Source organism: Alcaligenes parafaecalis, assembly GCF_026344135.1.
In the GTDB taxonomy this organism is placed as follows: Bacteria; Pseudomonadota; Gammaproteobacteria; order Burkholderiales; family Burkholderiaceae_B; genus Alcaligenes; species Alcaligenes parafaecalis.
The window spans coordinates 57,319-113,943 of sequence record NZ_JAPKNA010000006.1 but is presented as its reverse complement, the minus strand read 5'-3'; the positions used below and the strand labels follow the sequence as shown (position 1 = coordinate 113,943).

Sequence of the window (56,625 nt, the reverse complement as noted above, 5' to 3'; positions counted from 1 at the left end):
GTTATAGCTGTTCAAGCGCTCCAGGTTGTACCAGGCCCGAGCCCAGTCATAGGCAATGTAAGGCTGAATGCTGTTGAGCCAGGTGGAGGAGTTGGTAAAGCGCCGGTTTATTTCCAGAGTGGCGCCCACACCCTTATCCCCCGCCATCTCGCCTTGCGGATAGCCATAGCCGTGTCGCCAGGCTCCAAAGGAAACTTGCTCGGAGTTGGGCAGCACATTGGAGCTGTACTGACCACTGGCCGAGAGGCTCATACCGAATTGGCCAGGCAAAACCAGGTTCTGCTTGACAGAGGCTGTCCAGCGGGTGAAGTTCAGGTCCAGATCAGATTCGGCGTCGCGCTGCAAATAGGTGTTCAGGGTTTTGCGGGCACCCATTGCATCCAGGCCTTTGTATACCCCCAGATTGACCTCCCGGGATTGGCGTGGCGAGGCATCGGTATAGCGCATTTCAGCTTTCAGGGCGCGGACGTCAGTGGTGTTTTCAATCCAGACATTGTCCAGTGTCTTATGCGTGTAGTCATCCAGAGAGCGACTGGCATAAAAGCCTGCCGTGCCTTTCAGGCTGCGCTGATTATTCAGGATAAAGGGGTAGCTGATTGCCGCCCCAAGGCGCTCGTTGATCACCTTGCGATTCCAGCCCTGGCTCTCCAGCACTTCGTCACGCGGGGTGGATCGATAGTGGTAACCATCAATCTCCAAAGCCAGGCCATCTGCGTTCAGAGGAATGGTCAGATTCCCGCTGACGTACTTGACGTCCTCGGAGCTGGTGGGGATGGCGGCAGTCAGCTTCAGCTCTTCACCCAGAGGTGTCAGGCTGTTGGCGCTGAGTTGCACCAGGGCCTGCTTGCTGGAGCCCATCTCTGCCACGCTGGCATTGGCGCTGAACGATTTGTGCTGTGCATTAATGACGAGTTCAGAAGCACCGTCGGTGCGCACAGGCATGTCCAGCTTGGGGTCGATCTTTAAGCCAGGCACCGTACGCAGCAGGTTCATGGTGCGTTCCAGCGTGCGTTGGCTTAATGGTTTTTCGTCCACCATCGCTTGAGCAATGCGCTCAATACGAGCCTGGCTGCGGCCCGGATCCCCTTCAATGCGGACACTGCCGACATGCCCTTCAACTACCGTGACCTTGATATGTCCTTTGGAGAAGTCCTGCTGCTGCAAGATGGCAAAGGACAAGGGGTAGCCCTGTTGCTGATACAAGGCGGTGATTTTATTCACTTCAGTGATGAGCTGGGCAATGGTGACGGTTTTACCGGCCAAGGGTTCCAAAATGCCTGTGATTTGCTCAAAGGGAATGCTGCGGCTACCGCTGACATCAAAACTGCGCACCACCAATTGTTGCTGAAGTTGCTGCTGCAATTGAGTCTGGGCCGCCGCAGGCGGAATATTCAAGGATGGAGTGCGAGTAGCGGGGCTTGGTGCATTAATGGGCGGCAAAGAGTCGACGGGATTACCCCGCAAGGGTGCGTCCGCCCAACTCGTCAGGCTTACGGTTGTCAGGCCCATCAATAATCCCAGACTTGCAATCAGACTGGGATTTTTTTTTCTAAGAGGAGCCAGTGGCAAGTAGGGCTTGAGATTCATATTCATTAATCATTATTAGCTAAATATCGGGCGCTTTTTTCTACTGTGCCGTAGTTTATCTTCCCTGTCACTTTTTGCTGTTTGAAAGAGCCTTGTTTTTAGTTGCAGCTTTAAAAAGCCTTAACTATTACATTTTGAAACTTAAAAAAATTAGCCCTGATTTAGGCCGTTGGCAAACCGTCCTTTATGGCTGTATTGATGGGTACTCAAGTCTGCTGGGGTTTTCCCTTGCCCGTAACAGAAGATGGAAAAAAAGTTACTTTCTTTCAATGGATTAAACCGGCCTGTCTGGTCTCTTTCATAGAGAAGGTGATCGGTATTGTGTTGCAATTTGAAATGATAAAAACAGTAACATTAACAAACTTCGTCACAACTTAGGTAAGTAAAGGTTTCAAATTAGCTGTTTTTGGGCCTTTTTCCATAGGAATTTAGCTGTTGTAAATACACAATCATGCGTTTTTCGTATCTTTGGGCTAGAATTCGTTTGTGTATTTGATGTCTGTTACACGTAAACCCTAGTAAAAACATGTACATACCTGGGTTTAAGATGATTTCATCTAAAAAATACAAAAATTGATAACAGTTAGCAGTGGAAGTTGCCAAAGTTGGCAAAGTGTTGTGCCCCGAGGGGCCTCTAACCCTCGCCTTTGAGGGTGATTTTTTCTTTTTAAATGGGGACAGTCATGAAGACTCAACTTCAGCAATTCTGGAAAGACGAAGACGGTGCAACCGCTATTGAGTACGGCCTGATCGCAGGGCTGATCGCTGTGGCAATTATTGCCGCTTTGACAGCGCTGGGTACTGATTTGCGCGCGATGTTTGAGAAAGTCTCTACATCCGTTAAGGCTGGGACAGCAGGCACCAGTAGTTCAGGTGGAAGTGCTGGTGGCTAATTAGTAAGAATAGTTTTGTTTGAGCATCAGCCAATTCAAGAATGGCTGTGCCTTTTAGCTTGAATGGCTGATGCTTATGTTTGATTTAATAACCACTTCTTTTATCTTCATTCTATTTTTCTTTTCCATTCAGATTGTTTATCGCGATCTGAGATTTCGGAAAATCCCTAATTCATTACTTGTTTTTTATTGTTTGACGGTCTTGCTGCACAAGATAGCTGTCAGCGTGTTCTATGGCTTGCCCTTGGGATGGGTGGCGGCTTGGTGGGACTCCCTGATCGGTTTTGCAGTCGCTTTGATCGTGTTTTATCCAATCTGGTTATTACGTTTGATGGGCGCAGCAGATGTGAAGTTGATGGCCGTGCTGGGCCTGGCCCTGGGATGGAAAGAAGCAGGCATGGTGGTCTTGTTTGCCACGGTACTGGCGGGTTTGCATGCCTTGGTACTGGTGCTGTTGCCTTCTTTGGAACGTAAGTACGGATTTGCTTTGCCGGGAACCCGGGTCAAAGCACGCAGTGTGCCTTTAGGGGCTTGGTTAGCCCTTGCAACAATGGGGTGGGTATGGATGCAAAATCAATAAAGCCCCCACGAGAGGGCCAATTACCGACGCGGCGTAGCGTAGATAAAAAGTATCAATACGGAGCCTACGCGCTGGAGTTTGCATTGGTGTTCCCATTGCTGTTTCTCTTCATTTACGGCTTGCTGACCTTTGGTCTGATTATGACCGCTCAGCAGTCCTTGAATTTCGCCGCCGAGTCCGGTGCGCGTGCCGCCCTGATTGAGCCGGGTTTTGCTTCAGGTGGTCCGGGTGCGGGCCAGAACCGTTTGCAGGCTCGTGCTGATCGGGCCAGGGAAGTGGCTACCGATCAAGTTCAGTGGTTAAGCAATTGGGTGGGCAGCGAGCATGTGCGCGTCAGTGCGGATTTGATCAGTGACGAGGTGCGTGTGGGCATTGTGTACGACTACGTGCAGGCTCCGCTGATTCCCCGTTTTGCCCCCGACACCTTGTTTTCTCTGGTTGTCCCTGAACAGTTAAAGGGCAACGCGCAGATCAATCTGATGATTGCAGGGGAAGTAGGAAGCAAGGGGGAGACGCCATGAAGCACAAGCCTGGACTCACTTCATCCTCCCAGCGCCAAGAAGGGGTTGCTGCCATCGAGTTCGCCCTGATGGTCGGAATTTTATTGCTGGTTTTCAGCGGCATCATCACGTTCAGCTCGCTGTTTTTGGCCCAACAAAAAATGAGTCATCTGGTCGGTGACCTGTCCCGTCAAGTGACCATGAATGTCAAATCAGTCGACCAGATAGAGCCCTTTATCAATCAGGAGCTGGCGGAAAACTACGGCAAGGGCAAAGCCAAGAGTGATTCGTTCCTGCACTGGTTTGGGGATCTCAGTGCGGATGTCCAGTCCCAGGCCTGCGTGTCAGAGCCTCAGTATGACTGTGCCCAGTTGTCGCTGAAGCTGGACATGGAGCCCGGAATTCTTTCTCAAACCCTGGATTTGCTTCGTTCTGAAGAAGACGAAGCGGATCAACTGCGCTCACTCAGCGCCAAGACATTACTCGTACTACGGAGACAAGCTCAATGAGCGGCATTATGAAGGGGGCGGCAGTCCTTTTATTGCTGATAGCAGCCGTACTGGTTGCCTTTGCCCTGTACCTGGGCATGAAACCGAAACCGGAAGTGGTTCAGCCTGTGGCCAGTACACAGAATTCGGAACCGGCAGCCGCTTTGCAGGCGGTGGTGGTCGTCAAGCGTGATGTGAAAGCAGGGGAAACCTTGCAAGCAGACGCCTTGCAGTTGGCCCAATGGCCTGCTGCTCCGGCCCAGTCGTTCAACACTCTGGAGGCGTTGACAGGCAAAACCCTGCGTTTTGACCTGGAGCAGGGCCAGCCCGTATTGAGCAGTTTTATCGCTAAAAGCCTGGCCAGTTATCTGGAAGAGGGTGAGCGCGCCGTCAGTATCCCCATTGACGTGATCTCTGGCGCCAGCCATCGGGTAGAGCCGGGTGATCTGGTCGATATCTTCATAACCTTCAATAGTGGCAACGAAGTCAAAGACACCCAGGCCCGTCTGTTGATGCCGCGTGTGCGCGTGTTGGCTTATGGCGGTGCTTCGCTGTCCGGGCCTGATCCGGCAGAAGCCAATACCGCCAATCGCGCGGATACCCAGGCTCGTCATGCCATGTTGGCGGTCCCGCTGGAATCCGTGAATGAACTCTTGCTGGCCAGCCGCAGCGGCAGCTTGCAATTGGTCTTGCGTGCCCCTAAGGACGAGAGCCTGCCCGATCCTTCTTTATTCCCCGAGTTTGCCGGTCTTATCCCCGCACGCGCCAGTTTGGATGCGGATCAGCGTGACGCCTTGAAACTGCCGGATAACCGCGCCATGGCCGGTTTGGGGCTGCGCGAGTTTTCAATCAGCCAGACCGAGAAAGAACAAGTGCAAGCACGCGCCTTGTTCAGTGGAGAACCGCATGCTGCGCCACCGCGCCGCACCGAGGTGATTCGCGGGGGCCGCTTGGAAGTCATTCAGTATTAAGCAATGAAGAGCTTGTTGAGGGGACGGGTCAGCCTGCTAGTGGTGGTTGACGGGAAGCGACGCAAGGCAGCATGGATTAAACACATGAGACAGAAAATCAAAAAAGCAGGTCTGGGTTTGGGGTGCTGGTATGCGCTCTGCTTGTCAGGTTTGGCACCGATGCCCGTTATGGCACAAACGGCCCAGACTAGCGCCAGCCAAAAGGTGATTCGGCTGGTAGCCAACGACCAGGATATCTTGCGTTTGCCGCAAGTCCCTCAGCGTGTGGCGATTAGTGATGAAAGCGTGGCGGATGTGCAGATCCTGAGCTCTTCCGCCGGGCAGCGGGGCGAAGTACTCCTGATCGGCAAGCGCGCCGGTATGGCGGATTTGCGTGTCTGGATGCCCGGTCGTACGAATCCGGATCGTTGGACGATTGAGGTGACCAGCCAGGTGCAACAGCAACTGGCGCAATCAGGTAACCCTATGTCGGCCCAGGTGTCCAGTGCCGGGCAGCAGGCTTTGATTACGGGTAGCAGCCCCTCTTTACTGGATCATCAAAATGCTATGGCGGCTGCACGCTCCGGTGCAGGCCCGGATGCCGCTGTGCTGGACCTGTCCGAGGTCAGCGCCAGTGGCATGGTGCAGGTGGAAGTCAAAGTGGTGGAAGTGTCCCGCGAAGTGATGAAAGACATTGGTTTGAGCGCCAATGCCATTGGTGGCAAACCCTGGTCGGGCGGCGTGAACTTTTTGCCTACGGCCTTGAGTGGCGGTTTGAGTCTGGCGTATAACTCGCGCAATTTCAGTGCGGCCTTGAATCTGCTGGAGCAAAACGGCCTGGCCCGTGTGCTGGCGGAGCCGACCCTGGTGGCCATGTCCGGCCATAGCGCCAGCTTCCTGTCTGGTGGTGAGATTCCTATCCCCAGTTCCGGTGGCTTGGGTACGACGACCGTGGAATACAAACCTTTTGGTATCGGCTTGACCGTCACACCTACTGTTTTGTCGCCCGAGCGTATCGCGTTGAAAGTAGCCCCAGAAGCCAGTGATCTGGACTATTCGCGGGTGGTGGAAATGCCCGGTGGTGGCGTGATGCCTTCTTTGCGTACCCGCCGTGCCGACACGACCATCGAGCTGGGTGATGGCGAGAGCTACATCATCAGCGGGCTGGTGTCGCGTCAAACCGCGGCCGCCGTCAAGAAGATCCCTTTCCTGGGCGACTTGCCCATTTTGGGCAGTTTCTTTCGCAACGTGCAGTACAGCCAAAAAGAGCTGGAGCTGGTCATTGTGGTGACGCCCCGTCTGATCAAACCGATTCAGAAAGGCGCCACGATAGCCTTGCCCGGTGGTCGTCAGGAAAAGCTGGATGACGCGCCCAATGCCTGGGGCTACTTCTTGCTGGGTCGTCACGGTTACGAGCAGATGCCAGGGTTTTCGCGCTAAGCGCGTGGAGTGGTGACGTGCAACGATACCGGGAATATCTCTTGTGTACAGAGCACCCCGAGCTGGCTGTGATGATCAACACGGCAGCCGCCGGGCTGCTGACGGTGCGGGCCATTGAGCCCACGACCGAGAGTTTGCGCCGGGAGCTGGCCAAGCAGGCTGAACCTTTGGTGTTTTTTGACTTTGCCCATGGGCAACACAGTGAAGAAAACGGGAAGGTGGTGACCCTGGTGCGCAGTCTGGCCCGGCTGGATGCCAGTGTGCAGCGTGTGGCGGTAGGGCGCGCCTCGGTGCCGCAAGGGACGGTGAATGCCTTGCGGGCCGGTGCCAACGAGTTTTTGAATCTGGATACGAATGAGGATGTGCACCATCAGTTGCAGATCCTGATCGAGAAGCTGGGCCAAACCCAGCACAGCCCTTTGCTGGACAAGCCGTTTCGCAGTGTCTTGTTGATGGGGGCGCGTATCGGGGTGGGGTGCAGCACGGTGGCCAGCAGCCTGTCCTGGCTGTTGCAGCAAGAGATGAATCGCATGGGTAAAGAGGTACGGGGTTTGTCCACGGCCAAGCCTTTGCCTGTGGAGCTGGTGCCTTTGCCCGAGCGAGTGGGCTTGCTGGATCTGGGGGCCCCGACCGGGGACTGCGCCTTGTACATGGGCCTGGGGTCGGACTTTGATTTTATTCAGGCGGCGTCGCAGCGGCATCGGATGGACGACACCATGTTGCATTCAGCGCTGGCGCAGCACAGCAGCGGGCTCAACCTGTTGTCCTTGCCCGCCGATGTGAACACGCTCAATCAAATCAGTCTGGAAGACTCCTTGGGCCTGTGCAGTTATCTGCGTGAACGCATGGGTTGCCTGGTGATTGATGCGGGTGGTTTTCCGAATCCCCGTTTCCTGGTGGAACTGGAATCGCTGGTGGATGAGGTGCTGGTGGTGACCGATCAAAGCATGGGAGCTCTGGTCTCTCTGGCCGAATTTCTGGCCTTGCGAGCCCAGTTTGATGCGCTGGCCAATGTGCGTTTGGTGGTCAATCAGTTTGATCCTGCTTACGGTTTTTCCGGGCAGGCCATTGCTGAGCGTTTTGGCCTGGAGCTGGCCGCGGTCTTGCCAGATCGACGATTGGGCCATATGCGTAGTGCCAGCTTGGGCAAGATTTTGGTGCAAGTCGATGAGAAGGACCCGTACACCCGTGCCCTGCAAAGTCTGGCAACGGGTCTGACGGGGCGCAGGCAGGGGCTGTCGCAAAACAAGGTCAGTACGGTTTTGGGACGGTTGAAATTCAGGTTCGGGGGCTGATCAGGCCCAAGCATGGAAAAGTAAGGCATGAACAATACTTCATTGCTCGGTGGGCGTCCCGACCTGATTCAGGTCCGGGAACAGGCTCATGAACATTTGCTGGCTCGTATCGAAGAGCTGGGGGCCGAGTTTGGCCGCTGGACTCGGCAGGCCATTCAGGATTTTGTCGGTATCGAACTGGCCAGCTTCGTTCGTTTGAAACGAGTGCCGGTTAACGAACAGGAAGTTCGGGAAATCGTGCAGGCCTTGACCCGTGAGCTGGCGGGTCTGGGGCCGTTGGAGGACCTGCTGGAAGATCCGGCCGTGGAAGATATTCTGATCAACGGTTACGACAAGTTGTTTGTGTCGCGGGGGGGCGTGTTAGGCCAAGAGCCCAGTGGGTTTACTGATGACCAGCACGTGCTGCGTATCGTACGCCGCATTCTGGCCCCGCTGGGACGCAGGCTGGACGAGTCCGTGCCTATGGTTGATGCCCGCCTGCCCGATGGTGGCCGCCTGAACGTGGTCATTCATCCCTTGGCGGTAGATGGCCCGATGGTGTCCATTCGGAAGTTCCGTAAAGACCCGCTGAAACCGGAAGACTTGATGCGTCTGGGCGCGTTTGATGAGCCGGTAGACCGTTTGCTGCAAGCTGCCGTAGCGTCACGCTGCAATATCCTGATCTCAGGCGGAACCAGCTCGGGCAAGACCTCCTTGCTCAATGCCTTGGCCTTTTATATCCCTAAAACTGAACGGGTCGTCACGGTAGAAGACACCGCCGAATTGGCCTTGAATCACCCACACGTGGTGCGACTGGAAGCGCGTCAGGCTGGTTATGACGGCAGTGGCGAGATTTCAATTCGCGAACTCTTGCGCAACAGCTTGCGTATGCGTCCGGACCGGGTGGTAGTGGGAGAGGTTCGAGGGGCCGAGGTCATCGACATGCTGCAAGCCATGAATACGGGCCACGAAGGTTCTATGGCAACGATTCACGCCAACTCGCCGCGTGAATGTGTGTATCGCGTGGAAATGCTGGCGGGTTTCGCCGGGTTTCAGGGAAGTGAAGACAGCTTGCGTCGGCAGATTGCCAGCGCGCTGGATTTCATTATTCAAATTGGTCGTTTGCCCAACGGCAAGCGTCGGGTGCTGTCCATTACCGAGATTACCGGTATGGGCGATGGCGTTATTGCCATGCAAGAGCTGTATCGCCACGAGTCCTATGTGCTGGATGATGGTAACGAACAGGATCGCTGGGTCAGCCTGGGCATACATCCGCATACCCGCAAGCTGATACAGTACCGCGATCAACTGGCGAACGAGCAGGTTCAGGCCCAGGAAAACACGTCCAAGGAGGGCGGCGGTTTCTGGGATTGGAGACGCTAAATGATGGCTTTGTATATCGCTTTGGCGGCTGTCATTCTGACACTGGGTGCTTTGCTGCTCTGGGCTAAAGGCGCCCAGCGTCAGCAGGCCCAGCGTTCGGCCCAGGTGCTGGAGCAGCAACTGGCCTTGCGTCCGGCGGTACAGAGCAGCGTGCGGATACAGCCTGAAACTCAGGACGCCTGGTTAAGTGCGCCCAAGGGGTGGCGGGAGTTCATGTTGCGCACGGGGATTCAGCCTTCGCGCCGTTTCTATCTGATTCTTTTGCTGGGCACGCTAGTGCCGCCTGCGGTCTTGCTGGCCTTGGTCGGCCCTGTGGCAGGTGTGGCCATGTTGATTGCCACGGTGCTCGGTGCCTATACCTTTTTGTGGTTCCGCAGCGATAAGCGTCATCGCAAAATCGTCTCGCAGATTCCTGATTTTCTGGATCTGATGGTGCGTCTGATCACCATTGGCAACAGTATGGGTGCGGCTTTTTTGAATGCCGCTGACAACACCCCTCAGCCTTTGGGGCAGGTGTTGCAAGACGCTAATTCCCTGCATCGTTCGGGCCAGGATCTGGATGTGGCTCTGCGAGCCGTATCGCGCCAGCACGGTTTGCACGAGCTGTTTCTGGTAGCAGCAGTGATTAGCGTGGCAATGCGTTTTGGTGGACGCAGTGACCAGACGATGGAACGTATGGCGGGCTTCATGCGTGATCGGGAAAACGCCCGCAGCGAGCTGGTGGCCTTGTCGGCCGAGGTGCGCTTGTCCGCATGGATTCTGGCTTTATTGCCGATTCTGATCGGCGTCTACATTCTGATTTTCAATAACGAGCTGTTCCTGACCATGTGGAATGACCCGGTGGGGTTTCGCATGCTGCTGTTCGCAGCGGTCTTGCAGTGTGTGGGTTGTTATTGGCTGTATTGGATGGCACGCAATGTCTAGGAGCAAGACATGATGGCCTTGGAAGCACAAACCGTTCTGATCTGGGGAGCTGTGGCTTGCGCACTGGCGGGGCTGATTCTGTTCGCACTGTGGTTTAACCACCATTGGCAGCAGCGTCAGCAAGCCATGCGTTTGAGCCAGGTTGTGGACGAGCGCCTGAAAGGGGCGCCCCATAGTTCGCAGGCTCCCAGCCAGTCTCGTCAGACGGTGGAACAGATCAAGATGCAGGCCGGTAGCCTGGGAGAGCGCTGGCTGAAAGGGCGCTTTGGCTCCAGCCTGTTGAGTGAAGAAGATCGCCTGCTGATCATGAATGCAGGCTTCAAGCACATTGATGTGGCACGTCAGTATTTTGTACTGAGCCGGGTGGGATTGAGCATCCTCCTGATTGTCCTGTTCAGCTTGTTGCCCATGACTCGCAGGCTGAATGAGTATGTGCCCTTTGTCTCCGTGTTCATTGGCTTTGCCCTGGGCTGGATGCTGCCCAAGTGGTGGCTGGCACGTCGGGTTTCGCAACGTCGTCTGCGCATTGCGGCGGAACTGCCCCTGTTTGTCGATTTGCTGCGTTTGCTGCAAGGGGTAGGCCTGTCTATGGACCAGACCCTGCACACCATTGAGCGTGAGTTCCATGACGTGATTCCGGTTATGGGCTCGGAACTGACCATTGCCGTCGAGCAGTATGCGCGGGGCCGAACTCGGGAGCAGTCCCTGGAGCGGCTGGCCAGTGGCTTTACCAACGAGGACCTGGCCGTAATTTGCCGTCTGATTGTGCAGGTGGACCAGCATGGTGGGGCGATGCAAGAGCCGCTGCATCGCTTTGGTGTGCGCTTGCGCGAACAGCGTCGCCTGGAACTGAAAGCCAAAGTTGGCAAATTGACCGTAAAAATGACCGGTGTGATGGTGCTGACCCTATTGCCCGCCCTATTAATTATTACTGCAGGGTCAGGTTTTCTGGCCTTGTTCCGTGGCATGAGCCAAGTAGCCGGAGGATGACTTTGATGAAAACGTCGACATGGATTCGTCCCGTGATGCGCTGGGCTGCATTGGGTTTGAGCAGTGCTTTTCTGGTGGCCTGCTCCACCACTGACTCGGCTTACGAGCTGGTGCGTCAGCAACAGGAACAAGAAGCCTTCTTGCAAAGCAAAGAGATTGAGCACTGGGAAAAACGCAAACCCAGCGACAGGCAGATGGCTGTGCGCATGCTGGAAGAAACTCAAAAGCAGGGGCGGTATTTTGCCTCGCTGGCTTACGCAGAGGCCATGGAAAAAGAATACGGTGCAGACCCTGAAGTCATGGTGCTGCGGGCCGAGGCCCAGCGTCAGACCGGCCAATTGGAGCAGGCGGCCCACACCTTTCAATCCTTGGTCAATACGCCGGTTGCTGGTCGGGCGTATCAAGGTTTGGGCTTGATCGCGGGTTCTCAACAGCACTTTGAGCAGGCGGCTCATTATTTGAAGCAAGCGGCACAGCAAGACCCGACCAATGCCATTGTGCAAAGTGATCTGGCCTATGCCTATTTGCGTTCCGGTCGCCCTCAGGAGGCGCGGCTGGCTCTGGGCAAGGCTGCTGAACTGGCCCCGGATAACCCCAAGATTTTGAGCAATATGGCTCTGTATTTATTGGTCAGTCAGGAGCCGCAACGAGCCAGCTTTGTGATGCAGCAAGCCGGAATGGACTCGGCTACCCAGCAGGCGGTAGCGCAGATGGCCGAGCAAATCGGCCACGAGCTGGAGCAACTGCATGCACGTCAGCAACAGCAAAAACAGCAGGATCTGCGGTTGGCGGCCGCTGCTCAGGATGAGCAGGCCAGAGCCCAGGTAGTGGCCTTAAGTCCTGCAACCGTGAATACGGTGACTCAGGTGGGAGCCAGCCGCTCTGTTCACTCTCGGAACCCGGTGGTGAACCCTGATGGTGGTCGTGCCGTGGTTTCCGCTACACAAGCAGGGCTGAACCGGCCCTTGCTGGAGAGCCTGGGCCCTGTGCCCTCGTCAATGAATTGATTGCTGTTTTTTCAAGGATATCGCAATGAACCGATCCCGCATTTTGGCCTGCTGCACTCTATTGATGGCCAGCGGTGCCTGGGCGCAGACACAGCCTCCCCTGACCGGAGCGATGGTCTCTGGGACCAGCACCTATCCGGTCAGCACCAGCCCGGCGGCAGCCAGTAATCAAGGTGCGCATACACCGGCTGCCCCTGCTGCGGCTGCTGCAACAACGCCTGCCGAACGCCAGCCTTACGAGAAATACCGCTTGAGCGATGAAGAAGTGCACCCCTGGCCCGAAGTCGAAGGTCTGCCTGTGCATGTGCAAAACGAGCGCCGCCATATTCCCCCCCGCCTTGAGGTGGGGTCGGATACCCGCAGCTTGCTCAGCATGCAGGCCGACCCGGATCGAGAAGGCAAGGTGTTGCCCGTACACGGCGCGGCAGCCAATCTGGCCTGGGATCGCTACTTGGAAAGTTTCAAGCACCCCATCCCCGAGTACATGAAAGAACGCATCAAAACAAACGGTAGTGATTAAAGCCCACTGGGGTAGAGCGGGTTAGGAGAGCGACATGAAATGGGGAAGAACTCGAACCCATAATCAGCCGATGCACAAGCAGCAAGGTTCCATTATTGTGCCTGCGGCAGCGGCTTTGCTGGTGGGGCTGGTGCTGCTGGGTGCGGCGCACTTGGGGCATAACTTCTATGTGAAGCGGGATCTGCAGAACGCGGCTGATCTGGCTGCCCTGGCCGGTGCCCAATCCTTGGGTTCAGGGGATGCGCTGGGTTGTCAGCAAGGGCAGAATATGGCCCGGTTCAGTTTGCGCAGCCAGCCCAATTCCCCGGCTGCAGGCCTGACGGGGGATGGAGCCAAGGTACTATGCGGCAAGTGGAATAGTGCTCAGGCGGATGCCAGCCAGCGCTTTGCGCAGGTTCTGCCTGCGGACGCAGTGCGTGTGCATTTGAGCTATCAGCCGCCTTCTTTATTTCCCTTTTTTACGTCCTCGGTGATTGAGGCGGTTGCTACCGCCAAGAGTAGCGAGCCTGTGGCGACCTTCTCTGTGGGCAGTCGCTTGCTGTCCTTGAAACGCAATGGTCTGGTCTATAACCTGCTGCGCGGAGTAGGCCTGCGCCCGGACCAATTGACGGTGCTGGACTCAGCCGGTTTGGTGAATGCCAAGATCACGCCTGCCGGTTTGCTGAAAGCATTGGGGCTTCCGGCCACGGTGATTGCCGGGGTGGGGACGCCAGAGGAGTTGACGCGTCTGGAGCAACTGACCCTGGCCGATTTGTTAAGCGCCAGTCTGGATTTATTGAATCAACAAAAAACGCTGGGCCTGGATGTAGGGGCCTTGCAGGAATACATCAAGTTGCTGCTGGGTGTGGGGCCGCTGGATTTGCCCGTGAAACTGTTGGGGGAGGGCGGTATTTTGGCCCTCATCAATGGTGTGGATCCCTTGTCCGCCCTGAACGTGAATCTGGATGTGCTGCAACTGGTTAACACCGGTTTGGTGGTGGCCAATGGCAAGAATCTGATTGATCTGAATCTGACTGCGCTGCCTTCCGGTTTGACGGGTATGTTCAATAACGCCCTGGACCTGCGGGTACGTGTGGTGGAACCGCCCAGTATCGCTATGGGCGGGATTGGAACGAAAGCGAACTCGGCCGGTGTGCGCGTGTATTTGAATCTGGATACCTCCAAGATTCCCTTGGCAGGCCCCATTCTTAAAGTGCTGGGTACGGAAGTCAGCCTGCCCATCATTATTGAGCTGTCCCAGGCAACGGGTGAGCTGGTCAATGTGTGCCGTCCGCCGATTGCCGATAATCAGGCCACGATTGCCGTCAGTTCTTCGTTGGTGAATGTGTGCTTAGGCAAATTTCCGCATTCGGATTTCTTCTCGACCAGCAATAGCTGCAAGGACACCTCCTTTGGTCAGATTCAGCGCCATCGGGTGATTAATGTGCTGGGTATTTTGCCATTGACGGCCAAAGTCACTTTGCCTTTGATTGATACTAAAAACCCGGTCCATGTCACTTTGACGGCCCCTCCGGGCCAGCCGTCGGAAAAGACTGTCAACGCGACCCAATTGGACTTGACCCGTAGTGTCAGCCTGCTCTCCGATGCGGTTCTGTCCGGCATTCTGGGCGACCTGCTGAACACGCCCTGGAGTGGTGCATCGGGCAAGCGTCAGATGGCAGAAAGTCTGGTCGGTGATGGGGCGGGTCGCTCAATCTCTGCCGTGGTGAACGAGATGAACTGGTCCAAGGAACGTATGGAGCAACTGTCCCGTACCATGAGCCAGAACGGTTTGATTGGCGTATTGGGCGGGACCTTGGGCCTGGTTGATAACTTGCTGACCACTTTGCTGGGCGCTCCCTTAAGCGATCTGGCCTGCGTGATTGGCGGCATTGGCGGGCAGAAAGCCATGCGCGATTGCCGGACAGGAGCCGTCGAAGTCCTGGTGTTCAAAGACTCCAATCTGGTGGGGGCGGTGCTCAGTCTGGTCATCGCTTTGCTGGACCCGGTCTTGCAAGGCTTGAGCGGCCTGCTGGAAGAACTGTTGAAGCTGCTGGGTCTGAGCCTGGTCGAGGCCGATGTGAAACTTCATGATGTGCAGTGCGGCACTGCCTATCTGGTGCAATAGGGCGGGAGGCGAACACAGCAATGAGCGTCAGCTTTATGGGTAATGAACCTGTTTTATACGTCTGGGAGGGTAGCTCCGATCTCGTGGTGCGCGCCGAGCGCGCCTTGGAACCCAGTTCGGTAGCGGTCATGCGTGTAGAGCCTGCATTGGTCCTGGATGCGGAGCGTCATCCCACGCGCCATGCTGTCGCACTGGTGTCCGTCAGCGTGATGGCGCAAGGGCGCTTTGAGCAGCATCAGTGGCTGGTGGAACATGCTATTCCGGTGATTTGGGTGGCCTCGGAAGACAGAGGCTATGACCCGCGTTTTTACCCTTCAGCCTATTCCTATACCTTGCCCTTGTCCTTCAGTCAGGCCGAGCTGCGTACGCTGGTTGCCAAGCTGGCCGGATTGACGGCTCAGGTCGAGCGTGAAGGGCAGGGCGGACCGCAACCCTTAGTGGCTGTATCACCTGTGATGCGTGCTTTGATAGCAGAGGCCGATATGTACGCTGACAGCGGTGCCAGCGTCCTGATTCATGGTGAAACCGGGGTGGGCAAAGAGCGTATCGCCCAATTGCTGCATGAGCGCTCTGCCCGTGCCCAGGGCCCTTTTGTTCCCGTGAACTGCGGAGCGGTTCCTGAAGGCCTGTTCGAGGCGCATTTCTTTGGTCACGCCAAAGGTGCTTTTACCGGCGCGATTGGTGCCCATAAAGGCTATTTTGAGCAGGCGGATCAAGGTACGTTATTTCTGGATGAAATCGGGGACTTGCCTTTGCATCAACAGGTGAAACTGTTGCGCGTGCTGGAGCAACGTGCAGTGACGCGCCTGGGGTCCACACAGCAAATTCCGGTTGATTTTCGTATGGTGGCGGCCACCAATAAGAACCTCTTGGGTCTGGTGCAGCAAGGCCTGTTCCGGGCAGACCTGTATTACCGTTTGGCCGTGGTGGAGCTGCTGATTCCCAATCTGGAGCAGCGCGGCTCCCAGGAAAAGATCGCTATTTTCTGCGCCTTGCTGGAACAGGCGCTGGAGTGCGACGTTGAAGATATTCCGCAATGGGTGCTGGATGCCGTAGGCAGCATGCGCTTTAACGGTAATGTGCGTGAACTGGCCAATCTGGTTGAACGCGTCGCCGTCATGAGCAAGCAATTTGGTGCCTGGGAATCGGTGCAGTTGCGACAAGTGCTGGAGCGTTTCAACGCCCCTGTCATGGCTCCTGTCATGGCCTTGCCTGAAGGGGCGCCTATCCTGGAGCGGCCCGAGCCGGTGATCAGCCTGAATGCACAGGAGCAAGAGGAACGTGCCCGCATCATTACCGTACTGGATACCCAGAACTGGCGACGGCAGGATACGGCGGCTGTATTAGGGATATCTCGTAAAGTCTTGTGGGAAAAGATGCGCAAATTCAACATAAAGGCACAAGATGCGACAAGCCGCGTTTAGAATACGGGCTGATTCTGTGTATCAAGCTAATCACAAAAAATTGATTATCAAGGGATGGGTATGGTGAACCTTAGTCAGAAGACGGCGGTGTTGCTGTCCTTGGGAGGACTTCTTTTATTGTCAGCGTGCAGCTCGGTGTCCTTGAACCAGGAACCAGAGCGACCCGTCGTGGCGCAAACCCAGGAGCAAGATGTCGAAGAAGTGGCCCCTGTTGCCGCTCCGGCTGCTGCCCCTGCGCCCGCAGCCGCCCCGGCCTACCAGAACACGACTGTAGCCCAGTTGCAGCAGTTGATTCAGGCCCGTGCCGTCCAGGAACTGCGGACTGCTTATAACGGCCGTTTTGGTGCCAGCTTGCTGTTCGCGGCCGATAGCATGACTTACTACGTCGCCTTGTTCCAGCAGCGCGAATTCTGGCGCGTCTTCAAGACTACCGATGAGTCCCTGGCCGAGCGCATGTACACCCAGTACCGTCAGGACACCGTGGACTACGCCGCTGCTGATCTGGAGCGCATCAAGCTGCAGGCGGAAGTGGCGAAAGCCGAAAAGCAATTGAATGAAAGCGCCGATCAGTTGACCGTTTTGCAAAATGATCTGGCTTTGCAACGTCAGCAAGAGGCCTTGGCTATCGCCCAGCGTGAAGAGTCCCGCCGCGAAGCCTATGCACTGGCAGAGCAGGAACGCGAAGCCCGCGAGCAGTTGCGAGAGTTGCAGCGTCAGATCAAGGATCTGGAGCAGCAACGTGCCGGTATGTTGCAGAGGCAGAAAGGACGCTGATCGCCATCAGGCAATCAATCAAAACCCGCATGGTCTGAGGAGCATGCGGGTTTTTTTATGGCTGAGGTGTGCTGACGTTGGCTTGGCGTTGTTCTACCGCGACAAGTACCGCATCGCCTCTTCCAGCCCTGCGCTGGTAACGGGGTACATATGGTCGGACATCAGGTTCTGAATGATGGCGATGGATTGGCGGTAGGGCCAGTAAGCCTGTGGCTCGGGGTTGAGCCAGGCAATACGGGGCCAGTGGTCGTTCAGCCTTTGCAGCCAGGCTGCGCCGGTTTCCTTGTTGTAGTGCTCAACAGAGCCACCTGGAGCCATGATCTCGTAAGGGCTCATGGTGGCGTCACCCACGATAATGATGCGCCAGTCCTCGTTGTACTTGCGCAGCAAATCCCAGGTTTCCAGTCTTTCGCTTTGGCGGCGTGAATTGTTCCGCCATACCGATTCATACACGCAGTTATGGAAGTAGTAAGCCTCCAGGTGTTTGAATTCGGACCGCGCGGCCGAGAACAGGGCTTCCACCTGGGCAATGTGGTCATCCATGCTGCCGCCTATATCCAGCAGCATCAGCACATTCACGCGGTTTTGTCGCTCGGCCTGCATTTGCAGATCCAGCATGCCCGCGTTGCGAGCTGTCTCGCGTATGGTGCTGTCCAGATCCAGCTCGGTGGGGGCGCCTTGGCGGGCAAAGCGGCGCAGGCGTCGCAAAGCCATCTTGAAGTTGCGTGTGCCCAGTTCTTGCTGGTCGTCGTAGTCCACGAACTCGCGCTTTTCCCAGACTTTGATGGCGGTGCGATTTCTAGCAGAAGGGCCGCCGATACGGATACCTTCGGGGTGATAGCCACCGTGCCCAAAAGGTGAAGAGCCGCCCGTGCCAATCCATTTGCTGCCGCCAGCATGACGTCCCTGCTGTTCTTTCAGACGCTCTTTGAACATCTCCAGCAGCTTGTTCAGACCATGCTTTTCCAGCGCGGCTTTTTGTTCCGGGGTCAGGTTACGCGTCAGAGTTTTGCGCAGCCAGTCCTCAGGCAAGGTTTTATCCTTGGCCAGGGCTTCAAGTTGTGGCTGATAGAACTCGCCAAAGGCCAGATCAAAGCGGTCGTAAAGCGTTTCGTCCTTGATCAGTACCAGTCTGGACAGATGATAGAAGTCGTCCAGCGTGGGCGGCATGATGCCTTTGCACAGGGCGTCCAGCAGCGTCAGGTGTTCCTGAATGGAAACCGGCAGGCCGCGTTCGCGCAGGTGGTAGAAGAAATCAAGCAACATGGCTGTGCTGCCTTAGTTTGTCCAGCAAGTGGGCGCGGGTATCGGGCCACTCGCCTGCCATCAAGCTGTAGAACATGGTGTCGCGTATGGTGCCGTCCCGGCGGATGGCGTGGTGGCGAATCCGGCCATCAAAACGTGCTCCCAGGCGGGTGATCGCTTGTTGGGATTTGAAGTTCAGATGGTCAGTGCGCCAGCCTACGACTCCGGCTCCCAAGGTCTCGAACGCATGTTGCAGCAGGAGCAGTTTGGCCGCGGTATTGACGTGGCTGCGCTGGGCGCTGCGGGCGTACCAGGTGTAGCCGATTTCCAGCCGGGCCACTGGCGCAATAATGTCGTGATAGCGCGTGGTGCCGACAGCCCGACCTGTTGTCAGGTCACGCACCAGAAAGGGCAGCATATGGCCTTGATCCAGACCGTCCAGCGCCTTTTGTAGATAGTCCTGGGCCTGGCCCGGAGCGGGTACGCTGGTCACGCGTACATTCCAAAGCTCGCCATCGGCTGCAGCCGCTTCCAGCAACTCCACATGCGCCAGTTGCAAAGGCTCCAGACGCACTCCCCATCCTTCCAGCGTCACGGGAGCCAGTGGCTGAGAGAAAGTGTTTGTTTGCATATCAGCTCCGACGCTGGCTGCGTTGGCTCATGGCGGCCAGACGCTGCATCAAGGACAAGTCCTGTTCGTTTTTCAGCAGGGCACCGGCCATGGGGGGCAGGCCTTCGTCCAGTTCGTGCAGCGCATCGGCAGGAATGTCGTTGGCCAGCAGCAGACGCAGCCAGTCCAGAAATTCCGAGGTGGAGGGTTTCTTTTTCAGGCCAGGGACATCGCGCAGGGCAAAGAAGGTGTCCAGAGCGCTGGACAGAATATCGCTGCGCAGATTGGGGTAGTGCACGGCCACAATCTGTTCCATGGTCTCGCGCTCGGGGAAGCGAATGTAATGGAAGAAACAGCGGCGCAAGAAGGCGTCGGGCAGATCTTTTTCGTTATTGGACGTAATGATGATCAAGGGGCGATGACGCGCGGTAACAGTCTGACGAGTCTCGTACACATGAAACTCCATGCGGTCCAGCTCTTGTAGCAGGTCATTGGGGAATTCGATATCAGCCTTGTCGATTTCGTCGATCAGCACCACGGTGGGTTCGTCGGACTCGAAGGCTTGCCACAGGGTGCCTTGAACAATGTAGTTGCCAATATCGCGGACTTTTTCATCGCCCAACTGGGAATCGCGCAGACGCGAGACAGCGTCATATTCATACAGGCCCTGGTGCGCTTTAGTGGTGGACTTGATGTGCCATTGCAGCAGGGGGCGGCCCAGTGCGCGGGCCACTTCTATCGCCAGCAAGGTTTTACCGGTACCGGGCTCACCTTTGATCAACAAAGGGCGTTGCAGTGTCAGGGCGGCGTTGACAGCCAGCTTCAAATCATCAGTGGCAACGTATTGATCGGTGCCTTCAAAACGGGTCGCAGTAGTCATAAGTCGGCTCAAACTTGTACTTAAAATGTTGATCTGTCAAGAATAGAAACTCGGGTATAAATACTAGTATCAGTCATCCTTGGCAATTATCATACAATCGACTCAGTACTCGTCGGTCAGCATCACAGAGCCAGGTATCGCGTTGATTCCCCCTTTGCTGCAATAGACGCAGAGCCTGACCCGGACCGTTTTCAACTCCACGACAAAGCGAATAGCGATGATGAAGTTGCAAATGAAGCGGTATGTCTCTTTCTTTCTTCTGGCCTCAAGCTCCTGTCTACTGTCAGCAGCTCAGGCGCAGGATTCCGAGCCAATCAAGGCCAATCCCGAGGCGGCGCGCGACAAGGTCTCCATGTGTATAGGCTGTCATGGCTTGCCCGGTTACAAGGCAAGCTTTCCAGAGGTCTATCACGTCCCCATGATTGCCGGGCAAGGGGCCGCTTATATTGAAGCGGCGCTTAAGGAATATGCCAGCGGCGCCCGAACCTTCCCCACCATGCAAGCCATTGCGCTGAGCCTGTCTGAACAGGACATGGCGGATATTGCCGCGTATTACGCGGGCAGCAAACCTTAAGGACGGGGAGGCACCTATGAAAAAAGCAGTATTGCTGATGGCAATGGGGCTGGTGGCCAGCGTGGCAACGCAGGCGATGGCCGCAGAAGATCTGGCCAAAATCGGCGCAGAAGCCTGGAAGAATCTGAATTGCGCATCCTGTCATGGCGAGGATGCCAAAACGCCGCTTAATCCTGAATACCCCATTCTGGCAGGCCAGCATGCAGATTATCTGCGGCAGGCCTTGATGGCGTATCAGCGTGGTCAGGCGGGAGCGCCCGCCACGGCCAATATCCGTAAAAATGCGGTGATGGGGGCGATGGCCAACACCATGAGTCAGGCCGATATTGACAGTATTTCTGTCTGGCTGTCGCGCCAGCCCGGGCCCTTGAGCAACAGAAAATAAGGCCGTGCGCGGCCTTAGTCACGCGTGCTGTGGCGCAAAATCAATTCGATATAACGCTCGTTGTTCAGCGGTGTGCCCAGACGCTGCGCCTCCCAGATCACCTCGCCCAGCGCTTCCATGATGATGTGCGCGGCGGCGTGTGGCTCGTGTCTGGCCAATAGGCGCTGATAGGCACCCTTGATACCCGGTGGCTGGTCAATGGACAACTGTTCATTGATGGCCAGATGCATGGACAAATGCAAAAAGGGATTGCTGCGCCCTTGCTCAACCGAGTAGTCCTGGTTGACGGCGTCGGTGTTGCGCAGGTCTTCGTGGTATTCGGGGTGCTGTTGCACCAGATCCACCGCCATGGTTTCCAGGGCGGTCAGCAGGTGACCACTTTGGTGCTTGTCCCAAGCTTCAATGAAAAATTGGCGAACCTGCTCGCGAGAGGGGTTGAACATGGTGGAGTCGAGAAAAAATAGTCAGAAAATGCGAATCTACGGCACGCATTTTACGCTGGTCTGTGGGGGCGGGAGGCTGATGCAAGCCACAATCAGGGCCGTGTAGAATGGATAAGTTGTCAAGAATGCAAGGATTTTTGGCAAGCTTTGAGTTTACAGGTGCCTGAATACGCGCGAATTAAGTTAAACTCTTATATAAGACTTCGGAAACGCAAAAGCGTTCCGTGTTTAGCTATCCCTAATATTGGAGCACAACTGGAGCATCCATGTCCTATCAGCATATCAAGATCCCCGCGTCGGGGCAGAAAATTACAGTTAACGCGGATTTTTCCCTGAATGTTCCCGATCAACCCATTATTCCTTACATCGAGGGTGATGGTACGGGCGTGGATATTTCGCCAGTCATGATCAAAGTGGTCGACGCTGCTGTTGCCAAAGCTTACGCTGGCAAGCGCAAGATCGAATGGATGGAAGTGTTCGCCGGTGAAAAATCCACCAAGGTGTACGGTTCCGACGTGTGGCTGCCAGAAGAAACTCTGGATGCCGTTAAAGACTACGTCGTATCCATCAAAGGCCCTCTGACGACTCCCGTTGGCGGTGGCATCCGTTCCCTGAACGTGGCCCTGCGTCAGCAACTGGACCTGTACGTCTGCCTGCGCCCAGTGCGCTACTTCAAAGGTGTTCCTTCGCCTGTGCGTGAGCCAGAAAAGACCGAAATGGTCATTTTCCGCGAGAACTCCGAAGACATTTACGCTGGTATCGAATTTGCTGCTGAGTCCGAAAGCGCCAAGAAGCTGATCGACTTCCTGCAAAACACCCTGGGCGTGAACAAGATCCGCTTTCCCAATACCTCCGGTATCGGTGTCAAGCCTGTGTCCCGCGAAGGTACCGAGCGCCTGGTTCGCAAGGCCATCCAGTACGCCATCGACAACGATCGCTCTTCCGTGACCATCGTGCACAAGGGCAACATCATGAAGTTCACCGAAGGTGGCTTCCGTGATTGGGCTTACGAACTGGCTCAAAAAGAATTCGGCGCTGAATTGATTGACGGCGGCCCATGGTGCAAATTCAAGAATCCCAAGACTGGTCGCGAGATCATCGTCAAGGATTCGATTGCTGACGCCTTCTTGCAACAGATCCTGCTGCGTCCTGCCGAGTACGACGTTATCGCCACACTGAACCTGAACGGCGACTACATCTCCGACGCTCTGGCTGCTCAAGTGGGTGGTATTGGTATCGCCCCCGGCGCCAACCTGTCCGACTCCGTGGCCATGTTCGAAGCTACCCACGGTACAGCTCCCAAGTACGCTGGCAAAGACTACGTGAACCCAGGTTCGCTGATTCTGTCCGCCGAAATGATGCTGCGTCACATGGGCTGGACCGAAGCTGCTGATCTGATCATCTCCAGCATGGAAAAATCCATCACCTCGCGTAAAGTGACGTATGACTTTGCCCGTCTGATGGAAGGCGCTACTCAAGTGTCCTGCTCCGGCTTTGGCGATGTCATGATCGAAAACATGTAATGAAAACAGGCTGTTAAAGCCGGTTCTCTACATGAGAAACCGCCGACCTTAGGGTCGGCGGTTTTTTTTCGTCTCATGCTTTGGTGGGCTGTTCTGCTCCTGTCTTTTTCTTATGGTTTTACGCTCAAATTATTGTTGATCGTTAGTTTTATGCAATTAAAAATAAGAGGGATGTATGGTTTTTGCTAGGTGAAAACCCGAATAAATCCAATAAAACAAGTGCTTTTTACGGTTTCCATAATTATTGATATTGCGATTAACTGACGATAGCTATAAATTTGCCATATCAAATAATTCTAAGGAGCAGTTATGACTATCACAGGAGCTACATTGGTCGCCGAGCGCGAGCGGGTCACCGTTACCCAGGCACCATCCCGTCAGGAGACCGAGGGGATTCTGGAGCGTATCCACGAAATCGGCCCGCTACTACGTGAGCTGGCCCCTCAGGCTGACCGTAATCGCATGTTGTCGGATGAGGCGGTTCAGGCTTTGGAAACCACCGGGGCCTGGCGTATTTCGACCTTGAAGCGCTACGGCGGTTACGAGGGTGGGGCGGATATGCTCTTGCAGTGCGCCAGCGCTGTGGGCTATTACGATCCGGCGGCCGCCTGGTGTGTGGTGATCTCGAATGGCTCGGTCATGCTGGCCAACCGCTTTAGCGATGCGATGCTGGATGAGGTGTTTGCAGATGGCCCTATCCGTGCCGCGTCCATTTTTGCCCAGCCGCAAGGCACGGCAACGCCGGATGGCGATGGCTGGCGCATTACGGGCAAGTGGCCTTTTGCCTCGAACAGCAATCACTCGGACTGGGCGCTGGGGATTTTGTTCATCAAGGAAAGCGAGCTGGTCGAGCCTACCGTAGGCTTTGTGCTGATGCGTCGTGATGAGTTTGAAATTCAGGACACCTGGTACACCATCGGCATGCGCGGTTCGGGCTCCAACACTATGGTGGCTGAAAACCTGTGGGTGCCCAAAGAGCGCCTGATCACGTTTCAGCAGTTGATGGGGGATGTGCAGGAGCAGGATCCCTTGGCCACATTTGGTCGTCGTTTGACGCCACACCTGACCATGTCTACATGTATTCAGGCTCCCTCTTTGGGTGCAGCTCAAGCCGCCGTGGATTTCACCAGTGGCGTCAGTGGCAAGCGCGGCATTACTTATACCCATTACAAGAAACAGTCGGATTCGGGAGCGTTTGTGCAGAACCTGGGCACGGCCAGTATCCAGATTGATGGTGCCCGTTTACTGCTGGAGCGCGCTGCTGCACAGGTTGATGCTACTGCCTCTGGCACAGTGCCCATGCCCTTGGAGTTGCGCGCCCGCCATCGCGCCGGGATCGGTCATGCTGGACACGAACTGGTGGATGCGGTGAACAATCTGTGCTGGTTGCATGGCACGGCCTCCTTCGCGGAAAACAGTCTGCTGGGCCGTATGTGGCGGGACATTAATACAGGTACTCGCCATGCCTCGATTACCGCGCCTATGGGGTATGAGTTGCACGGTAATGGCATGACTGGCACACCTTATATTTCCAACAAGCTCTAAGCCATGACGGCGACATTGCTGATCAATGCTCCCTCGCGTCGTTGTCGTGCCGATGGCGTAGAGGTGCAGGCTTGGTATGGCCTGCGTTACGCCCAAGGCACGCGTCGTTTTGAAGTGGCGCAGACGGCGACGGGGCGGGTGGCAGCGGCATCACTGGATCAGGTGCCTTTATTTCCGCAGCGCCCCAGCCGCCTTGCTGCGGTCATGGGCGCAGGCAGTGCCAATCCGCAATCTGAAGACGCGTATTTTTTGAATGTGTGGGCACCCGCCCAAGCGCAAGGTCTGCCCGTGCTGTTCTTTATCCACGGCGGTGCTTGGGTGAGTGGGGGCGCTTCTTTGGATTGGTATGACGGCACTCGCCTGGCAGCGCAGGGCATGGTGGTGGTCAATGTGAATTACCGTCTGGGTGCCTTGGGGCACTTGGGTGATGCACAAGCGGACGACTTGCCTTTGCCTGCAGCAGACCTGCTCCTGGCGCTGCAATGGGTGAAGGATCGTATTCATGCTTTTGGAGGCGACCCGGACAAGATTACCTTGATGGGGCAATCGGCAGGTGGTTGGTATGCGCATTTGCTCAGCGTGCTGGAGTCCACACGAGGCTGGGTTGATCGTGTGGCTTTACTCAGCATGGGAACACGCACGCCGTGGTCGCCCGAGCAGCAAAGAAAAACCACGGAACGCGTGCGACATAGCCTGGGTGATCAATGGCTGACGGCGGATGTCGATACCTTGATGCAGCACGGCATGATGGCCCTGGACAAAGAGCCGCCACGTTTGGCTCATGCTCCTTCGGCATTCTTGCCGGTGGCCAGTGCCGGGATGCCACCGGATTTATTGAATCCTGACTGGGCGGCGCAAGCCTGTCATGCACAGGCGGTGTATTTGCGCTGTACTGCCCAAGAGTCCTCGGTGTTCTTTTTTGATGTGCCTTTTCACCGGCAGGCGACGCAAGAGCAGGTGGATCAGGCTTTGGGTGTATGGCCTGTGGAAGATTTGCCCGCCAGTCTGCTGCGAAATGGGGTGTATCAGGGAGCAGAGTCGGGTCTGACGCCGTATCAGCAAGTTGTGGCAGCCTCGTCCTGGTTGCAGTTTCAGCGTTTTCCTACGCAGTATGCGGCCAGCCTGAGGGCAGCGGGGCGCTCTGTGGTTTGGAATGATTTTACGGAACAAAGCCCGCTTGATGCGGTGTTCAGCGGGCATTGTTTTGATTTGCCGTTCCAGTTTGGCAACTTCCAGGCCTGGCAGGATGCGCCCATGATGCAGGGGGTGACGCAGGAGCAGTTTGAGCGTGTCGCCCAGAAATTGATGGGCGACATCGCTCGCTTTGCAGGGGCGTAACGAAAGGAGCGGGCTTATTCCGTGCCGCGGGCCTTCCAGTTTGGAATGGCCTGCTGCACGTGTTGCGCGCACAAAGGGCTAAGCAGTCTATGCAAATCACCAAACAATTTGCGGGCGGTATTGCCAACCCAGTTGTCTGGCAATAGTTCAGGTGCCAGGCCAGGATCCAGAAAGGGCAGTCGGCGCCAGCGTGTCACCATGGGCATATAGAGTCGGAAGGCTTCCAGAGGGTCGCCCGTGCCCTGGCGCAAAGCGGTTTGCCAGACTTCAACCTCGTGCTGATACGAGTTCAGGAAGGACTGGTACTCATTGGCCAGCTTGTCCCAATTCCACCAGCGGGAAATCTTTTCCTGAATATCGCTCAGGCCACTGGGTTCGCAGGTGAAGAGCTCGATGTAGGGCCAAAGCTGGTGCTCGCGTATATATTCGACAGCTTCTGCCTGCAAGCGCGCCGGGCCTATATACAGGCCCGCATTCACCGTACCAAAACCCATGCGGGCCAAGCCGGTACGAATCTTGTGACGGTTCTGGCGCTCGCTTTCAGGAACGGAGAAAGATACCAGCAGCCAGGGGTCGCGAATGTTCATGGAGGGCGAAGAAAAAATCCGCTCGTCCCCGGCTTGCATATGCGGTTCCAGCTCATCAGCCAAGGCATAGCCTTTGCCTGATGCTGCTTGCTGGCTGACCAGCACGCCTTTTTTCTTCAATCGGGAAATGGCGGATCGGACACTGGATGGCTCTGCGCCCAGATCAGCCAGTAGTTGCACTACGCTGGCGACGGGGATGATGACACCCGTGGGACGGGCGAACAGGCCGTAGAGCGTCAGAATGTAGTGGTGCGGGGCAAGTTGCTCGTGCTCGCCATGGTCTCGGCTGGCGATGAACTCATCAATCGCGACGCTTGCTTTCATTCTGTTTTCCGGTGGAGGGGCTGATCGCTACCCATTTTTGATAGTAGGTTTGTAGCGGGCCATTTTACCGTGCGTGCCCCGGCGGCGCTAGCGTGGCCGCATTCGAGGCTTGTTACGTCTTGTACGACAGGACTGCGGCATGGCCTTTCAGGGCAGGTTTTCCTCCAGCACGCTGTCCAACACCACGATGTCCTGAATATGTGGGGCGATGGCATCCAGCATGGCCTGATGAGCATCGCTCTCTCTGTAAGCATCCAGAGCTTCCTGAGTGCGGAATACAGACAGCAGGGCATGGCTGTAGCGCGCAGAGCTGCGCGACAAATTCGGCACCCACTCAAAGCGCTCTATGCCTGGACACTCCTGGCGTATGCGGATAAAGGCGTGATCCAGCTTGAGTGCCAGCTCCGGGCTGGCAGGGGCGTGGGGTGCCATCAAAACGATATGTAGATACATGCTGTCCTTCTCGTTGGGGATAGGTCTTGTTGTCATGGTTCGGGCTTTTGTTGATTTGATATTTTATTGCAAATAAATAATGACAGAACTGAATACGCAATAAATTTTAGATAAATTGTATAGGCCTATAGCTTTTAAAACGACGGATTTTCATAGGGTTAACACCTAAAATTAGCAGATATTAGTATTGATTGCTGATTTTCTTATTGCAAATAAATGACGATCGAAACAAAATTGAGGCCAAGCGAGCGGGGTGAAATCAGGCTCGCCTCATTGTTGGGTTTTGAATTTTTAACGTCCGAGCAGAGGCATCGTCATGAAAGAAAACAGTATTGGGTTGGGAGCCAGGGCGGTACGCGAAGCCTTCGGACACTTTCCATCAGGGGTGGCTGCTATTGCGGCGGTGCTCGATGGCAAGCCGCAAGTCATTGTTGCGTCCAGTTTTTCCGTAGGGGTGTCGCTGGATCCACCCTTGGCCGCCTTTTTTGTGCAGAAAAGTTCCTCGACCTGGGCGTTGCTGTCACGCGCCTCGCGTCTGGGGGTGTCTATTTTGAGTGCTGAACATGCGGCCATTTGCCGCCAGTTGGCTGGGCCTGACAAGGACAGCCGCTTTAGCGATATCGAGGTCGAGTTGACCGAGGAGGGCGCCGTCCATCTACAAGGGGCATCTGTCTGGTTCGATTGCAGCGTGTTTCAGGTGCATCCAGCCGGGGACCATGATGCCGTGCAGTTGCTTATTCACGATGTGCAGATCGAACGCGAAATCTCGCCATTGATCTTTCATCGTTCTCGTTTCACGCAGTTGGTGGCCTAGGCCGCCGGATCAAAAACAAAAAACAAAACGTAATAAATAAAACCACAGTGAAGGGGACATCTCTTGGACGCACATACATCATCTTTGCGCGAGCAGCCCATGACTGCTGCGCAGCGTCGACGCGTTATTTTGGGGGTTGGGGCGGGTAACGCCCTGGAGTGGTACGACTGGACGGCGTATTCGATTTTTGCCGCCTATTTTGCCAAGCAGTTTTTTCATAGTGAGGACCCGCTGGCAGCCTTGCTGGGCACGCTGGCGGTGTTTGCCGTGGGCTTTTTCATGCGCCCGCTGGGAGGCATCTTTTTTGGCTGGCTGGCGGACCGCAAAGGGCGACGTTTCACCATGACTTTGTCCATGCTGGTGACAGCCCTGGGCAGTCTGGTGATTGGTATTGCACCTACTTATGACATGGTTGGCCCGATTGCCGCTCTGTTCTTGTTGATGGGGCGTTTGCTGCAAGGGATTGGTCACGGCGGGGAGGTGGTTTCTTCCTTTACCTATGTCACCGAAATGGCGCCCGCTCACAAGCGTGGGCTGTGGTCCTCATCCGTTTTTGTCTTTGTCACGATAGGGGTGCTGGCCGCCGTTCTGCTCAGTGCCTGCCTGACCAGCATGCTGGGCGAGGATGTAGTCCGGGCCTGGGCCTGGCGAGTTCCTTTTGTCCTGGGTGGTGCCTTGGGGGTATATGCGCTGTATCTGCGCAGAAAGCTGGATGAAACCCCCATGTTCAAAGCCCGTCAGGCTGCAGCGAAAGCGTCGGGCAAAACGGCACGTCCTGGTGCGCGCGTGTTCTGGGCCGAGGTCTGGAAATACCGTAGTGCTTGCTTGCGGGTTTTTGCCTTATCAGCAGGCGGCACGGTGTTGTATTACGTGTGGGCAATTATGGCCCCTACCTTTGCCATTACTTCTCTGGGCATGCCTGCCGCCAAGGTTATGTGGGTGGGGGTGGGAGCCAATCTGTTCCTGATCTTGTGCCTGATTTTCTGGGGAGCGTTTTCAGATCGTTTTGGACGCAAGGCGAACTGGTACTTTTTTTCCATCGGCTCAATCATCAGCATTATTCCGCTGACGATGGTGCTGACAGGCGGCCAAGGCGAGATCTGGCGTCTGGTGGTGTTCATGGCAGGCGGCATGCTCTTGATCTCGGCACCCACCGCCATCATGCCCGCCTTTTTCCCCGAGCAGTTTCCGACCCGTATTCGTGCGGTCGCCATGGGCTTGCCGTATTCGGTCGCCGGGGCTTTGACGGGTGGGACGGCTCCCTATCTGCAAGCTTGGCTGCACTCCATCAATCAAAAGCAGGTCTTTGACTGGTACTTGATTGGTCTGTGTGTCCTGGCTTTGTGGGCCACCATTGCCTCACCCGAGACCAAGGGTAAGGATCTGCACGACTAAGACGATAGATACGGGCGCTGCCTGGCTGGAATAGCCGCGCAGCGCCTTTTTGAGTTTTCAAGGAGTAGTGAGATGTTGCGTGAACATATTGAAGGCAAGTGGATTGCTGACTTTGTAGAGGTGTTTGGACTGTGCAAGGTGCAGCCCGGCGAAATGGCGGTGGTGCTGTCCGAGACGCAATCGCGCTCGGTACTGGCCGAGCTGGCCGAGTTGGCCCTGACGCAAATGGGTGCACGGGTATGCCATGTCAAACTGGTCTCCCCACGTTTGAAAAGCAATATCGCTTTGCGCTCTACCGGGACTTCCCTGGCTCTGGAAGGCATGGACCCGATTGTTCAGGCTTTGGCAGGGAGCCAGTTTATTGTGGACTGCACGGTAGAGGGGCTGCTGCATTCGCCTGAACGTGCGGCACTGCTGGCCAAAGGTGCCCGCATCATGATGATCAGCGACGAACATCCCGAGATTCTGGAGCGGGTCAAACCCAGTCCCTACCTGCAAGGCAAATGCGATATTGGCGGCAAGCTGATTACGGATGCCAGCGTCATGCACATTCATTCCGAGGCCGGTACAGATTTGACGGTCAGCTTGGCGGGTGTGATTGGCCGTGGTAGCGCGGGTATTGCGGATAAACCGGGCAGCTTTGGTTATTGGCCTGCTGGCTTGTGCATTTGCTATCCCAGCAATGGCAGTGTAAATGGCACCTTGGTGCTGGATAGTGGGGATGTGAATCTGACCTTCAAGCGCTATCTGGAATCGGCTGTCACGCTGCGTATCGAAAATGATTACGTTGTAGCCATTGAGGGTAAGGGCGTGGATGCTGATTTGATCCGCTCTTACTATGCAAGCTGGAATGATAAAGATGCTTATGCGGTCAGCCACGTAGGCTGGGGCATGGCACCGGCAGCTCGTTGGGATTCCTTGGCCATGTATGACAAGCGCGATACCAATGGCACAGAACTGCGCGCCTTTGCAGGCAACTTCCTCTTTTCGACCGGTGCGAATCCTGCGGCAGGCCGTTTCTCCGATTGCCACTTTGACTATCCAATGCGCAATTGCACGGTCAGCCTGGATGGCCGGGAAGTGGTCAGCAAAGGTGTATTGCAGGGCGATCTGGCCTGAAACCCCGGCAAGGGCGGCAACAGCGGGGAATGGGCATACAGAGCCTGGCCTGCTAAGGCCGCCCTTTGATATTCCGTGGTACAAAACCAAGCTCAATGGTTTATGGCTATACCGTTCAATAGTCATCAAGCTGTTCAGGCTTGTCGCTGCGTGGTTTTGTGTGAGAGCAGCATGATCAAGCCTCGCTTCGTTTTCAAAGGTACGGATTATGCGCGAAGGATTGGAAAAACTACTGGCTGCAGGCAAGGATAATGCCTTGCTGCGCTTTGGTCTGGGTAATGCATGTATGGGTGAAGGCGATCTGGAAGCGGCTCGCGAGCATTTGTCTAAAGCCGTGGAAATGAATCCGCGTTACACCGCTGCCTGGAAGCTGTTGGGCCGGGTGCTGGTGAACCTGGAGCAATTCAAACAGGCCAAGGAAATTCTGGAGCAGGGTTTGGAGATTGCCCAGGAGCAGGGCGATAAACAGGCAGAGAAAGAAATGCAGGTGTTTTTGAAGCGTGCCGTGAAGGCTTTGGGCGAGTCAGCCGCGTAATGGGCTGTGTCTGCTGCATCTGACGTTTTCTTACCATGCGGGTATCAGTGCATTCCCTAAGTGTGACAGCTTTATAAATGGGGCACAATACGTTTCATGCAGGTGAGGAGACATAGCCCCGCAAAGCTGGGCAATAAAGACCGAAATAAAACGGTCACTATTATAAAAGCAATAGGCAGTACAACATAACAACAACAAAAAAAAGGCCAGCGAAAGCTGGCCTTTTTTACGTCTGTACCCAATGAAAAAAATCAAACACCGGGTTCGGACATGGCTTGCAGCACCAGTTTGACGGCACCTTGCCCACCCTCATTGGGCGCGCATTCCATATAAGCCAGAACGCTGGGCAACTGGGTCAACCAGCGACGCACGGCATGACGCAAGACCGGTTCGCCATTGCGCGAGCCGTAGCCCGTGCCATGGACAATGCGTACACAGCGCACACCATGCTCCAGACAGGAGCGTAGAAAATTATCCAGGCGTTCGCGGGCCTGTTCCAGATCGGAACCGTGCAAGTCCAGGCTGGACTCAATCGGCCAACGGTTGCGCTCCAGGTCACGCAACACATCAGTGCCACAGCCGGGGCGCAGGTGTCGGAGATCGTTGGTTTCGCCTTGCACGCTGACATACTGATCCGAGGCTTGCGGCAGGGCAGGCGCATTGATGGGCGCACCCACGGCGTGGCGACGGCGTTGTTCCAACTGTTCCGGGCTGGCTGCCGGGCGGCTCATCACCGTGGTTTGGCCACGTTTTTTTAAAGGAGCGACATCGCGCAGGGACTGGCGTAGCCAGGCTCTATCGCTGGGGTCCAATAAAGAAACAGGGTCTTCGGTCGCTGCGGTGTTGCTGGCAGGAGCCTGTTTGGCTGGCTTGCCACCGGGGTCTGGCGGGCGGGGACGCTTGCGAGCTTGGGGACGGGCGGGGGCAGCGGGCGGATTGAGATCCTGGCGGACCTGACCTTGCAACTTCTTCAGGTCTGCCAGGCTACGGCCTACTGCTTTGGGCTTACTTGTTTTCATCCAACCAGCGCTGTGCGTCCAGCGCAGCCATGCAACCGCTGGCTGCGCTGGTGATGGCCTGACGGTAGATATTGTCTTGCACGTCGCCCGCGGCAAACACGCCGGGAACGGAAGTCATGGTGGCCATGCCTTTCAGACCGCTACGGGTGGTGATGTAGCCGTCGTGCATATCCAGCTTGCCTTCAAAGATCCCGGTGTTGGGCTTGTGGCCGATGGCGATAAAGGCGCCGGTCACGGCCAGGTCTTCAGTGGCCTGGGTCTGGTTATTGATGATGCGCACACCGGTTACGCCAGAAGCATCACCCAGCACTTCTTGCAATTCGCTGTGCAGTTTCAGGCGGATATTGCCGTTCTGGACGCGATCCATCAGCTTGTCGGTCAGGATGGGCTCGGAGCGGAAGGTATCGCGACGATGAATCAAGGTCACTGTCTTGCAAATATTGGACAGGTACAGGGCTTCTTCCACGGCGGTATTGCCACCACCGACCACGGCCACGTCCTGGTTCTTGTAGAAGAAACCGTCACACGTTGCGCAGCCGGACACACCACGGCCCATGAATTCCTGCTCTGTTGGCAGACCCAGGTACTGAGCCGAGGCGCCTGTCGCAATAATCAGCGAATCGCAGGTGTAGACTGTGCCACTATCCCCATTCAGGGTCAGGGGGCGGGTGGACAGATCAACCGAAGACACCATGTCAAAGATTAATTCTGTTTCGAATCGTTCCGCATGAGCCTGGAAACGTGCCATAAGATCAGGTCCCTGGACACCTTGGGCATCGGCTGGCCAGTTATCTACATCCGTGGTGGTCATCAGTTGGCCACCTTGCTCCATGCCAGTGACCAAGACGGGGTTGAGGTTGGCGCGGGCTGCGTAGATCGCTGCGGTATAGCCGGCCGGGCCTGAGCCCAGAATGAGTACTTTTGCGTGCTTAGTAGTCGACATCACAGAAAATCCGAAAAAGACGATCTCCAATTATAATGAGTCCATGGCAAGAATACCTGCAACATCCCCTCGTTCGTCCCGGTCATCCAAAAATGTGCGCAATGGGCCTTCTGCCCTGCAGCAGCGCCTGACAGGACTGCTGCGCGAAGCACGGTGGATTATCTTCGCTGCCCTGGCGGCCTGGCTTGGTCTGGTACTGGCGACCTGGGACCCGGGCGATCCCGGCTGGTCGCATTCCGTGCATTCGGGGCTGACCCAAAACGGCGGGGGCATTTTTGGTGCCCACATCGCCGATTTTCTCTTGTTTCTATTTGGTCTGACGGCCTGGCTTTGGGTGGTGCTGCTGGTGCAGCGCGTCGCCGTGGGCTTTTATCGTCTGACAGCCTTGTTGCTGCCCAGCACCAAAAACGAGGACGTTCTGCCTCGGGTGCGTTGGGAAATTGGCATAGGCTTTTTCTTTTTGTTTCTGGGCAGCATGGGCCTGGAATCGCTGTTTTTTAAAGATCTGGGCCAGCAATGGCAGCTCCCAGCGGGAGCTGGCGGGCAGTTAGGCCAATTATTATCGCAACTATTAGTAACTTCCATAGGCTTTGGTGGCGCTACGTTGGTGCTGATGGGACTGCTCGCCGGTGGAGCCAGTTTGTTCTTCGGTTTCTCCTGGCTGACGCTGGCTGAACGCCTGGGTGGTTTCATCGAGGGGGCGATTCGCCGCGTGATGACGTTGTGGTCGGCCCGTCAGGATCGTCGTGTGGGCGAGGTCAAACGTGCCGAGCGTACAGAAAGCGTGGTGGCCAAACAGGAACAACTGGTTCACGAGCAGCCGGTGCGTATCGAACCGGCTTTTGTGGCTGTGCCCAAGTCCGAGCGTGTCGAGAAAGAAAAGCAGCAGACGCTGTTCAAGGCACCGCGTCAGGCAGGAGAGGCGGGCGATTTGCCTCCTTTATCCTTGCTGGACCCGGTTACAGACAATGTAGAGACCGTGTCGCAGGAAACGATTGAATTCACCTCGCGCCTGATTGAAAAGAAATTGTCCGACTTCGGTGTTGCTGTAACGGTAGTGGCGGCTCAGGCCGGTCCTGTGATTACGCGTTACGAGATCGAGCCAGCTACGGGTGTCAAAGGTAGCCAGATCGTGAATCTGGCTAAAGACCTGGCCCGTGCCTTGAGTCTGGTCAGCATTCGTGTGGTCGAGACGATTCCCGGTAAGAACCTGATGGGTCTGGAACTGCCTAATCCCCGCCGCCAAATGGTACGCCTGGAGGAGATCGTTGGCTCCCAGACTTATCACAGCAGCGCCTCCTTACTGACCATGGCTTTGGGCAAGGACATTGCGGGTAAGCCTGTGGTGGCGGATTTGGCCAAAATGCCTCACCTGCTGGTCGCTGGTACCACTGGTTCCGGTAAGTCGGTGGGGATCAACGCCATGATTCTGTCGCTGCTCTACAAGGCAGACCCGGCCGATGTGCGCCTGATCCTGATCGACCCCAAGATGCTGGAAATGAGTGTCTATGAAGGCATCCCTCATTTGCTGGCACCGGTGGTCACGGATATGCGTTTGGCATCCAACGCTTTGAACTGGTGTGTAGCCGAAATGGAAAAACGCTACCGCCTGATGAGCAAGCTGGGTGTGCGCAATCTGGCCGGTTACAACGCCAAGATACGCGAAGCGCAAAAGCGTGAAGAGCCTATCCCCAATCCTTTCTCCTTGACGCCGGATGCTCCCGAGCCACTGTCCGTTCTGCCCATGATCGTTGTCATCATTGACGAGCTGGCTGACCTGATGATGGTGCAGGGCAAGAAGATCGAAGAGTTGATTGCCCGTTTGGCCCAGAAGGCCCGTGCGGCTGGTATCCACCTGATTCTGGCTACGCAGCGTCCTAGCGTGGACGTAATTACGGGTCTGATCAAGGCGAACATTCCGACCCGTATCGCTTTCCAGGTGTCCTCCAAGATCGACTCGCGCACCATTCTGGATCAGATGGGGGCGGAAACCTTGCTGGGCATGGGCGATATGCTTTATCTGCCTCCCGGTACAGGCTTGCCCAAACGGGTGCATGGCGCTTTTGTCAGCGATGAGGAAGTTCATCGTGTGGTCGAGCATCTGAAAGAACATGGCGAGCCTGATTACATCGAGGGCCTGCTGGAAGGTGCTGTCGAAGGCGAATCGGCTGATGGCGTCAACCCGGCGACCGGCATGGCAGATGCTGAAGCGGACCCGCTGTATGACCAGGCTGTTCAGGTCATTATCAAGAATCGTCGCGCCTCGATTTCCTCGGTGCAGCGTCATTTGCGTATCGGTTACAACCGGGCAGCCCGACTGCTGGAGCAAATGGAGCAGGCCGGTCTGGTATCGGCCATGCAGCCTAACGGTAACCGCGAAATTCTGGTCCCCGCAGGAGGTGCCAAAGATGAAGATTAAGACACTACTGGCCAGCATGTTGCTGGCCGCTACACCTGCCTTGGCCATGGCCGTTTCGGCCAGCGAACAATTGCGCTCGTTTGTGCAGGATGTGAGCGCTGCCAAGGGAGAGTTCTCCCAGCGTACAGTTGACAGCAACGGTCAGTCCAAAGGGGCACCGCAATCCGGGCAATTCGTGTTTCAGCGCCCCGGCCAGTTCAAATGGCATGTGCAACGGCCTTATGAGCAGTTGATCGTGTCGGACGGCAAGGTGCTTTACCAATACGACCCGGATCTGGCTCAAGTCACTGAGCGCGGTGTGGATCAATCCATCGGCGCTTCGCCTGCTGCGATCTTGTTTGGTACGGGCAATCTGGAAGAGTCCTTCCGTCTGGTTGAGCAAGATGCACGAGACGGGTTGGAGTGGATACGGGCAACGCCTTTGCAAAGCGATGCAGGTTTCTCTTACGTGGATATCGGCTTCAAGGGCCGTGAGCCGCGTCGTCTGGAATTGCAGGATTCGTTTGGGCAAACGACCTATATCGACTTCACCAATCTGGACCCTAATCCCCGTATTACCTTGGGCACTTTTACCTTCAAGGCACCTGCCGGGGTTGATGTTGTCTCCATGCCTTGAGGCGCAATCAGTTCTTGCGCAGAGATAGCCGGGGTCAGCCTCTTGCTGACTCCAGCAAATCAAGTTTTCAATACAGACCTGGCTCGTTTGGCCAGGTCTTGCCATTTTAGGAAGGGCGATCGCCATGCGTGATTTGTTCGCTCAAGAACCCTCCGCACCTTTAGCCGAAGCCTTGCGCCCCAAGACCCTGGATCAGGTGGTGGGGCAGTCTCATTTGCTGGGCGAGGGCAAGCCACTACGTTTGGCTTTCCAGTCTGGCAAACCGCACTCCATGATTTTCTGGGGGCCACCCGGCGTGGGTAAAACCACCTTGGCACGGCTGACAGCCAGCGCCTTCGAGTGCGAGTTCATCGCCTTGTCTGCTGTGTTTTCGGGTGTGAAAGATATTCGTGCAGCCATGGAGCAGGCTCAGCAGAACCTGGCCATGGGCAAGCACACCATCCTGTTTGTGGATGAGATTCATCGGTTCAACAAGTCCCAGCAGGATGCGCTCTTGCCGTACGCAGAAAGCGGGCTGGTGACTTTTATTGGTGCCACAACGGAAAACCCGTCTTTCGAGGTGAATTCCGCCTTGCTGTCGCGGGCGCAGGTCTATGTGCTCAAGTCCCTGACGGACGACGAGCTAAAGCTGTTGCTGCGCCGCGTACAAGAGCAAAACGCCCTGGAAGGCTTGGAGTTTGAGGATCAAGCCGTTGAAACCCTGGTGGGCTATGCCGATGGAGACGCGCGTCGCTTTCTGAATCTGTTGGAGCAAACCAATACCGCTGCCAAGACTTCGGGAACGGCACTCGTCACCACCGATTTTCTGCAAAATGCGCTGACTTCGAATTCCAGGCGTTTTGACAAGGGGGGCGATAATTTCTACGACCAGATTTCTGCCCTGCATAAATCGGTGCGTGGCTCCAACCCGGACGCCGCCTTGTATTGGCTGACTCGCATGCTGGATGGCGGAGCGGATGCCCGCTATTTGTCGCGCCGTATCATTCGTATGGCTTGGGAAGATATTGGTCTCGCCGACCCGCGTGCCATGCAAATCGCTAACGATGCCGCCTTGACCTTCGAGCGCCTGGGTAGCCCGGAGGGCGAGCTGGCCTTAGGGCAGGCCGTGATTTATCTGGCGATAGCTGCCAAGAGTAATGCTGGCTATATGGCGTACAACCAGGCCCGAGCCTTTGTGAAACAGGATAAAAGCCGCGAAGTACCCGTGCATTTGCGTAACGCCCCAACCAAGCTGATGAAAGAGCTGGGTCACGGTCATGCGTATCGCTATGCCCACGACGAGCCCAATGCCTACGCCGCTGGTGAGACCTATTTGCCAGACGGGATTCCTGATCCGCATTGGTATCAGCCTGTGCCGCGTGGCCTGGAAATCAAGATTGCTGAAAAAATGGACCGCTTGCGCCAACTGGACGAGCAGGCCGGTAAAAAAGATACCTAAGACAGGGCAGGCCGATGCTTGGCCTGTCACCCTCCGTATTTCCCGATCTGTCTCCACTGTTTGTGCCGTGCTGCGCTTGCAGTGGCTTGTGGTTAAAATCACCAGATCAATCGGGATTGAACCATCACCTATATGGCTATTAAATGTTAGATCTGAACCAATTACGCAAAGACTTGGAGCCGCTGGTACAGGGCTTGGCGAAACGTGGCGTGCAATTTGACACCGAGCGTTTCCAGCAGTTGGAAGCCCGCCGCAAGGCAGTGCAGGTGGAAACTGAAACCTTGCAGGCCGAGCGCAATGCACTGGCCAAACGCATCGGTCAGCTCAAGTCCAAGGGCGAAGACGCCAGCGAGGCATTGGCTCAATCCCAGCAAATTCCCGTGCGCCTGAAGCAGTTGGAGCAGGATTTGTCGCAAGTGCAGTCCGAGCTGTCTTCCTGGTTCGCCACCATCCCTAACTTGCCGCACGAAAGCGTGCCAGTGGGCGAGTCCGAAGAGGATAACGTCGAAGTGCGCCGCTGGATTCCCGGTCCTAAAGATGATCAGGGCAAGCCTGCGCACATCACCTTTGAGCCACGTGACCACGTGGATCTGGGCGAACAGTTTGGCCTGGATTTTGAAGCAGCCCGCAAGCTGGCTGGCGCCCGTTTCATGGTTCTGCGTGGCCCTCTGGCTCGTCTTCACCGCGCTCTGGCCCAGTTCATGCTGGACACCCAGGTGGAAGAGCACGGCTACACCGAGTGCTACACCCCTTATATCGTGAACGCGTCTACCTTGTACGGTACGGGCCAGTTGCCCAAGTTCAAGGACGATATGTTCTGGGTGACCAAGGGCGGTCAGGAAAACGAATCTGCTGATCCCGCTGAATCCAAGCCAGAAGATCTGTACCTGATCTCCACCTCCGAGATCAGTCTGACAGGGATGGTGCGCGACGAGATTCTGGCTGGTGATGCCCTGCCTATGCGCTTGACAGCTCATTCGCCTTGCTTCCGTTCGGAAGCGGGCAGCGGTGGCCGCGATACGCGTGGTGTGATCCGTCAGCACCAGTTCGACAAAGTAGAAATGGTGCAGATCGTTCACCCTGAACAATCCTACGAAGCGCTGGAGTCCATGGTTGGTCACGCCGAGCACGTTTTGCAGGCTCTGGAGCTGCCATACCGCGTGGTGCAGTTGTGTACCGGCGATATGGGCTTTTCTGCCGCTAAAACCTACGATCTGGAAGTGTGGTTGCCTGCTCAGGATACCTTCCGCGAGATTTCCTCGGTATCGAACTGCGAGGCTTTCCAGGCCCGTCGTCTGCAAGCGCGTTTCCGTGCTGACAGCAAAGCACGCCCCGAGTTTGTGCACACGCTGAATGGTTCGGGTCTGGCCGTAGGTCGTGCCCTGGTTGCCGTGCTGGAAAACCATCAGCAAGAAGATGGCAGCGTGATTGTGCCTAAAGCCCTGCGTCCTTATATGGGCGGTCTGGAGCGTCTGGTGCCTGCGCAGTAAAGCGACTGGCTGAATGCAAAAAATGGCTGATGACCGTCATGGTCCTCAGCCATTTTTCATTGTCGGATTACTACAGATTGATCAGTCATCCCAGTCGCGATCCCGATGCTTACGCCAGCGCTTGTGAGCGCGTCGCTGCTCTTTGCGCCATTCCTTGTTGGAGCGACCATATTCCACGTAACCAGGACGATAGACATACCGTGGAGGGTGGTACACCACCGGTGGCGGGGCCACGTAAACCGGGCGTTCAATAATTTGTGCCGGAGGATAGTAGATAGGCCCGTACCCAATGCCAGGAATGCCCACATTAATGTCGACATTCACACCACCAGCGTAAGCAGTGCTGGTGCCCAAGACCATCAAACCGGCTAATAGTAGCTTTTTCATATGCTGCACCTCTCGTGACTCTAGCTGCAGCGATTGTTGCCCAAAACATGTAGCCCAAACGTTAGGTAATCCTGGCAAAGCACTTCCAAACGCAACATGGCTCGTATGAGCTATGCCAGGGGTTTACCTTTCTTAACACATGTTTCCCCCTGCCTGATGGGACAGGGGAGGTGCATGGATGGATTTAAAAGGTATGACGTTCAACCTGACGATGGCGGATAGGGCGACGGTTGTAATTGGCGTGTAGCTGTCGACCGTGCACTGAATCCAGTTGCTTGTTCAGGTGTGGCGTGTGGCGTGCGTTGCGCTGTGGAGGCTCTGCACGTGGCTTGGAGTTGACTTCCAAAAACCAGAGACAGAGTCCGGCCCAGAAGAACAGCGACAGAATACTGACCAGCCCACCTCGCAGTGAAGCGTAACCCGTCGCATCAGAGGCCTGGATGCGTAATACATCAGACAGGACCGGGATAGAGCCCAGGGTCTCAACTACCAGGCTGCCTGGTACACGAAAAGCCCAGCGTAGCGTCTGGAGAATCTCATTCAGGCTGTATATGCCGTCGCCGTTGGCGTCGATAATCCATTGGAAGGTTTGCATGACAATTCCTTTTATCAAGTCCAGCAAGCTGCACTGGAATTACAAGGACTGCCCAAAAAGGGCAGGGCTGCGATGCGTTAATGTGTGCTTCCAATATAGGCTTGCGAAACAGGGCGAACAAGCGAAATAGGCCAAAATAGAGGGTAAACCCCTGATTGAAAAGAATTCTTTGGGCTGAAGGAGTGAGTTCATCACAAAACAGCCGCATCAACAGGAAGTGCTATGCGTCTTTAGTGCTTGTCAAAGTGTGTTCTTTCATCTATATTTATGGGCTTGCTTGTAACCATATAAGCAATCGCGGACAGGTGGCAGAGTGGTCGAATGTACCTGACTCGAAATCAGGCGTACGTGCAAGCGTACCGTGGGTTCGAATCCCACCCTGTCCGCCATCTGGAATTTTAAAAGCCCTTGATTATTCAAGGGCTTTTTTGTTTTCTGCTAGGGTTCCTCGCCCCATCTACATCCCTGTGTCCGGGTGTGCTGTTTTGTCATATAAGCGCGTTAAGGTGAAAGCGCCTGCGGCTTCTGATTATGGATGCTTGGCCTGTTATGCCTGTCTGATCCAGGCTTTTTTCAGTGTGACCCAGGACCATGGCAGGTAATGCTGCTGAATTCCACTCAAGACAGTCTCGCCTTACTTGGCAAACCTTCATGATCCCGGACAAAAGTAGCTCCTTGCATTTCCCGGCAGTGCGGGGCGGCGAGTACACTTGGGGTTTCAGTTCTCTGTTGTCAATACTCACGAGGTATCTATGCTGAAAGGTAAAAAAGCGGTCGTAACAGGATCGACCAGTGGTATCGGTCTGGCCATGGCCACCGAATTGGCAAAAGCAGGTGCAGATGTGGTGATCAACGGTTTTGGTCAGCCTGAAGATATCGAACGCGAGCGCAGCACGCTGGAGTCCAAGTTTGGTGTCAAAGCCTATTATCTGAATGCAGACTTGAGCGATGCACAGGCGACCCGTGACTTTGTTGCCAAGGCGGCAGAAGCTTTGGGCGGTCTGGATATTCTGGTCAATAACGCAGGTATTCAGTACACCGCACCCATTGAAGAGTTCCCGGTTGATAAATGGAACGCCATCATTGCCCTGAACCTGTCGGCTGTCTTCCACGGCACAGCCGCTGCCTTGCCCATCATGCAAAAGCAGGGTTGGGGGCGCATCATCAATATCGCTTCGGCTCATGGCCTGGTGGCATCGGTGAATAAATCGGCTTATGTAGCTGCCAAGCACGGCGTTGTGGGTCTGACCAAGGTGACGGCGCTGGAAAATGCGGGCAAGGGTATTACTTGCAATGCAATCTGCCCAGGCTGGGTACGTACGCCTTTGGTAGAAAAACAGATTGAAGCCATCAGTCAGCAAAAAGGCATTGATATTGAAGCTGCCGCTCGCGAGTTGCTGGCCGAGAAACAGCCGTCCCTGCAGTTTGTGACTCCTGAGCAATTGGGTGGTGCCGCTGTGTTCTTGTCGTCTCCCGCAGCAGATCAAATGACGGGTACGACGCTAAGTCTGGATGGTGGCTGGACGGCTCGTTAATTGCTGTCAGAACGTATTTTGTAGATGAAACAGATAAAGGGCTTGGCCCTTTATCTGTTTGGATAGAAAGGATGTAGGCGCATGTTGTTATTGCTCTCGCCAGCGAAAAAGCTGGATTACGATTCCCCTGTACGCACGGAACTGGAAACTCAGCCTCTGTTTGTGGAGCAGGCGCAAGGCTTGATTGATATTTTGCGCACTCAGTCCGAGCAGGATATTGCAGGCTTGATGAAGCTGAGCGACGATCTGGCGCGCCTGAATGTGCAGCGCTACCAGGAATGGGAGCCCAAATTTGACCGCTCCAATGCGCGGCAGGCCATTCTGGCGTTCAATGGCGATGTCTATGAAGGCATGGCAGCCACTGATTTGTCGGATAAGGAGCTGAAGTGGACTCAGGATCACATTGTGATTCTGAGCGGCTTGTACGGGGCATTGCGTCCGTTGGATCTCATGCGTCCTTACCGTCTGGAAATGGGGACTCGCTTGAAGAATCCCGGTGGGGCGAATTTGTACGCTTACTGGGGTAGCCGCATTGCCAACTATCTGAACGAGCGTCAGGAAGGCGAGGCCAAGCCTATTGTGTTGAATCTGGCTTCGGAAGAATACTTCAAGGCGGTAGATCAGAAAGCCCTACGCGCCCGTGTGGTGCAGTGCGTGTTCCAGGACGAGAAAAATGGCGTCTGGAAAATTATCAGTTTCTATGCCAAAAAAGCCCGTGGTTTGATGGCGCGCTTTGTAATCGACAAGCGGATTCAGACGGTTGAAGGCTTGAAGGCGTTTGATCGCGAAGGGTATGTATTCCAGCCAGAGCTGTCCAGCGAGGACAAGCTGGTGTTCCGTCGCTATGAGCAGGACGCCAAGGCGTGATAGACGTTTTGGTTTGATGTCATGGGCCGCAGATACAGTTGTTTTTAGCTGGTTTGCGGTCTTGTGATTCTGATGAAAAAAGGCAAGGGCATGTATTGCACCTTGCCTTTTTTCTTTTGCACTTAGAAGGCCTGGCGCCCTATGCTTTAGTGCTTAGTGCTTAGTGCTTAGTGCTTAGTGCTTAGTGCTTAGTGCTTAGTGCTTAGTGCTTAGTGCTTAGTGCTTAGTGCTTAGTGCTGCGGCTCTAATGGCGAGTTTCTCTTGTTTCAGGATAGGCTTATCAAGCCCCTTGCTGCTTCAGTTCCTGCTTGCGCTCAGGCGGCAGTTGCGGACCAGCGCTGTATTCCAGGCCTCTCATATCCTGCCGTATCAGTTGGGCAGCCTTGCTCATTTGACGAATCGGATAGGCCAGCATGGCCAACTCGCCTTCGGTTTCAATCGAGGCAGGTGGCTCGGCGTCTTTATCGTTGATCAGGGCTCCAATGGCATCCAGTGAGTTCTGGATACCTGGCGGAATTTGACTCAGGTTCGCCAGCAAGGGGGCGGCGGCACTGATTTGCGAAGCCAGCACATGGTTCTGAATCAGCAGATTATTCAGCAAAGACACATTGGCCTGGCGGCTGACTGGCTCATCCATCATGCGATAAAAGGCCGAGGCGAAGTTGCTGAAGGCAATATGTACGTTCTTGTTCGCCACTTGCCAGGCTGTATCCGCTTCCATCAAGTCCAGATCTACTTGCTCCTTCTGGGCGTCTGTCATGGTGGATTCGCCGTCTTTGCTGGTCTTGATGATCTGATTGTGGAGTCGGCTCAGACGGGCAAACTCCATACCGGCGCGCCAGAATTCCTGGTTGGCTGCCAAGGCGGCACGAGCCAGTCCCGTCATGGCACTGGACTCCCAATTGGGCAGCAAGTAACTGGCTGCCATAGCAATACCGCAGCCAATCAGCGTATCAATCAGACGCTCGCCAATAATGAAGGAGCCACCTGTAGACAGGAACTGGAAGGACAGAATCACGAAGATCGTGTTGAACAGGGCGGACAGCAGGAAATTAAGCTGAACCAGACTGTTACCCAGCAAGTAGGCCAGCAGCATGGCAATCAGATACAGCTCGCGGTTATCGGTCAGCTTCAGCAGCAGGAAGGCCGCCGCGCAGCCCAGCACAGTGCCAAACAACCGCCAGCCATTACGCTGGCGTGTGATCGCAAAGCCCGGTTTCATGATTACCAGAATGGTCAGGATGATCCAGTAACTGTGAGCAGTCAGGGCGCTGACCAAACCCAATTCATTTTGAAAGTGGGCACTCAGCCCGCCGACGCCCAGTGCCACCATGGAGGCAATACTGACACGCGCGGCATAGCGAAAGTGCGAGGATTTACGCTTCAGGTTGCTGGTCAACATACCCAGGCGCAACTCTTCGCGCGACAGCATGCGGCTTAGCGATTTATTCAGGTATTGGTCTACTGGCAGATTCTGGCTGGCGCGGTGGGACAGGCTGGCCATATTGTCCACAATGCGGTTCAGGTTTCGCAGGCGGCGCACTACCTGAACCAGCAGCGCATAGGTTTCCGGGTCGGTTTGCGACATGCCCTGGCGCTTGTATTTCTCCAGCTCGTATTCCATAGCGCGAATTTCTGCTTTGACGCTGGAGCGGCGTTTTGTACTGTTGCTGCGCGAGACATTCATGGCAACGCGACCAATGTCCAGGGACAGCTTGTACAAACCATCACGGGCAAAGATCATGAAGTCGCTCTCGGCCAGTTGGCGACGCAGCACGGTGTAGTCCGTATAGGTAGCGACCAGGGAATCCAGAATGCTGACCATATTTAAAAAGATCGTCAGCAAAGCGCGGCGGTGATGGTCCCCACGCCCGTATCCACGGGGCAGTTCACGCAGCACCATATCGCGGGCAGCCTGGTGTTTCTCGGTCATATTGGACTGCAGATTGATCAGGCGTCGGTAGCAGGTATCCAGGTCCGAGGTGGAATCGTAGAACTGGGCACGGGCTTCCATGTATTCAGCGGTTGCGAACAAAGCCACTGCCAGCGTCTGTCGTTCTTCCCGATACCAGAACAGACGTCTGAATAGGGTGCTGAACAGGTAATAGGACAGCCCGCCGCCAAAGGAATAGAGCGTGTGTGCCAGGACCTCGTGCGGCTGCATGGGAAAGCGCATCGTCAAGGTCATCAGCAGCAGGGCGGCAAAGCCGATCAGCCCGCCACGACGGCCAAAGACGGAGAACATGCTGTACAGAAAGCACAGAAACGGGACGCACAGAACCAGCAGCAGGGGAGAGCTGGAGGCCAGCCCCGTCAGGCCGACGGTGACAGTGCCCAGGGCAATACCGCCCAGCATTTCATTGTTGCGGTAGCGGCGCGGGCCGCCGGGCTGGTCAATGATGGCAACGCAGGTGGCGCCCATGGACGCAATGACGCCAATGTCATAGTGACCAAAGAAGCGGCCCAAAATAATGACCGGCAAAAGCACACCGATGGACTGGCGCAGTCCACCGAAAAAATAGTGGCTATACAGGAATTGTTTTAATTGTGGGATGGGCGATGCCATAAAATACCCGGACAGCTCGTCATAGGTAGACAGTATATCGTTTTACGTATGCAAGCTTTAAGCCTGTTTTTTTGCACTTTACCAACAATCACAGTTGCTCGCTTTGAGCAGTCAAGGTAAAGTAACTAGGTGTTTTTGCTCCTTATCCGAGCAAATTGTAGCGAGGCACTGTTAACCGGGCCATCCGCCCGGTTTTTTGCGCCTATAAACTTTGTTGCTGGCCGCGTCACAAGCGTGGGATGCCAGGACTTCCGTTTCAAGCTAACGCATACGTTTTTGTATGCACGCACTGAGTGTCGAAGAGTGCAGGCCGGACGGTAATGTGTCTGGGTGGTGTGGTCCTGTGGGCCATGAAGCGCCAGATCATGTTGCTGACATCGGTTCAAGCTCGGACCGTCGTGGTCGGTCGATATTGCAGAGCAAGACTGAAAGGAAAACTCATGTCTGAATTAAATGGCGCAGATATTGTTGTGCGCACGCTCGCGGACGAAGGCGTGGAACACGTTTTCGGTTATCCGGGTGGTGCCGTTCTCTATATCTACGACGCAATCTTCAAGCAGGACCGCTTCCAGCACATTCTCGTGCGCCATGAACAGGCTGCTGTTCATGCGGCGGATGCCTATTCCCGTTCGTCCCAAAAAGTTGGCGTGGCACTGGTAACCAGTGGCCCGGGCGTCACCAATGCCGTCACCGGTATTGCGACCGCTTACCTGGATTCCATCCCGATGGTCATCATCAGTGGACAGGTCAGCACCCAGGCAATTGGTGAAGATGCTTTCCAGGAATGTGATGCCATCGGTATCACCCGTCCTTGCGTCAAGCACAACTTTCTGGTGCGCGATGTTCGTGATTTGGCCGATACCATTCGCAAGGCATTTTTTATTGCCACCACAGGCCGTCCCGGCCCTGTGCTGATTGATATCCCCAAAGATATTACGACCGCAACGTGCAAATACACGCCCAAGCGTGGCGAGGTCAAGATGCGCTCTTACGCGCCTGTGACCAAAGGCCACCAGGGGCAAATCAAGAAAGCCGTTCAGATTCTCAATAGCGCCGAGCGCCCGCTGATTTATGTCGGTGGTGGTGTGGTGCTGGGTAATGCTGAAAACGAGCTCAGCGAACTGGTCAAGTTAAGTGGTGCGCCTTGCACAACAACCTTGATGGGCTTGGGTGCGTACCCCGGCACGGCAGACCAATATATTGGTATGCCTGGCATGCACGGAACCTACGAAGCCAATATGACCATGCAAAACTGTGATGTCCTGATCGCAGTAGGCGCACGTTTCGATGACCGTGTGATTGGTAATACCCGTCACTTCAGCCAGAATCCACGCAAGATCATTCATATTGATATTGATCCTTCCGTGATCTCCAAGCGCGTGAAAGTTGATGTGCCTATCGTGGGCTGCGTCAAGGACGTGCTGGTCGAGTTCAACGAGCTGTATGCGCAAAGCCGTCAGGAATCGCAGAACCAGCCTTCTTTGAACGACTGGTGGAAGCAGATCAACGTCTGGCGTGGCAAGAACTCCTTGGTCTATACCAAGTCGGACGAGCTGATCAAGCCGCAATACGTGGTGGAATCCCTGTGGGAAGTGACCGGTGGCAACGCCTTCGTGACTTCCGATGTGGGCCAGCACCAGATGTGGGCGGCACAGTACTACAAATTCAATAAGCCTCGTCGCTGGATCAATTCTGGTGGCTTGGGCACGATGGGCGTGGGCTTGCCTTACGCAATGGGTGTGCAAATGGCCAACCCTGGCCAGGACGTTGCCGTCATCACTGGTGAAGGCTCCATCCAGATGAACATCCAGGAACTGTCTACGTGTAAACAGTACCGCTTGAGCCCCAAGGTTCTTTGCCTGAACAATCGTTATTTGGGCATGGTGCGCCAGTGGCAGCAAATCGACTATGGCTCGCGTTATTCCGAGTCCTATGTGGACGCATTGCCTGACTTTGTCAAACTGGTGGAAAGCTATGGTCACGTGGGTCTGGAGATCGACAAGCCAGCCGATGTGGTCCCCGCGATTCGCGAAGCCTTCACCACGCACAAAGACCGCCTGGTATTTCTGAACTTCATCACGGACCAAACCGAAAACGTGTTCCCGATGGTGAAAGCAGGCCGCGGCCTGACAGAAATGCTCTTGGGCCCGGACGATCTGTAAGGAGAGAACCATGAAACACGTCATTTCTATCCTTCTGGAAAACGAGCCCGGTGCACTGTCCCGTGTGGTCGGCCTGTTTTCAGCCCGTGGCTATAACATCGAAACCTTGACGGTTGCCCCAACCGAGGACGACACCCTGTCTCGCATGACTATCGTTACCCGAGGGGCGGACGACGTCATCGAGCAGATCACCAAGCACTTGAACCGTCTGGTTGATGTGGTCAAGGTGGTGGATCTGTCCGAAGGCCCCCACATCGAGCGTGAACTCATGCTGATCAAAGTGCGGGCGGTAGGCAAGGAACGTGAAGAGATGAAGCGCATGGCGGATATTTTCCGTGGCCGCATCATTGATGTTACGGACAAGACATACACCATCGAACTGACCGGTGTTCAAGACAAAATTGCTGCTTTCATCAATGCGCTGGATCGTACGGCCATTCTTGAAACAGTGCGCACCGGGGTCTCTGGTGTCAGCCGTGGCGAACGTGTCTTAAAGCTGTAAGCCAAGGCTTTTTCAGGACATAATTACCGCTTTTATTCAAGGGGCTGCTTTTTAAAGCGGCTCCTTATAAAGGGTAAACACGGCCTGACGCTGTGTAGACCACGGTGGCCCTGTTCTGGAAGTAATGAGTCAAGGTCCTTTTTGTGCCGCTGCTGCATGAGCGGCCATTCTCGAATTGCTGTTTAAGCGAAATTATTAAATTTGGAGCACCTGAAATGAAAGTTTTCTACGACAAGGATTGTGATCTTTCCCTGATCAAAGGCAAGACCGTTGCCATCATCGGTTACGGCTCGCAAGGCCACGCCCACGCACTGAACCTGCACGAGTCCGGCGTGAACGTGGTTGTGGGTCTGCGTAAAGGCGGCGCTTCCTGGAGCAAAGCCGAGAACGCTGGCCTGAAAGTTCAGGAAGTGGCTGAAGCCGTCAAGAGCGCTGACGTTGTCATGATCTTGTTGCCTGACGAAAACATTGCTGAGGTTTACCGCAACCAGGTTGCCGAGAACATCAAACCCGGCGCTGCTCTGGCATTTGCTCACGGCTTTAACGTGCACTACGGCCAAGTTGTGCCGCGTGACGATATCGACGTCATCATGATTGCTCCCAAGGCTCCTGGTCACACTGTTCGTGGCACCTACAGCCAAGGCGGCGGCGTTCCTCACCTGATCGCTGTTTACCAGGACAAGACCGGCGCTGCTCGCGACGTGGCTCTGTCTTACGCATCCGCTAACGGCGGTGGCCGTGCCGGTATCATCGAAACCAACTTCCGCGAAGAAACCGAAACCGACTTGTTCGGCGAACAGGCTGTTCTGTGCGGTGGCGCGGTTGAGCTGATCAAAGCTGGTTTCGACACGCTGGTTGATGCTGGTTACGCTCCTGAAATGGCCTACTTCGAGTGCTTGCACGAGCTGAAGCTGATCGTGGACCTGATCTACGAAGGCGGTATCGCCAACATGAACTACTCGATCTCCAACAACGCCGAATACGGCGAGTACGAGACCGGTCCGAAGATCGTTACCGAAGAAACACGCAAAGCCATGCGTCAGTGTCTGGAAGACATCCAGACCGGTGTTTACGCCAAGAACTTCATCCTGGAAAACGCCGCTGGTGCACCTACTCTGATCTCGCGTCGTCGTATCAACGCCGAGTCGCAGATCGAGCAAGTGGGTGGCAAACTGCGTTCCATGATGCCTTGGATTGCCGCTAACAAGCTGGTTGATAAGTCCAAGAACTAAGTTTGATATTGGGACAGGTGAATAGCCTGTCCTGGTCTTGAACAAAAAACCGGCTAGCGTCTTCTGGCGCCAGCCGGTTTTTTATTTTTGTTTGGCAACGCTGTCAGGCCACTCCAGGCAAGCCAATACTATCTGGACAGGATCGGGCGTATGCGGCGCAGCGAGCGCTGTTGCCTTGGGATTCGCGGATTCCTTCAGGGGCGCGGGAGCTTATACTCTTGCTTGATGCCAGCCAGCCTGAACAGGCTTGTGTCTGCCTCTGCAAATCCTGCCCCTTTTAAGGCGGCTGACTGTTATTCGCTTGAATTATTTGCGTTCTGCAGCTTGGCTTACAATGCTACATTTGAGCGTTCAGTCTCTAGCAACAACTCTTAAAGCATAAATTATGCCCAATTTGCTCAATGATGAAACCCGTCGTCGGCGTAGCATCTATCTATTGCCCAACGCCTTTACCACTGCCAATTTGTTCGCGGGGTTCTATGCCGTTGTGCAAGCCATGAATGGTCGCTTTGAAGCCGCAGCCATCGCCATTTTCCTGGCACTGGTGTTTGACGGTATGGACGGACGGGTTGCCCGTTTGACCAATACCCAGTCCGCCTTTGGCGAGCAGTACGACTCCATGGCCGACATGATCTCCTTTGGTGCGGCACCCGCGCTGGTCATGTATGTCTGGGCCATGCAAGGTTTGGGGCGGTGGGGGTGGCTGGCCGCTTTTATCTATGTAGCCGGCGGCGCACTGCGTCTGGCTCGTTTCAATACCAATATTGAAGTGGTCGACAAACGCTTTTTCCAGGGTCTGCCCAGTCCGGCCGCTGCTGCACTGGTGGCGGGCTTTGTTTGGCTGGCAGTAGACAACAAGTTGTCCCTGCATGTGAACGTGATTCCTTGGGTTGCGTTTGGTTTGACGATTTATGCCGGTCTGGCCATGGTGTCCAATGCACCGTTCTATAGCGGCAAGTCCTTTGCGGTCAGCCGTAGCGTGCCGTTCTGGGGCATGTTGCTCTTTGTTCTGGTCTTTGTGTTTGTCTCCACAGACCCGCCAGTCTTCCTGTTTGGCTTGTTCTGCCTGTATGGCTTGTCGGGCTGGGTCGTAATGGCCTGGCGCTGGCGTCGGGCTCGAGCTTTGGCGCGACTTCGGCGTGGAAACAACTAAAATACAGGGGTTTCGGGGGCTGGCAGATCGAAATGCTTAACGCCTTCCCCGGTTTTTCGTTATAATCGTTAGCTTGCACTTGGCCCGGTGGGCCCGGTGCACTTAATCTCATTTTCACCACGTTAGGGCACCTCGGTCCTAACGCAAGTCTTAGAGGCTAAATAAAATGGCAGTTGCAGATATCAAAAAAGTCGATATCGTTTCCGAGTTTCAGCGTAAACAAGGCGATACAGGCTCCCCAGAAGTGCAAGTGGCTTTGCTGACCGCTCGCATCAACGAATTGACCGGCCACTTCAAGGCTCACAACAAAGATCACCACTCCCGTCGTGGTCTGCTGCGTATGGTTAGCCGTCGTCGTAAATTGCTGGATTACCTGAAAGGTCGTAATCCAGACGCTTACCGTGCTTTGATCGAAAAACTCGGTCTGCGTAAGTGATACCGGGGCTGGCTCCCCGCTAAACAACCGTGCATTCGGCGAACTGGTTTCGCTGTGTGCACGGTTTTTTTATTGTAAGGATTCTCCTAATGTTCAATAAAGTCACCAAGTCTTTCCAGTACGGCGAACATACCGTCATTCTGGAAACCGGCGAAATCGCACGTCAGGCGTCAGGTGCCGTGCTGGTTTCGATTGAAGACACTGTTGTGTTGGCCACTGTTGTTGGCAAGAGCGAAGCGAAAGCAGGTCAGGACTTCTTCCCTCTGACCGTTGATTACGTCGAAAAAACCTACTCCGCAGGCAAGATCCCTGGTGGTTTCTTCAAGCGTGAAGGCCGTCAGTCCGAGCGCGAGATCCTGATCTCCCGCCTGATCGACCGTCCACTGCGCCCTCTGTTCCCTGAAGGCTTCTACAACGAAGTTCAGGTCATCATTCACACGGTATCGGTCAATCCGGAAATTGATCCTGATATCGCTGCCATGATCGGCGCTTCCGCTGCTCTGGCTATCTCCGGTATTCCGTTCAACGGTCCTGTGGGCGCAGCTCGCGTTGGTTACGTTGATGGTCAGTACGTACTGAACCCATCCGCAACTCAACTGAAGTCCTCGGCTCTGGATCTGGTTGTGGCCGGTACCGAACAAGCTGTGCTGATGGTTGAGTCCGAAGCCAAGCAATTGTCTGAAGAAATCATGCTGGGTGGTGTGGTGTTTGCTCACGAGCAAATGCAAGCCGCCATCAACTGCATTCACGAACTGGTTGAAGAAGCTGGCAAACCCGAGTGGAACTGGGAGCCCGCCGCTGTTAACGAAAGCCTGCTGGCTACCGTAACGGCTGCTGCTGAAGAAGGTTTGACACAGGCCTACCAAACACGCGAAAAACAAGCTCGTACCGAGCAAGTGCGCGCTGTTTACGCTCAAGTTAAAGAAACGGTCAAGGCTCAAGCTGAAGCCGCCGGTCAGGCCCAGCCTGATATGGTTGCCGTTGAAAACATGATGTTCGACCTGGAAAGCAAGATTGTGCGTTCGCGCATCTTGGGTGGCGAGTCCCGTATTGACGGTCGCGATACCCGCACGGTTCGTCCTATCAGCATCCGTTTGGGCGTTCTGCCCCGTGCTCACGGTAGCGCTTTGTTCACGCGTGGCGAAACTCAGGCTTTGGTGGTTACCACCCTGGGCACCAAGCAAGACGAGCAGATCATTGATTCGATCATGGGTGAGTACCGCGACCGCTTCATGATGCACTACAACATGCCTCCGTTCGCTACTGGCGAAGCTGGCCGTTTCGGTGCTCCCAAGCGTCGTGAGATCGGTCACGGCCGTCTGGCCAAGCGCGCTCTGACGCCTTTGTTGCCTGCTGCTGAAGACTTCCAGTACTCCATCCGTGTGGTGTCCGAGATCACGGAATCAAACGGTTCGTCCTCGATGGCATCCGTGTGCGGTGGCTCGCTGTCCATGATGGACGCTGGCGTTCCCGTGCAAGATCACGTGGCTGGTGTGGCCATGGGTCTGATCAAAGAAGGCAACAAGTTTGCTGTGCTGACAGACATTCTGGGTGACGAAGATCACCTGGGCGATATGGACTTCAAGGTTGCCGGTACCGAGAAAGGTATTACTGCTTTGCAGATGGATATCAAGATCCAGGGCATTACCAAGGAAATCATGCAGGTTGCATTGGCTCAGGCTCACGAAGGCCGTATGCACATCCTGGGCAAGATGAAAGAGTCCATCGACGGTTCCCGTACCGAGATGTCCGAATTCGCGCCTCGCATGCTGACCGTGAAGATCAACCCCGAGAAGATTCGTGACGTGATTGGTAAGGGTGGTGCAACCATCCGCGCTCTGACTGAAGAAACCGGTACGCAGATCGATATTTCGGATGACGGCACCATCACTATTGCCAGCGCCGATCTGGACAAGGCCCGCGAAGCCGAGCGTCGTATCAAAGAGCTGACCGCCGAAGTTGAAGTGGGTCAGGAATACGAAGGCCCAGTGATGCGCTTGCTGGATTTTGGCGCGATTGTACAAGTGCTGCCAGGCCGTGACGGCTTGCTGCACATCTCCGAGATTGCCAACTACCGTATCGCCAATATCAATGACGTACTGAAAGTAGGTCAGGTTGTTAAGGTCAAGGTCATCGAAGCTGACGAGAAAGGTCGTCTGCGTCTGTCGATCAAGGCTATCGGTGGTATCGAAGCTCAAGGCGGCCCCGCTGCTCCTGCTGCTTCCTGATAGCGCTTGCTGTCTGGTTAAAGAAAAACCCGCCGAAAGGCGGGTTTTTTTGTGTCTGGGGATTTGTCCATTTTCTTGGGATTGATTGCCTGAATTTTGAACTCTCAAGGGTGGGTGTATTTAGCTCTTGGTGCCCAGGTTTGCTTGGGGTGCTGCTTTGTTGATGTTCCGCCTTGTTTTCAATGTGTTGTATTTCAAGGTGATGCGGGAGAACCTGGTGCTGCAGGTGGGGGGTAAAGGGCTTGCCGCTTGGTGATGCTTGTTGGGCTGAGAGGGAGTGATGGGCCGGAGCTTGGGTTCAATGGCAGATCTGCAGCAGGAAAGATGTATGCAAAAAAGCCCACTGATAGTGGGCTTTTCTGAAATGGTCGATGTCTGTCCGGGATAAATAAAAACACTGGTTTTTATTATGGGACAAAACTATTCGTCAGCAATGATAAATACTTGGTGCATCCAGCCGGAATCGAACCGGCACGATCAAAGATCGAGGGATTTTAAGTCCCTTGCGTCTACCAATTCCGCCATGGATGCAGCGGGAGATGATGGCGGAAGCGGTGAGATTCGAACTCACGGATGGGTTACCCCATCGCCGGTTTTCAAGACCGGTCCATTCAACCGCTCTGGCACGCTTCCTATCTATTGGGCTTTTCCCGGCAAGCAGCATAGGCAAAAAGCGTTGCGGCCAGGAAAGCCTTAAAGTGTAACGTATAAATTTGCCAGCGTCATGGAAATAATATGTTTTCATCACTGGAATAGGGCGCTGAAACGAGTCTCTATGATAGATTGCAGCAAGTAAGGTGGCTGCTTGTGTGGTGCACACTAAGCTATGCCAGAAAAATGTATTCGATATCAGGGAGCAAGTATGCGAGCGGTTGAAATCACTGAATTTGGAAAACCGGATGTATTGCGAGTGGGCGAGCGTCCCATGCCGCAAACAGGTCCTGGGGAGGTGTTGGTCAAAGTTCTGGCCGCTGGTGTGAACCGTCCTGATGTATTGCAGCGGGCGGGTGCGTATCCGCCTCCTGCAGGAGCATCCGATATCCCCGGTCTGGAGCTGGCAGGCGAGATCGTGTCGGGTGATGTGCAGGGCAGTGCTTTCAATATTGGCGATCAGGTCTGTGCCCTGGTAACGGGTGGGGGCTATGCCGAGTATTGTGTGGTCCCGGTTCAGCAGTGTCTGCCTATCCCTAAAGGTTTTAGTCTGCTGGAAGCGGCGGGCTTGCCGGAGACGTTCTTTACGGTCTGGAGTAATGTGTTTGACCGCGGGCAGTTAAGCAAGGGGGAAACCCTGCTGGTCCACGGCGGTGCAAGTGGAATCGGAACGACAGCGATCCAGTTGGCAGTGGCTTTGGGGCATACCGTCTATGCCACGGCCGGTAGTGATGAACGCGTTGAGGCGATTAATCGTCTGGGCGGGATAGGCATCAACTACAAGGCCGAGGTCTATGAGGACGTCATTAAAAGCAAAACGGGCGGCCGTGGCGTGGATGTCATTTTGGATATGGTCTCTGGTGACTACATCAATCGAGATCTGACGTGCCTGGCTGATGATGGCCGTATCGTGATTATTGCCTTGTTGGGCGGAGTTAAAGCCACGATCAATTGCGGCGAGATCTTGCGTCGTCGTTTGACTATTACTGGCTCAACGCTGCGCTCTCGTTCTGTGGAGTTCAAGGCGCAGTTGGCGCGGGCCTTGCAAGAGCGTGTCTGGCCATTACTGGAGGCAGGTCAGGTTCGCCCCTTGATCCATGCGACTTTCCCGCTGGAGAAAGCGAATGAAGCGCATGCCATGATGGAGGCGGGTGAGCAGGTCGGCAAGATCATTCTTGTTCCTTAAAAGCAGCAAGGGGTGGCATAACCACCCTTTTTCTTGCCGGTTTGAAACGAATTTTCTGCCAAACATGCGCGAAAAGGATTTGCTCGCGCTACAATAGCCGGTTAGCTGCGCCTTGATTGTGGGCGTTGGTGTAACTTTTTGACTGGCATCAAGGGAGCAATGAGCGTACATTCTTCGCGTAAACGACTGGTTGCGGGTAATTGGAAATTAAATGGCTCGCTTGATGGCAACAGCCGTCTGCTGCAAGAACTGCTCGTTCAGCCTGATGCGCAGGCAGATTGTGATGTGCTTGTGTGCGTTCCTTATGTGTATTTGCCCCAGGTGGCGAACATCCTGAAGGACTCAGCTATTGCTGTCGGTGCTCAGGATGTCAGCGTTCACGCCAAAGGTGCCTACACAGGGGAAATATCGGCGGCAATGCTGGCTGATATAGGCTGTCGCTGGGTCATTGTTGGGCATTCCGAGCGCAGGCAGTATCACCAGGAAAGCAGTGCTCAGGTTGCTGCCAAAGTTGTTGCGGCGCTGGATGCGGGCTTGACGCCTATTGTCTGTATTGGCGAGCAGTTGGCTGATCGCGAGGCAGGGCAGGAAACCTGTGTGGTGCAAGATCAGCTAGAGCCGATCAAAGCCTTGGGTGCTGATGTGGTGTCTAAGCTGGTGTTGGCTTACGAGCCGGTCTGGGCAATTGGTACGGGTCTGACGGCAACGCCAGAGCAAGCGCAGCAAATGCATCAACAGATTCGTGCCTATATGGAGTCGGATCAGTTGCGTATTTTGTACGGTGGCAGCGTGAAGGCGGATAATGCCGCTGAGCTTTTTGCCATGCCGGATATTGATGGTGCCTTGGTGGGTGGTGCATCTTTGGATGCGCAAGAATTTTTACGTATTGTGGCCGCTTAAAGGGTCTGGAGTCTTTAAATGCAAGATTGGATGTCTTCCGTTCTGATGGCGGTGCAGGTTATCTCCTCGCTGTTGATTATTGGTCTGGTTCTGTTGCAGCAAGGTAAGGGCGCCGATATGGGCTCGGCCTTCGGTGGCGGCTCGGCGGGTAGCGTGTTTGGTGCAGCAGGTGCGGCGAACTTTTTGTCGCGCATGACTAAATGGGCGGCAATTGTCTTTTTTGTGTCCACGGGTGGTTTGGCGTGGGTGGCTCACCATCCAGCGCAGAAAGTCGATGCGGGCGTGATGCAAGGCTACGAGTCCTCTGTTCCTGGTGCGGCGCCATCCGGTGCTGCTTCGGTTCCTGCTCCAGCGGCTTCTGTCCCTGCGGCTGTTCCATCAGCGACTCCTGAGGCGCAGGGTGTGCCTGCGGTTCCTCCTGCTGAGTGAGCCTGGATCTGTGGCGAGCTTTTTTCCCCTCTGTGTATAAGAGCTAGGAAATACCGCTAGAGAGTCTGGATAGTGAGATGACAAAGCCCGCTTTCATAGCGGGCTTTGTTTATTTGGTGGTGTTTGTGCTGAATATCGGTGAAGGCATGTCTTTTTGGGCTGTTTTGTGCTGACAGTCCTGCTTTTGTCATGCTAATATCGCTGTCTTGATTGCTTGCCGACGTGGTGGAATTGGTAGACACGCTATCTTGAGGGGGTAGTGGCGAAAGCTGTACGAGTTCGAGTCTCGTCGTCGGCACCAAACAAATAAAACGGGGATGTTCTGCAATTGCAGCACCCGGAAATAAAACCTGATCCTGAAAAGGACAGGTTTTTTTTTCGCCAACTTTTGGGGTGTTTTGTCTTTCTGCGCAAGTTGCTTGTATTGAGGTTTCTGGGATCGTTTCCGACTTGTTGGAAAAGGGTGCGGGCCGGGTCAGTGCATGCTGAATCTGTTTTGATATAAAATTCTCGTATTGTGAGAATCGTGGATTTAAGTCGTATGGTCAGCTTTAGCTCTCAATACGTCGAGGGCGGCATTTTCATCTTTTTGGGCGCTGATTTCATTTTTTGCCTTGTTTGCTGAGAACCAGTGTTGGCGACCTATTGCTCGGAAGACTTAAAGCAGATTCTTAAGAAGCTTGAGGGCTTAGCCTGCTAATTGTTGCTGTGGGCTCAAGCCGCCTGGAAAGCCCCTTTAAGCGGGTTTTTGTTGTGTATAGCCAACAGGCTGTGCACAAAGATTCACGTTTCCGAAGGGTTTCGTAGTCAAGCGGCGGGAATTTTGATGCAATAGCGTTAACTTCCCATCGCGGAGTTAGAAAGAGCAGCAGCACTGTTGTAGTTGGGCTGCTCTGATTTACTCAAATCTACGGAGATTTCTTACATGAAAAAGACTCTGCTCGCTGCTGCTCTGATGGCCGGCTTCGCTGGCGTCGCACACGCAGAAACGTCTGTCACCCTGTACGGTATTCTGGACGCTGGTATTGGTTACCAAAAACTGAAAACTAACGACGACGCTGGCGATTTCTCGCAGAAGCGCATTGGCATGATCAACGGTATCCAGTCTGGCAACCGTTGGGGCCTGAAGGGTTCCGAAGATCTGGGTGACGGCCTGCGCGCTGTGTTCGTTCTGGAAAGCGGTTTCGACCTGGGCACCGGTAAATCCGCTCAAGGTAGCCGTTTGTTCGGTCGTCAAGCCACTCTGGGTCTGGCTGGTGA

At 55.1% G+C, this 56,625-nt stretch carries 52 protein-coding genes and 4 tRNA genes (2 of these 56 cut by a window edge); 42 read left to right on the top strand and 14 right to left on the bottom strand.

What is annotated here, in order from left to right; all coding sequences use genetic code 11:
• On the bottom strand, positions 1–1,509 hold the 5' portion of the coding sequence (locus OSH09_RS16795) for a ShlB/FhaC/HecB family hemolysin secretion/activation protein (RefSeq protein WP_243430304.1). The gene continues 165 nt to the left of window position 1, outside the view; only the first 1,509 of its 1,674 coding nucleotides appear in the window; its start codon is at positions 1,507–1,509; its stop codon lies off the left edge, out of view.
• Between the two features lie 761 nt (positions 1,510–2,270).
• On the opposite strand from OSH09_RS16795, the gene OSH09_RS16790 reads away from it, so the two are divergent.
• The 15 genes from OSH09_RS16790 (at position 2,271) to OSH09_RS16720 (ending at position 16,841) form a co-directional block, all read left to right on the top strand.
• A complete protein-coding gene (locus OSH09_RS16790; protein ID WP_266121621.1) occupies positions 2,271–2,480 on the top strand; it encodes a Flp family type IVb pilin in 210 nt (69 codons plus the stop codon).
• Between the two features lie 70 nt (positions 2,481–2,550).
• Positions 2,551–3,060, top strand: a complete 510-nt coding sequence (locus OSH09_RS16785; RefSeq protein WP_266121620.1) for an A24 family peptidase — start codon at positions 2,551–2,553, stop codon at positions 3,058–3,060.
• The gene (locus tag OSH09_RS16780; RefSeq protein WP_266121619.1) at positions 3,042–3,581 is read left to right on the top strand and encodes a TadE family protein; all 540 of its coding nucleotides are present in this window, start codon (positions 3,042–3,044) and stop codon (positions 3,579–3,581) included. Before OSH09_RS16785 ends, OSH09_RS16780 begins: the two co-directional genes overlap by 19 nt.
• The gene (locus tag OSH09_RS16775) at positions 3,578–4,069 is read left to right on the top strand and encodes a TadE/TadG family type IV pilus assembly protein (RefSeq protein WP_266121618.1); all 492 of its coding nucleotides are present in this window, start codon (positions 3,578–3,580) and stop codon (positions 4,067–4,069) included. The genes OSH09_RS16780 and OSH09_RS16775 overlap by 4 nt, the downstream gene beginning before the upstream one ends.
• Positions 4,066–5,019 carry a Flp pilus assembly protein CpaB gene (cpaB, locus tag OSH09_RS16770; protein WP_266121617.1) on the top strand — a complete coding sequence of 318 codons (954 nt, stop codon included), beginning with the start codon at positions 4,066–4,068 and terminating at the stop codon, positions 5,017–5,019. The genes OSH09_RS16775 and cpaB overlap by 4 nt, the downstream gene beginning before the upstream one ends.
• 84 nt (positions 5,020–5,103) lie before the next feature.
• Positions 5,104–6,438: a type II and III secretion system protein family protein gene (locus tag OSH09_RS16765; protein ID WP_266121616.1), complete on the top strand. Its 1,335-nt coding sequence runs from the start codon at positions 5,104–5,106 to the stop codon at positions 6,436–6,438.
• A gap of 17 nt (positions 6,439–6,455) precedes the next feature.
• Positions 6,456–7,733, top strand: coding sequence for an AAA family ATPase (locus OSH09_RS16760; protein ID WP_266121615.1), 1,278 nt, complete (start codon positions 6,456–6,458; stop codon positions 7,731–7,733).
• A 27-nt stretch (positions 7,734–7,760) separates the two neighbouring features.
• Entirely contained in the window at positions 7,761–9,095 is a 1,335-nt protein-coding gene (locus tag OSH09_RS16755) for a CpaF family protein (protein WP_266121614.1), read from the top strand.
• Positions 9,096–10,019, top strand: coding sequence for a type II secretion system F family protein (locus OSH09_RS16750; RefSeq protein WP_207875457.1), 924 nt, complete (start codon positions 9,096–9,098; stop codon positions 10,017–10,019).
• Between the two features lie 9 nt (positions 10,020–10,028).
• Positions 10,029–11,009, top strand: coding sequence for a type II secretion system F family protein (locus OSH09_RS16745; protein ID WP_266121613.1), 981 nt, complete (start codon positions 10,029–10,031; stop codon positions 11,007–11,009).
• A 5-nt stretch (positions 11,010–11,014) separates the two neighbouring features.
• Entirely contained in the window at positions 11,015–12,016 is a 1,002-nt protein-coding gene (locus OSH09_RS16740; RefSeq protein ID WP_266121612.1) for a tetratricopeptide repeat protein, read from the top strand.
• 25 nt (positions 12,017–12,041) lie between these two features.
• Entirely contained in the window at positions 12,042–12,536 is a 495-nt protein-coding gene (locus tag OSH09_RS16735) for a DUF3613 domain-containing protein (protein ID WP_266121611.1), read from the top strand.
• Positions 12,537–12,570: 34 nt separating this feature from the next.
• Positions 12,571–14,643: a pilus assembly protein TadG-related protein gene (locus OSH09_RS16730; protein ID WP_266121610.1), complete on the top strand. Its 2,073-nt coding sequence runs from the start codon at positions 12,571–12,573 to the stop codon at positions 14,641–14,643.
• 20 nt (positions 14,644–14,663) lie between these two features.
• Entirely contained in the window at positions 14,664–16,067 is a 1,404-nt protein-coding gene (locus OSH09_RS16725; RefSeq protein WP_207875453.1) for a sigma 54-interacting transcriptional regulator, read from the top strand.
• Between the two features lie 60 nt (positions 16,068–16,127).
• Positions 16,128–16,841 (top strand): DUF2968 domain-containing protein, encoded by a 714-nt coding sequence (locus OSH09_RS16720; protein WP_207875452.1) that lies wholly within the window; start codon positions 16,128–16,130, stop codon positions 16,839–16,841.
• A gap of 93 nt (positions 16,842–16,934) precedes the next feature.
• Here the strand turns inward: OSH09_RS16720 and OSH09_RS16715 are convergent, their stop codons facing one another.
• Genes OSH09_RS16715 through OSH09_RS16705 form a run of 3 tightly spaced genes read right to left on the bottom strand, consistent with a single transcriptional unit; the run spans position 16,935 to position 19,576 of the window.
• Positions 16,935–18,107: a vWA domain-containing protein gene (locus OSH09_RS16715; protein ID WP_266121609.1), complete on the bottom strand. Its 1,173-nt coding sequence runs from the start codon at positions 18,105–18,107 to the stop codon at positions 16,935–16,937.
• Positions 18,097–18,717 carry a GNAT family N-acetyltransferase gene (locus tag OSH09_RS16710; RefSeq protein ID WP_266121608.1) on the bottom strand — a complete coding sequence of 207 codons (621 nt, stop codon included), beginning with the start codon at positions 18,715–18,717 and terminating at the stop codon, positions 18,097–18,099. The genes OSH09_RS16715 and OSH09_RS16710 overlap by 11 nt, the downstream gene beginning before the upstream one ends.
• 1 nt (position 18,718) lies before the next feature.
• The gene (locus tag OSH09_RS16705; RefSeq protein ID WP_207875449.1) at positions 18,719–19,576 is read right to left on the bottom strand and encodes an AAA family ATPase; all 858 of its coding nucleotides are present in this window, start codon (positions 19,574–19,576) and stop codon (positions 18,719–18,721) included.
• A gap of 220 nt (positions 19,577–19,796) precedes the next feature.
• Here OSH09_RS16705 and OSH09_RS16700 point away from each other — a divergent pair, with 220 nt between their 5' ends.
• The gene (locus OSH09_RS16700; RefSeq protein WP_376912135.1) at positions 19,797–20,150 is read left to right on the top strand and encodes a c-type cytochrome; all 354 of its coding nucleotides are present in this window, start codon (positions 19,797–19,799) and stop codon (positions 20,148–20,150) included.
• A 16-nt stretch (positions 20,151–20,166) separates the two neighbouring features.
• The gene (locus tag OSH09_RS16695; protein WP_266121607.1) at positions 20,167–20,535 is read left to right on the top strand and encodes a c-type cytochrome; all 369 of its coding nucleotides are present in this window, start codon (positions 20,167–20,169) and stop codon (positions 20,533–20,535) included.
• A 14-nt stretch (positions 20,536–20,549) separates the two neighbouring features.
• Here OSH09_RS16695 and OSH09_RS16690 read toward each other — a convergent pair whose 3' ends face one another.
• Positions 20,550–20,978 carry a DUF1841 family protein gene (locus tag OSH09_RS16690; RefSeq protein WP_222666881.1) on the bottom strand — a complete coding sequence of 143 codons (429 nt, stop codon included), beginning with the start codon at positions 20,976–20,978 and terminating at the stop codon, positions 20,550–20,552.
• 266 nt (positions 20,979–21,244) lie between these two features.
• Here OSH09_RS16690 and icd point away from each other — a divergent pair, with 266 nt between their 5' ends.
• From icd to OSH09_RS16675, 3 genes are all read left to right on the top strand, one after another.
• On the top strand, positions 21,245–22,501 hold the full coding sequence (icd, locus tag OSH09_RS16685) for an NADP-dependent isocitrate dehydrogenase (RefSeq protein ID WP_153230705.1): 1,257 nt from the start codon (positions 21,245–21,247) through the stop codon (positions 22,499–22,501).
• Between the two features lie 309 nt (positions 22,502–22,810).
• Positions 22,811–24,046, top strand: a complete 1,236-nt coding sequence (locus OSH09_RS16680) for an acyl-CoA dehydrogenase family protein (protein ID WP_266121606.1) — start codon at positions 22,811–22,813, stop codon at positions 24,044–24,046.
• A 3-nt stretch (positions 24,047–24,049) separates the two neighbouring features.
• The gene (locus tag OSH09_RS16675) at positions 24,050–25,384 is read left to right on the top strand and encodes a carboxylesterase family protein (protein ID WP_266121605.1); all 1,335 of its coding nucleotides are present in this window, start codon (positions 24,050–24,052) and stop codon (positions 25,382–25,384) included.
• 14 nt (positions 25,385–25,398) lie between these two features.
• On the opposite strand, the gene OSH09_RS16670 is transcribed toward OSH09_RS16675, so the two are convergent.
• Positions 25,399–26,295 carry a PaaX family transcriptional regulator gene (locus tag OSH09_RS16670; RefSeq protein WP_207875444.1) on the bottom strand — a complete coding sequence of 299 codons (897 nt, stop codon included), beginning with the start codon at positions 26,293–26,295 and terminating at the stop codon, positions 25,399–25,401.
• 147 nt (positions 26,296–26,442) lie between these two features.
• Positions 26,443–26,748 carry a Dabb family protein gene (locus tag OSH09_RS16665; protein ID WP_266121604.1) on the bottom strand — a complete coding sequence of 102 codons (306 nt, stop codon included), beginning with the start codon at positions 26,746–26,748 and terminating at the stop codon, positions 26,443–26,445.
• Between the two features lie 316 nt (positions 26,749–27,064).
• On the opposite strand from OSH09_RS16665, the gene OSH09_RS16660 reads away from it, so the two are divergent.
• The 4 genes from OSH09_RS16660 to OSH09_RS16645 all read left to right on the top strand — a co-directional run bounded on the left by OSH09_RS16660 (position 27,065) and on the right by OSH09_RS16645 (position 30,611).
• Complete coding sequence (locus tag OSH09_RS16660; protein WP_207875442.1) at positions 27,065–27,562, top strand: flavin reductase family protein; 498 nt, start codon at positions 27,065–27,067, stop codon at positions 27,560–27,562.
• Positions 27,563–27,625: 63 nt separating this feature from the next.
• Positions 27,626–28,957 (top strand): MFS transporter, encoded by a 1,332-nt coding sequence (locus OSH09_RS16655; protein ID WP_222666885.1) that lies wholly within the window; start codon positions 27,626–27,628, stop codon positions 28,955–28,957.
• A gap of 72 nt (positions 28,958–29,029) precedes the next feature.
• Entirely contained in the window at positions 29,030–30,076 is a 1,047-nt protein-coding gene (locus tag OSH09_RS16650) for a M29 family metallopeptidase (protein WP_207875441.1), read from the top strand.
• A gap of 208 nt (positions 30,077–30,284) precedes the next feature.
• Entirely contained in the window at positions 30,285–30,611 is a 327-nt protein-coding gene (locus tag OSH09_RS16645; protein WP_207875440.1) for a tetratricopeptide repeat protein, read from the top strand.
• A 251-nt stretch (positions 30,612–30,862) separates the two neighbouring features.
• On the opposite strand, the gene OSH09_RS16640 is transcribed toward OSH09_RS16645, so the two are convergent.
• Positions 30,863–31,630 carry a Smr/MutS family protein gene (locus tag OSH09_RS16640; protein WP_266121603.1) on the bottom strand — a complete coding sequence of 256 codons (768 nt, stop codon included), beginning with the start codon at positions 31,628–31,630 and terminating at the stop codon, positions 30,863–30,865.
• The gene (gene trxB / locus OSH09_RS16635) at positions 31,617–32,573 is read right to left on the bottom strand and encodes a thioredoxin-disulfide reductase (RefSeq protein WP_063691263.1); all 957 of its coding nucleotides are present in this window, start codon (positions 32,571–32,573) and stop codon (positions 31,617–31,619) included. The genes OSH09_RS16640 and trxB overlap by 14 nt, the downstream gene beginning before the upstream one ends.
• 43 nt (positions 32,574–32,616) lie before the next feature.
• On the opposite strand from trxB, the gene OSH09_RS16630 reads away from it, so the two are divergent.
• The 4 genes from OSH09_RS16630 (at position 32,617) to serS (ending at position 38,536) form a co-directional block, all read left to right on the top strand.
• On the top strand, positions 32,617–34,992 hold the full coding sequence (locus tag OSH09_RS16630) for a DNA translocase FtsK (RefSeq protein ID WP_266121602.1): 2,376 nt from the start codon (positions 32,617–32,619) through the stop codon (positions 34,990–34,992).
• Positions 34,982–35,608 (top strand): outer membrane lipoprotein chaperone LolA, encoded by a 627-nt coding sequence (gene lolA, locus OSH09_RS16625; RefSeq protein ID WP_266121601.1) that lies wholly within the window; start codon positions 34,982–34,984, stop codon positions 35,606–35,608. The genes OSH09_RS16630 and lolA overlap by 11 nt, the downstream gene beginning before the upstream one ends.
• Positions 35,609–35,732: 124 nt before the next feature.
• On the top strand, positions 35,733–37,046 hold the full coding sequence (locus tag OSH09_RS16620) for a replication-associated recombination protein A (protein ID WP_266121600.1): 1,314 nt from the start codon (positions 35,733–35,735) through the stop codon (positions 37,044–37,046).
• A gap of 143 nt (positions 37,047–37,189) precedes the next feature.
• Entirely contained in the window at positions 37,190–38,536 is a 1,347-nt protein-coding gene (serS, locus tag OSH09_RS16615; protein ID WP_207875435.1) for a serine--tRNA ligase, read from the top strand.
• A gap of 81 nt (positions 38,537–38,617) precedes the next feature.
• On the opposite strand, the gene OSH09_RS16610 is transcribed toward serS, so the two are convergent.
• Positions 38,618–38,923: a hypothetical protein gene (locus OSH09_RS16610; RefSeq protein ID WP_207875434.1), complete on the bottom strand. Its 306-nt coding sequence runs from the start codon at positions 38,921–38,923 to the stop codon at positions 38,618–38,620.
• A 184-nt stretch (positions 38,924–39,107) separates the two neighbouring features.
• Positions 39,108–39,518, bottom strand: a complete 411-nt coding sequence (locus tag OSH09_RS16605) for a hypothetical protein (RefSeq protein ID WP_207875433.1) — start codon at positions 39,516–39,518, stop codon at positions 39,108–39,110.
• 299 nt (positions 39,519–39,817) lie between these two features.
• Between OSH09_RS16605 and OSH09_RS16600 the strand changes: the two genes are divergently transcribed.
• The 3 genes from OSH09_RS16600 to yaaA all read left to right on the top strand — a co-directional run bounded on the left by OSH09_RS16600 (position 39,818) and on the right by yaaA (position 41,920).
• Positions 39,818–39,907 (top strand) — tRNA-Ser (locus OSH09_RS16600).
• 363 nt (positions 39,908–40,270) lie between these two features.
• Entirely contained in the window at positions 40,271–41,053 is a 783-nt protein-coding gene (locus tag OSH09_RS16595) for a 3-hydroxybutyrate dehydrogenase (protein WP_207875432.1), read from the top strand.
• An 81-nt stretch (positions 41,054–41,134) separates the two neighbouring features.
• Positions 41,135–41,920 (top strand): peroxide stress protein YaaA, encoded by a 786-nt coding sequence (yaaA, locus tag OSH09_RS16590; RefSeq protein WP_266121599.1) that lies wholly within the window; start codon positions 41,135–41,137, stop codon positions 41,918–41,920.
• 280 nt (positions 41,921–42,200) lie between these two features.
• Here the strand turns inward: yaaA and OSH09_RS16585 are convergent, their stop codons facing one another.
• The gene (locus tag OSH09_RS16585) at positions 42,201–44,486 is read right to left on the bottom strand and encodes an FUSC family protein (protein WP_266121598.1); all 2,286 of its coding nucleotides are present in this window, start codon (positions 44,484–44,486) and stop codon (positions 42,201–42,203) included.
• 440 nt (positions 44,487–44,926) lie between these two features.
• Between OSH09_RS16585 and ilvB the strand changes: the two genes are divergently transcribed.
• The 6 genes from ilvB (at position 44,927) to pnp (ending at position 52,199) form a co-directional block, all read left to right on the top strand.
• Positions 44,927–46,648 (top strand): biosynthetic-type acetolactate synthase large subunit, encoded by a 1,722-nt coding sequence (gene ilvB, locus OSH09_RS16580; protein WP_207875429.1) that lies wholly within the window; start codon positions 44,927–44,929, stop codon positions 46,646–46,648.
• Between the two features lie 10 nt (positions 46,649–46,658).
• Positions 46,659–47,150: an acetolactate synthase small subunit gene (gene ilvN / locus OSH09_RS16575; protein ID WP_003801075.1), complete on the top strand. Its 492-nt coding sequence runs from the start codon at positions 46,659–46,661 to the stop codon at positions 47,148–47,150.
• A 215-nt stretch (positions 47,151–47,365) separates the two neighbouring features.
• Positions 47,366–48,382 carry a ketol-acid reductoisomerase gene (gene ilvC / locus OSH09_RS16570; protein ID WP_207875428.1) on the top strand — a complete coding sequence of 339 codons (1,017 nt, stop codon included), beginning with the start codon at positions 47,366–47,368 and terminating at the stop codon, positions 48,380–48,382.
• A gap of 385 nt (positions 48,383–48,767) precedes the next feature.
• Positions 48,768–49,535, top strand: a complete 768-nt coding sequence (gene pssA, locus OSH09_RS16565; RefSeq protein WP_207875427.1) for a CDP-diacylglycerol--serine O-phosphatidyltransferase — start codon at positions 48,768–48,770, stop codon at positions 49,533–49,535.
• A 166-nt stretch (positions 49,536–49,701) separates the two neighbouring features.
• Positions 49,702–49,971 carry a 30S ribosomal protein S15 gene (rpsO, locus tag OSH09_RS16560; protein ID WP_003801068.1) on the top strand — a complete coding sequence of 90 codons (270 nt, stop codon included), beginning with the start codon at positions 49,702–49,704 and terminating at the stop codon, positions 49,969–49,971.
• Between the two features lie 89 nt (positions 49,972–50,060).
• Positions 50,061–52,199 carry a polyribonucleotide nucleotidyltransferase gene (gene pnp / locus OSH09_RS16555; RefSeq protein WP_266121597.1) on the top strand — a complete coding sequence of 713 codons (2,139 nt, stop codon included), beginning with the start codon at positions 50,061–50,063 and terminating at the stop codon, positions 52,197–52,199.
• A gap of 445 nt (positions 52,200–52,644) precedes the next feature.
• Here pnp and OSH09_RS16550 read toward each other — a convergent pair.
• Both OSH09_RS16550 and OSH09_RS16545 read right to left on the bottom strand, forming a co-directional pair.
• A tRNA-Leu gene (locus tag OSH09_RS16550) sits at positions 52,645–52,730 on the bottom strand.
• A gap of 12 nt (positions 52,731–52,742) precedes the next feature.
• Positions 52,743–52,832 (bottom strand) — tRNA-Ser (locus OSH09_RS16545).
• A gap of 229 nt (positions 52,833–53,061) precedes the next feature.
• On the opposite strand from OSH09_RS16545, the gene OSH09_RS16540 reads away from it, so the two are divergent.
• The 5 genes from OSH09_RS16540 to OSH09_RS16520 all read left to right on the top strand — a co-directional run.
• Positions 53,062–54,036 carry an NAD(P)H-quinone oxidoreductase gene (locus OSH09_RS16540; protein ID WP_266121596.1) on the top strand — a complete coding sequence of 325 codons (975 nt, stop codon included), beginning with the start codon at positions 53,062–53,064 and terminating at the stop codon, positions 54,034–54,036.
• A 159-nt stretch (positions 54,037–54,195) separates the two neighbouring features.
• Positions 54,196–54,936 (top strand): triose-phosphate isomerase, encoded by a 741-nt coding sequence (tpiA, locus tag OSH09_RS16535; RefSeq protein ID WP_207875424.1) that lies wholly within the window; start codon positions 54,196–54,198, stop codon positions 54,934–54,936.
• An 18-nt stretch (positions 54,937–54,954) separates the two neighbouring features.
• Positions 54,955–55,365, top strand: a complete 411-nt coding sequence (gene secG, locus OSH09_RS16530; RefSeq protein WP_266121595.1) for a preprotein translocase subunit SecG — start codon at positions 54,955–54,957, stop codon at positions 55,363–55,365.
• 216 nt (positions 55,366–55,581) lie between these two features.
• Positions 55,582–55,666: transfer RNA gene (locus OSH09_RS16525), tRNA-Leu, on the top strand.
• A gap of 624 nt (positions 55,667–56,290) precedes the next feature.
• On the top strand, positions 56,291–56,625 hold the beginning of the coding sequence (locus OSH09_RS16520) for a porin (protein WP_266121594.1). It continues 793 nt past the right edge of the window; 335 of the gene's 1,128 nt are visible here — the first part of the coding sequence; its start codon is at positions 56,291–56,293; its stop codon lies beyond the right edge, outside the window.

Bases quoted from the DNA above. Each gene is read 5' to 3' on its own strand.
- OSH09_RS16790 (WP_266121621.1), top strand. From the start codon at position 2,271: ATGAAGACTCAACTTCAGCAATTCTGGAAAGACGAAGACGGTGCAACC.
- OSH09_RS16785 (WP_266121620.1), top strand. From the start codon at position 2,551: ATGCTTATGTTTGATTTAATAACCACTTCTTTTATCTTCATTCTATTT.
- OSH09_RS16780 (WP_266121619.1), top strand. From the start codon at position 3,042: ATGGATGCAAAATCAATAAAGCCCCCACGAGAGGGCCAATTACCGACG.
- OSH09_RS16775 (WP_266121618.1), top strand. From the start codon at position 3,578: ATGAAGCACAAGCCTGGACTCACTTCATCCTCCCAGCGCCAAGAAGGG.
- cpaB (WP_266121617.1), top strand. From the start codon at position 4,066: ATGAGCGGCATTATGAAGGGGGCGGCAGTCCTTTTATTGCTGATAGCA.
- OSH09_RS16765 (WP_266121616.1), top strand. From the start codon at position 5,104: ATGAGACAGAAAATCAAAAAAGCAGGTCTGGGTTTGGGGTGCTGGTAT.
- OSH09_RS16755 (WP_266121614.1), top strand. From the start codon at position 7,761: ATGAACAATACTTCATTGCTCGGTGGGCGTCCCGACCTGATTCAGGTC.
- OSH09_RS16750 (WP_207875457.1), top strand. From the start codon at position 9,096: ATGATGGCTTTGTATATCGCTTTGGCGGCTGTCATTCTGACACTGGGT.
- OSH09_RS16745 (WP_266121613.1), top strand. From the start codon at position 10,029: ATGATGGCCTTGGAAGCACAAACCGTTCTGATCTGGGGAGCTGTGGCT.
- OSH09_RS16740 (WP_266121612.1), top strand. From the start codon at position 11,015: ATGAAAACGTCGACATGGATTCGTCCCGTGATGCGCTGGGCTGCATTG.
- OSH09_RS16735 (WP_266121611.1), top strand. From the start codon at position 12,042: ATGAACCGATCCCGCATTTTGGCCTGCTGCACTCTATTGATGGCCAGC.
- OSH09_RS16730 (WP_266121610.1), top strand. From the start codon at position 12,571: ATGAAATGGGGAAGAACTCGAACCCATAATCAGCCGATGCACAAGCAG.
- OSH09_RS16725 (WP_207875453.1), top strand. From the start codon at position 14,664: ATGAGCGTCAGCTTTATGGGTAATGAACCTGTTTTATACGTCTGGGAG.
- OSH09_RS16720 (WP_207875452.1), top strand. From the start codon at position 16,128: ATGGTGAACCTTAGTCAGAAGACGGCGGTGTTGCTGTCCTTGGGAGGA.
- OSH09_RS16715 (WP_266121609.1), bottom strand. From the start codon at position 18,107: ATGTTGCTTGATTTCTTCTACCACCTGCGCGAACGCGGCCTGCCGGTT.
- OSH09_RS16710 (WP_266121608.1), bottom strand. From the start codon at position 18,717: ATGCAAACAAACACTTTCTCTCAGCCACTGGCTCCCGTGACGCTGGAA.
- OSH09_RS16705 (WP_207875449.1), bottom strand. From the start codon at position 19,576: ATGACTACTGCGACCCGTTTTGAAGGCACCGATCAATACGTTGCCACT.
- OSH09_RS16700 (WP_376912135.1), top strand. From the start codon at position 19,797: ATGAAGTTGCAAATGAAGCGGTATGTCTCTTTCTTTCTTCTGGCCTCA.
- OSH09_RS16695 (WP_266121607.1), top strand. From the start codon at position 20,167: ATGAAAAAAGCAGTATTGCTGATGGCAATGGGGCTGGTGGCCAGCGTG.
- OSH09_RS16690 (WP_222666881.1), bottom strand. From the start codon at position 20,978: ATGTTCAACCCCTCTCGCGAGCAGGTTCGCCAATTTTTCATTGAAGCT.
- icd (WP_153230705.1), top strand. From the start codon at position 21,245: ATGTCCTATCAGCATATCAAGATCCCCGCGTCGGGGCAGAAAATTACA.
- OSH09_RS16680 (WP_266121606.1), top strand. From the start codon at position 22,811: ATGACTATCACAGGAGCTACATTGGTCGCCGAGCGCGAGCGGGTCACC.
- OSH09_RS16675 (WP_266121605.1), top strand. From the start codon at position 24,050: ATGACGGCGACATTGCTGATCAATGCTCCCTCGCGTCGTTGTCGTGCC.
- OSH09_RS16670 (WP_207875444.1), bottom strand. From the start codon at position 26,295: ATGAAAGCAAGCGTCGCGATTGATGAGTTCATCGCCAGCCGAGACCAT.
- OSH09_RS16665 (WP_266121604.1), bottom strand. From the start codon at position 26,748: ATGTATCTACATATCGTTTTGATGGCACCCCACGCCCCTGCCAGCCCG.
- OSH09_RS16660 (WP_207875442.1), top strand. From the start codon at position 27,065: ATGAAAGAAAACAGTATTGGGTTGGGAGCCAGGGCGGTACGCGAAGCC.
- OSH09_RS16650 (WP_207875441.1), top strand. From the start codon at position 29,030: ATGTTGCGTGAACATATTGAAGGCAAGTGGATTGCTGACTTTGTAGAG.
- OSH09_RS16645 (WP_207875440.1), top strand. From the start codon at position 30,285: ATGCGCGAAGGATTGGAAAAACTACTGGCTGCAGGCAAGGATAATGCC.
- OSH09_RS16640 (WP_266121603.1), bottom strand. From the start codon at position 31,630: ATGAAAACAAGTAAGCCCAAAGCAGTAGGCCGTAGCCTGGCAGACCTG.
- trxB (WP_063691263.1), bottom strand. From the start codon at position 32,573: ATGTCGACTACTAAGCACGCAAAAGTACTCATTCTGGGCTCAGGCCCG.
- OSH09_RS16630 (WP_266121602.1), top strand. From the start codon at position 32,617: ATGGCAAGAATACCTGCAACATCCCCTCGTTCGTCCCGGTCATCCAAA.
- lolA (WP_266121601.1), top strand. From the start codon at position 34,982: ATGAAGATTAAGACACTACTGGCCAGCATGTTGCTGGCCGCTACACCT.
- OSH09_RS16620 (WP_266121600.1), top strand. From the start codon at position 35,733: ATGCGTGATTTGTTCGCTCAAGAACCCTCCGCACCTTTAGCCGAAGCC.
- serS (WP_207875435.1), top strand. From the start codon at position 37,190: ATGTTAGATCTGAACCAATTACGCAAAGACTTGGAGCCGCTGGTACAG.
- OSH09_RS16610 (WP_207875434.1), bottom strand. From the start codon at position 38,923: ATGAAAAAGCTACTATTAGCCGGTTTGATGGTCTTGGGCACCAGCACT.
- OSH09_RS16605 (WP_207875433.1), bottom strand. From the start codon at position 39,518: ATGCAAACCTTCCAATGGATTATCGACGCCAACGGCGACGGCATATAC.
- OSH09_RS16595 (WP_207875432.1), top strand. From the start codon at position 40,271: ATGCTGAAAGGTAAAAAAGCGGTCGTAACAGGATCGACCAGTGGTATC.
- yaaA (WP_266121599.1), top strand. From the start codon at position 41,135: ATGTTGTTATTGCTCTCGCCAGCGAAAAAGCTGGATTACGATTCCCCT.
- OSH09_RS16585 (WP_266121598.1), bottom strand. From the start codon at position 44,486: ATGGCATCGCCCATCCCACAATTAAAACAATTCCTGTATAGCCACTAT.
- ilvB (WP_207875429.1), top strand. From the start codon at position 44,927: ATGTCTGAATTAAATGGCGCAGATATTGTTGTGCGCACGCTCGCGGAC.
- ilvN (WP_003801075.1), top strand. From the start codon at position 46,659: ATGAAACACGTCATTTCTATCCTTCTGGAAAACGAGCCCGGTGCACTG.
- ilvC (WP_207875428.1), top strand. From the start codon at position 47,366: ATGAAAGTTTTCTACGACAAGGATTGTGATCTTTCCCTGATCAAAGGC.
- pssA (WP_207875427.1), top strand. From the start codon at position 48,768: ATGCCCAATTTGCTCAATGATGAAACCCGTCGTCGGCGTAGCATCTAT.
- rpsO (WP_003801068.1), top strand. From the start codon at position 49,702: ATGGCAGTTGCAGATATCAAAAAAGTCGATATCGTTTCCGAGTTTCAG.
- pnp (WP_266121597.1), top strand. From the start codon at position 50,061: ATGTTCAATAAAGTCACCAAGTCTTTCCAGTACGGCGAACATACCGTC.
- OSH09_RS16540 (WP_266121596.1), top strand. From the start codon at position 53,062: ATGCGAGCGGTTGAAATCACTGAATTTGGAAAACCGGATGTATTGCGA.
- tpiA (WP_207875424.1), top strand. From the start codon at position 54,196: ATGAGCGTACATTCTTCGCGTAAACGACTGGTTGCGGGTAATTGGAAA.
- secG (WP_266121595.1), top strand. From the start codon at position 54,955: ATGCAAGATTGGATGTCTTCCGTTCTGATGGCGGTGCAGGTTATCTCC.